This window comes from Streptomyces sp. NBC_01237 (genome assembly GCF_035917275.1).
Classification (GTDB): domain Bacteria; phylum Actinomycetota; class Actinomycetes; order Streptomycetales; family Streptomycetaceae; genus Streptomyces.
The window spans coordinates 1,840,162-1,897,832 of sequence record NZ_CP108508.1 but is presented as its reverse complement, the minus strand read 5'-3'; the positions used below and the strand labels follow the sequence as shown (position 1 = coordinate 1,897,832).

Annotated in this window: 46 protein-coding genes, 3 rRNA genes and 1 pseudogene (2 of these 50 only partly in view); 38 read left to right on the top strand and 12 right to left on the bottom strand. The window is 70.6% G+C overall.

Going from position 1 to position 57,671, the window contains the following annotated elements; translation table 11 throughout:
• Positions 1-373, top strand: the 3' portion of a protein-coding gene (locus OG251_RS08395) for a DNA-3-methyladenine glycosylase (RefSeq protein ID WP_326676565.1). Its footprint begins 239 nt before the window's first position; the window shows 373 of its 612 coding nt (coding positions 240-612); the start codon falls outside the window, past its left edge; its stop codon occupies positions 371-373.
• 97 nt (positions 374-470) lie between these two features.
• Here OG251_RS08395 and OG251_RS08390 read toward each other — a convergent pair whose 3' ends face one another.
• Complete coding sequence (locus OG251_RS08390; protein WP_326676564.1) at positions 471-854, bottom strand: hypothetical protein; 384 nt, start codon at positions 852-854, stop codon at positions 471-473.
• Between OG251_RS08390 and OG251_RS08385 the strand changes: the two genes are divergently transcribed.
• The 6 genes and pseudogenes from OG251_RS08385 (at position 853) to OG251_RS08360 (ending at position 9,420) form a co-directional block, all read left to right on the top strand.
• Positions 853-1,179, top strand: a complete 327-nt coding sequence (locus tag OG251_RS08385; RefSeq protein ID WP_442818315.1) for a hypothetical protein — start codon at positions 853-855, stop codon at positions 1,177-1,179. The two genes, OG251_RS08390 and OG251_RS08385, sit on opposite strands and share 2 nt — an antisense overlap.
• Before the next feature lie 707 nt (positions 1,180-1,886).
• A 16S ribosomal RNA gene (locus tag OG251_RS08380) occupies positions 1,887-3,412 on the top strand.
• 307 nt (positions 3,413-3,719) lie between these two features.
• Positions 3,720-6,845, top strand: a 23S ribosomal RNA gene (locus OG251_RS08375).
• A 108-nt stretch (positions 6,846-6,953) separates the two neighbouring features.
• Positions 6,954-7,070: ribosomal RNA gene (rrf, locus tag OG251_RS08370) — 5S ribosomal RNA — on the top strand.
• Together the 16S, 23S and 5S rRNA genes form the textbook arrangement of a ribosomal RNA operon.
• Positions 7,071-7,200: 130 nt before the next feature.
• Positions 7,201-8,157 (top strand): annotated as a pseudogene (locus OG251_RS44965) (hypothetical protein); the annotation flags it as partial.
• Positions 8,158-8,670: 513 nt separating this feature from the next.
• Positions 8,671-9,420 carry a hypothetical protein gene (locus OG251_RS08360; protein WP_326676562.1) on the top strand — a complete coding sequence of 250 codons (750 nt, stop codon included), beginning with the start codon at positions 8,671-8,673 and terminating at the stop codon, positions 9,418-9,420.
• 70 nt (positions 9,421-9,490) lie between these two features.
• Here the strand turns inward: OG251_RS08360 and OG251_RS08355 are convergent, their stop codons facing one another.
• Positions 9,491-10,768 carry a DUF1015 domain-containing protein gene (locus OG251_RS08355; RefSeq protein ID WP_326676561.1) on the bottom strand — a complete coding sequence of 426 codons (1,278 nt, stop codon included), beginning with the start codon at positions 10,766-10,768 and terminating at the stop codon, positions 9,491-9,493.
• 72 nt (positions 10,769-10,840) lie between these two features.
• On the opposite strand from OG251_RS08355, the gene OG251_RS08350 reads away from it, so the two are divergent.
• Both OG251_RS08350 and OG251_RS08345 read left to right on the top strand, forming a co-directional pair.
• Positions 10,841-11,872: an HAD hydrolase-like protein gene (locus tag OG251_RS08350; protein WP_326676560.1), complete on the top strand. Its 1,032-nt coding sequence runs from the start codon at positions 10,841-10,843 to the stop codon at positions 11,870-11,872.
• 331 nt (positions 11,873-12,203) lie between these two features.
• The gene (locus OG251_RS08345; RefSeq protein ID WP_326676559.1) at positions 12,204-13,082 is read left to right on the top strand and encodes an ABC transporter ATP-binding protein; all 879 of its coding nucleotides are present in this window, start codon (positions 12,204-12,206) and stop codon (positions 13,080-13,082) included.
• A gap of 148 nt (positions 13,083-13,230) precedes the next feature.
• On the opposite strand, the gene OG251_RS08340 is transcribed toward OG251_RS08345, so the two are convergent.
• Complete coding sequence (locus OG251_RS08340) at positions 13,231-13,578, bottom strand: SCP2 sterol-binding domain-containing protein (RefSeq protein WP_326676558.1); 348 nt, start codon at positions 13,576-13,578, stop codon at positions 13,231-13,233.
• Positions 13,579-13,620: 42 nt separating this feature from the next.
• Between OG251_RS08340 and OG251_RS08335 the strand changes: the two genes are divergently transcribed.
• From OG251_RS08335 to OG251_RS08315, 5 genes are all read left to right on the top strand, one after another.
• Positions 13,621-13,944: a hypothetical protein gene (locus OG251_RS08335; RefSeq protein ID WP_326676557.1), complete on the top strand. Its 324-nt coding sequence runs from the start codon at positions 13,621-13,623 to the stop codon at positions 13,942-13,944.
• 7 nt (positions 13,945-13,951) lie between these two features.
• Positions 13,952-14,767, top strand: a complete 816-nt coding sequence (locus OG251_RS08330; RefSeq protein WP_326676556.1) for a TlyA family RNA methyltransferase — start codon at positions 13,952-13,954, stop codon at positions 14,765-14,767.
• Positions 14,764-15,669, top strand: coding sequence for an NAD kinase (locus tag OG251_RS08325; protein ID WP_326676555.1), 906 nt, complete (start codon positions 14,764-14,766; stop codon positions 15,667-15,669). Before OG251_RS08330 ends, OG251_RS08325 begins: the two co-directional genes overlap by 4 nt.
• A gap of 97 nt (positions 15,670-15,766) precedes the next feature.
• Positions 15,767-17,512, top strand: a complete 1,746-nt coding sequence (gene recN, locus OG251_RS08320; RefSeq protein WP_326676554.1) for a DNA repair protein RecN — start codon at positions 15,767-15,769, stop codon at positions 17,510-17,512.
• Positions 17,513-17,909: 397 nt separating this feature from the next.
• The gene (locus OG251_RS08315; RefSeq protein ID WP_326676553.1) at positions 17,910-19,007 is read left to right on the top strand and encodes a glycosyltransferase family 4 protein; all 1,098 of its coding nucleotides are present in this window, start codon (positions 17,910-17,912) and stop codon (positions 19,005-19,007) included.
• A gap of 69 nt (positions 19,008-19,076) precedes the next feature.
• On the opposite strand, the gene OG251_RS08310 is transcribed toward OG251_RS08315, so the two are convergent.
• From OG251_RS08310 to OG251_RS08295, 4 genes are all read right to left on the bottom strand, one after another.
• The gene (locus tag OG251_RS08310; RefSeq protein ID WP_326676552.1) at positions 19,077-20,702 is read right to left on the bottom strand and encodes a PucR family transcriptional regulator; all 1,626 of its coding nucleotides are present in this window, start codon (positions 20,700-20,702) and stop codon (positions 19,077-19,079) included.
• A gap of 164 nt (positions 20,703-20,866) precedes the next feature.
• On the bottom strand, positions 20,867-21,409 hold the full coding sequence (locus OG251_RS08305; RefSeq protein WP_326676551.1) for a DapH/DapD/GlmU-related protein: 543 nt from the start codon (positions 21,407-21,409) through the stop codon (positions 20,867-20,869).
• 104 nt (positions 21,410-21,513) lie between these two features.
• Positions 21,514-22,500: a LysR family transcriptional regulator gene (locus OG251_RS08300; RefSeq protein WP_326676550.1), complete on the bottom strand. Its 987-nt coding sequence runs from the start codon at positions 22,498-22,500 to the stop codon at positions 21,514-21,516.
• Between the two features lie 178 nt (positions 22,501-22,678).
• Complete coding sequence (locus tag OG251_RS08295) at positions 22,679-24,481, bottom strand: glycoside hydrolase family 15 protein (RefSeq protein WP_326676549.1); 1,803 nt, start codon at positions 24,479-24,481, stop codon at positions 22,679-22,681.
• A gap of 424 nt (positions 24,482-24,905) precedes the next feature.
• Here OG251_RS08295 and OG251_RS08290 point away from each other — a divergent pair, with 424 nt between their 5' ends.
• From OG251_RS08290 to OG251_RS08225, 14 genes are all read left to right on the top strand, one after another.
• Positions 24,906-26,570, top strand: coding sequence for a CTP synthase (locus OG251_RS08290; protein WP_326676548.1), 1,665 nt, complete (start codon positions 24,906-24,908; stop codon positions 26,568-26,570).
• A gap of 82 nt (positions 26,571-26,652) precedes the next feature.
• Positions 26,653-27,279, top strand: coding sequence for an NUDIX hydrolase (locus tag OG251_RS08285; RefSeq protein WP_326676547.1), 627 nt, complete (start codon positions 26,653-26,655; stop codon positions 27,277-27,279).
• Between the two features lie 179 nt (positions 27,280-27,458).
• Positions 27,459-29,525: a tetratricopeptide repeat protein gene (locus OG251_RS08280; RefSeq protein WP_326676546.1), complete on the top strand. Its 2,067-nt coding sequence runs from the start codon at positions 27,459-27,461 to the stop codon at positions 29,523-29,525.
• A gap of 143 nt (positions 29,526-29,668) precedes the next feature.
• Complete coding sequence (ald, locus tag OG251_RS08275) at positions 29,669-30,784, top strand: alanine dehydrogenase (protein WP_326681189.1); 1,116 nt, start codon at positions 29,669-29,671, stop codon at positions 30,782-30,784.
• Between the two features lie 368 nt (positions 30,785-31,152).
• Positions 31,153-32,271, top strand: coding sequence for a ParA family protein (locus OG251_RS08270; RefSeq protein ID WP_326676545.1), 1,119 nt, complete (start codon positions 31,153-31,155; stop codon positions 32,269-32,271).
• Entirely contained in the window at positions 32,268-32,864 is a 597-nt protein-coding gene (locus OG251_RS08265) for a hypothetical protein (RefSeq protein WP_326681188.1), read from the top strand. The genes OG251_RS08270 and OG251_RS08265 overlap by 4 nt, the downstream gene beginning before the upstream one ends.
• Before the next feature lie 156 nt (positions 32,865-33,020).
• Positions 33,021-34,097 (top strand): segregation and condensation protein A, encoded by a 1,077-nt coding sequence (locus OG251_RS08260; protein ID WP_326676544.1) that lies wholly within the window; start codon positions 33,021-33,023, stop codon positions 34,095-34,097.
• Positions 34,094-34,759: an SMC-Scp complex subunit ScpB gene (gene scpB, locus OG251_RS08255; RefSeq protein WP_326676543.1), complete on the top strand. Its 666-nt coding sequence runs from the start codon at positions 34,094-34,096 to the stop codon at positions 34,757-34,759. Before OG251_RS08260 ends, scpB begins: the two co-directional genes overlap by 4 nt.
• Positions 34,759-36,015 (top strand): pseudouridine synthase, encoded by a 1,257-nt coding sequence (locus OG251_RS08250; RefSeq protein ID WP_326676542.1) that lies wholly within the window; start codon positions 34,759-34,761, stop codon positions 36,013-36,015. The genes scpB and OG251_RS08250 overlap by 1 nt, the downstream gene beginning before the upstream one ends.
• A gap of 135 nt (positions 36,016-36,150) precedes the next feature.
• The gene (pnuC, locus tag OG251_RS08245; RefSeq protein WP_326676541.1) at positions 36,151-36,807 is read left to right on the top strand and encodes a nicotinamide riboside transporter PnuC; all 657 of its coding nucleotides are present in this window, start codon (positions 36,151-36,153) and stop codon (positions 36,805-36,807) included.
• A complete protein-coding gene (locus tag OG251_RS08240) occupies positions 36,804-37,883 on the top strand; it encodes an AAA family ATPase (RefSeq protein WP_326676540.1) in 1,080 nt (359 codons plus the stop codon). Before pnuC ends, OG251_RS08240 begins: the two co-directional genes overlap by 4 nt.
• Positions 37,884-37,935: 52 nt before the next feature.
• The gene (locus tag OG251_RS08235; protein WP_326676539.1) at positions 37,936-38,670 is read left to right on the top strand and encodes an NUDIX hydrolase; all 735 of its coding nucleotides are present in this window, start codon (positions 37,936-37,938) and stop codon (positions 38,668-38,670) included.
• Positions 38,667-39,689: an ADP-ribosylglycohydrolase family protein gene (locus tag OG251_RS08230; protein ID WP_326676538.1), complete on the top strand. Its 1,023-nt coding sequence runs from the start codon at positions 38,667-38,669 to the stop codon at positions 39,687-39,689. Before OG251_RS08235 ends, OG251_RS08230 begins: the two co-directional genes overlap by 4 nt.
• Positions 39,690-39,692: 3 nt before the next feature.
• Entirely contained in the window at positions 39,693-40,472 is a 780-nt protein-coding gene (locus OG251_RS08225; RefSeq protein ID WP_326676537.1) for a nucleotidyltransferase domain-containing protein, read from the top strand.
• Between the two features lie 63 nt (positions 40,473-40,535).
• Here OG251_RS08225 and OG251_RS08220 read toward each other — a convergent pair whose 3' ends face one another.
• Complete coding sequence (locus OG251_RS08220; RefSeq protein ID WP_326676536.1) at positions 40,536-41,234, bottom strand: nucleotidyltransferase domain-containing protein; 699 nt, start codon at positions 41,232-41,234, stop codon at positions 40,536-40,538.
• 130 nt (positions 41,235-41,364) lie between these two features.
• On the opposite strand from OG251_RS08220, the gene OG251_RS08215 reads away from it, so the two are divergent.
• Positions 41,365-44,667, top strand: coding sequence for a hypothetical protein (locus OG251_RS08215; protein WP_326676535.1), 3,303 nt, complete (start codon positions 41,365-41,367; stop codon positions 44,665-44,667).
• A 133-nt stretch (positions 44,668-44,800) separates the two neighbouring features.
• Here OG251_RS08215 and OG251_RS08210 read toward each other — a convergent pair whose 3' ends face one another.
• A complete protein-coding gene (locus OG251_RS08210; protein ID WP_326676534.1) occupies positions 44,801-45,250 on the bottom strand; it encodes a Rieske (2Fe-2S) protein in 450 nt (149 codons plus the stop codon).
• 491 nt (positions 45,251-45,741) lie between these two features.
• Here OG251_RS08210 and aroH point away from each other — a divergent pair, with 491 nt between their 5' ends.
• The 5 genes from aroH (at position 45,742) to der (ending at position 50,177) form a co-directional block, all read left to right on the top strand.
• Positions 45,742-46,104, top strand: a complete 363-nt coding sequence (aroH, locus tag OG251_RS08205) for a chorismate mutase (RefSeq protein ID WP_326681186.1) — start codon at positions 45,742-45,744, stop codon at positions 46,102-46,104.
• Entirely contained in the window at positions 46,101-47,186 is a 1,086-nt protein-coding gene (locus OG251_RS08200; protein WP_326676533.1) for a prephenate dehydrogenase, read from the top strand. The genes aroH and OG251_RS08200 overlap by 4 nt, the downstream gene beginning before the upstream one ends.
• Positions 47,187-47,287: 101 nt before the next feature.
• Positions 47,288-47,983 carry a (d)CMP kinase gene (cmk, locus tag OG251_RS08195; RefSeq protein ID WP_326676532.1) on the top strand — a complete coding sequence of 232 codons (696 nt, stop codon included), beginning with the start codon at positions 47,288-47,290 and terminating at the stop codon, positions 47,981-47,983.
• A complete protein-coding gene (locus OG251_RS08190; RefSeq protein ID WP_326676531.1) occupies positions 47,980-48,636 on the top strand; it encodes a lysophospholipid acyltransferase family protein in 657 nt (218 codons plus the stop codon). Before cmk ends, OG251_RS08190 begins: the two co-directional genes overlap by 4 nt.
• Before the next feature lie 68 nt (positions 48,637-48,704).
• Positions 48,705-50,177 carry a ribosome biogenesis GTPase Der gene (gene der / locus OG251_RS08185; RefSeq protein ID WP_073728985.1) on the top strand — a complete coding sequence of 491 codons (1,473 nt, stop codon included), beginning with the start codon at positions 48,705-48,707 and terminating at the stop codon, positions 50,175-50,177.
• 198 nt (positions 50,178-50,375) lie between these two features.
• On the opposite strand, the gene OG251_RS08180 is transcribed toward der, so the two are convergent.
• Entirely contained in the window at positions 50,376-50,705 is a 330-nt protein-coding gene (locus OG251_RS08180; RefSeq protein ID WP_326676530.1) for a hypothetical protein, read from the bottom strand.
• Between the two features lie 137 nt (positions 50,706-50,842).
• Complete coding sequence (locus OG251_RS08175) at positions 50,843-51,625, bottom strand: hypothetical protein (protein ID WP_326676529.1); 783 nt, start codon at positions 51,623-51,625, stop codon at positions 50,843-50,845.
• A 448-nt stretch (positions 51,626-52,073) separates the two neighbouring features.
• On the opposite strand from OG251_RS08175, the gene OG251_RS08170 reads away from it, so the two are divergent.
• Together OG251_RS08170 and OG251_RS08165 are read left to right on the top strand one after the other, a co-directional pair.
• Entirely contained in the window at positions 52,074-53,357 is a 1,284-nt protein-coding gene (locus OG251_RS08170) for a glycosyltransferase (RefSeq protein WP_326676528.1), read from the top strand.
• A gap of 422 nt (positions 53,358-53,779) precedes the next feature.
• Positions 53,780-53,995, top strand: coding sequence for an I78 family peptidase inhibitor (locus OG251_RS08165; protein WP_326676527.1), 216 nt, complete (start codon positions 53,780-53,782; stop codon positions 53,993-53,995).
• Positions 53,996-54,102: 107 nt separating this feature from the next.
• On the opposite strand, the gene OG251_RS08160 is transcribed toward OG251_RS08165, so the two are convergent.
• Complete coding sequence (locus tag OG251_RS08160; RefSeq protein ID WP_326676526.1) at positions 54,103-55,131, bottom strand: phosphatase PAP2 family protein; 1,029 nt, start codon at positions 55,129-55,131, stop codon at positions 54,103-54,105.
• A gap of 509 nt (positions 55,132-55,640) precedes the next feature.
• Between OG251_RS08160 and OG251_RS08155 the strand changes: the two genes are divergently transcribed.
• The gene (locus OG251_RS08155; RefSeq protein ID WP_326676525.1) at positions 55,641-57,326 is read left to right on the top strand and encodes an MFS transporter; all 1,686 of its coding nucleotides are present in this window, start codon (positions 55,641-55,643) and stop codon (positions 57,324-57,326) included.
• A gap of 105 nt (positions 57,327-57,431) precedes the next feature.
• A protein-coding gene (locus tag OG251_RS08150; protein ID WP_326676524.1) for an acyl-CoA dehydrogenase family protein crosses the window boundary here: on the top strand, positions 57,432-57,671 show its beginning. The gene runs 999 nt beyond the window's last position; the window shows 240 of its 1,239 coding nt (coding positions 1-240); it begins with the start codon at positions 57,432-57,434; its stop codon lies off the right edge, out of view.

The window sequence follows — 57,671 nt, the reverse complement described above, 5'->3', positions numbered from 1 at the left end:
CGCCAACATCGTCACCGGCACAGAGGGCATCGCCACGGCTGTCCTCATCCGGGCAGGCAGGGTCGTGGAAGGGGAAGACCTGGCCCGCGAGCGGCGAGGGGCGAACGTCGAGAGCCCACGTCTCGCGCGGGGCCCGGGGAACTTCTGCCGGGCGCTCGGCATCACGGCGGAGCACAACGGGGCAGACCTGCTGACAGGCGCCTCGGTCGTGCTCTCCGACGGCGAGCCGGTACCCGCCGCACTCGTCCGGGCCGGTCCTCGGGTGGGCGTGAGCAAAGCCCACGACTGGCAGCACCGCTTCTACCTCGCCGGTGATCCGACGGTCTCGGCGTACCGGCTGAGCCCGAGAGCCAAGCCGTCCGCCGGAGCCTGAGCCCAACCGTCGTCGCGTCGGGGTGGCGATGACCCACTTCCAGAAGGGCATCGGGGACCCGGCCTGTGACGCGCACGGCATTCGCCAGGCCGAGTACTCACGGCCGTGGCCGGACCCATCCCTCGTCGAGATGGATCGTCCAGGTGTCTCCCACCGCCTTGTCCAGTTCGACCAGGGCCGCAACCTCCGCGATGTCCGCGGGCGCCTCGGACAGCCGCAACGGGGAATCCGGGACATCGTGCCGGGTGTAGGTGGGCAACTCGCCATTACAGGCGAAGACGTGGAGCGGCAGGGGCCCACGGCTGAACCATGCGGGGCGGTGCTCCTCCGCCCATGCGGCCGCGGCATCGACCCGGCCCACGTGCGCCAGCGGGTGCTCGGGGGCGGGCCCGTCGCAGAACTGCACGAGGAAACCCTCGGCGTCAACGGCCCACCAGTCCCATGTGAATCCGGGTCGAGGGTGCCGCAGGATCGTCGCCATGCCGCCACCGTATCCAGGCCGGCACCGGGCTGGTGACGCCGATCCGCCGGAGGCGGCCTGGCTCACCAATGCCCGCGTACGTCGCATCTCGGCCCGTAAGGACAGCGAACCGGCCAAAGGCCCGGTCCGTCCGGCCACCGCCCTCGATGCCGACCGTGAGCCGCACGGCAGTGACGTCGTCACGGGTCACACCGTTGCACTGTCCGTAGTGCAGGGCGCCCCGCCCCCTCTCGACCAGGTACGCGGCGGTCCCCACACCGGTGTGAGCGGCGACGAGGCCCACCGGCTCCGGCGCGCTCATGGATCGACGGCGACCCCGCGGTGAGCCCCTGCCGGGCCCCATCACCCCACCACCACGCAACTTGACGGCCCCCTGGCGGACGCCTAATGTAGTCCGAGCCGCTTGACACGGGCATCGCTGTCGGCACGGTCCATCGGATCGGGTCGAGCATCCCGAAGCGGCCAAACCACTACCTACGACTCACCCCTGGCGGGTGCGAATTCGGCATGTCCGTAATTCGTCCGGGCGGCTCGATTATGAGCCGCCCAGGGATTCGGCTAAAGTAGTGAACACGCCGAAAGGCAAAGGCCACTCCGCAGGCCATCGGAATCGAATTCGGACCGGAAACGGAACGAAAAAGAGTCTGGTAAAGTCGGACTCGCCGGAAAGGGAAACGCGAAAGCGAAGAACTGGAAAGCGAAAACTGCTCGACCCGCTTCGACCGGGAATCGGACACGAAAGAGTCTGATAGAGTCGGAAACGCAAGAACGCGAAGGGAAGCGCCCGGAGGGCCCCGGTGAAACGGGACCAAAGGAAGCGTCCGTTCCTTGAGAACTCAACAGCGTGCCAAAAGTCAACGCCAGATATGTTGATACCCCGGCCTGCTTCGGCAGGTTGGTGGTTCCTTTGAAAGTCCTGCCGGGCCCTAGGGTTCCGGTGGGCAATTACACAGCGAGGACGCTGTGAACGACTGGTCTTATTCCGACCGGTCGTTCCGCTCTCGTGATGTGTGTCCCGATTACGGGAAAACATTCACGGAGAGTTTGATCCTGGCTCAGGACGAACGCTGGCGGCGTGCTTAACACATGCAAGTCGAACGATGAAGCCTTTCGGGGTGGATTAGTGGCGAACGGGTGAGTAACACGTGGGCAATCTGCCCTTCACTCTGGGACAAGCCCTGGAAACGGGGTCTAATACCGGATAACACTCCTGCCTGCATGGGCGGGGGTTAAAAGCTCCGGCGGTGAAGGATGAGCCCGCGGCCTATCAGCTTGTTGGTGGGGTAATGGCCTACCAAGGCGACGACGGGTAGCCGGCCTGAGAGGGCGACCGGCCACACTGGGACTGAGACACGGCCCAGACTCCTACGGGAGGCAGCAGTGGGGAATATTGCACAATGGGCGAAAGCCTGATGCAGCGACGCCGCGTGAGGGATGACGGCCTTCGGGTTGTAAACCTCTTTCAGCAGGGAAGAAGCGAGAGTGACGGTACCTGCAGAAGAAGCGCCGGCTAACTACGTGCCAGCAGCCGCGGTAATACGTAGGGCGCAAGCGTTGTCCGGAATTATTGGGCGTAAAGAGCTCGTAGGCGGCTTGTCACGTCGGATGTGAAAGCCCGGGGCTTAACCCCGGGTCTGCATTCGATACGGGCTAGCTAGAGTGTGGTAGGGGAGATCGGAATTCCTGGTGTAGCGGTGAAATGCGCAGATATCAGGAGGAACACCGGTGGCGAAGGCGGATCTCTGGGCCATTACTGACGCTGAGGAGCGAAAGCGTGGGGAGCGAACAGGATTAGATACCCTGGTAGTCCACGCCGTAAACGTTGGGAACTAGGTGTTGGCGACATTCCACGTCGTCGGTGCCGCAGCTAACGCATTAAGTTCCCCGCCTGGGGAGTACGGCCGCAAGGCTAAAACTCAAAGGAATTGACGGGGGCCCGCACAAGCAGCGGAGCATGTGGCTTAATTCGACGCAACGCGAAGAACCTTACCAAGGCTTGACATATACCGGAAAGCATCAGAGATGGTGCCCCCCTTGTGGTCGGTATACAGGTGGTGCATGGCTGTCGTCAGCTCGTGTCGTGAGATGTTGGGTTAAGTCCCGCAACGAGCGCAACCCTTGTTCTGTGTTGCCAGCATGCCCTTCGGGGTGATGGGGACTCACAGGAGACTGCCGGGGTCAACTCGGAGGAAGGTGGGGACGACGTCAAGTCATCATGCCCCTTATGTCTTGGGCTGCACACGTGCTACAATGGCCGGTACAATGAGCTGCGATGCCGCGAGGCGGAGCGAATCTCAAAAAGCCGGTCTCAGTTCGGATTGGGGTCTGCAACTCGACCCCATGAAGTCGGAGTTGCTAGTAATCGCAGATCAGCATTGCTGCGGTGAATACGTTCCCGGGCCTTGTACACACCGCCCGTCACGTCACGAAAGTCGGTAACACCCGAAGCCGGTGGCCCAACCCCTTGTGGGAGGGAGCTGTCGAAGGTGGGACTGGCGATTGGGACGAAGTCGTAACAAGGTAGCCGTACCGGAAGGTGCGGCTGGATCACCTCCTTTCTAAGGAGCATCTAGATTCCGCAAGGAATCCAGAGCCACTACGTCGACAAATGTTCGACGGTGGTCAGCTCATGGGTGGAACGTTGACTATTCAGTACCTGGTGGTTCACGCCGGGTCGTAAGTACTGCTCCTCGGAGCGTGGAAAACGAACCGGATGAATTCTGGGTACTGGGCACGCTGTTGGGTGTCTGAAGGTATGGCCGTAAGGCTGCCTTCAACACCGGCCCCAGTGAACTCGTCGCATACGACGGGGTGATGGGTGGCTGGTCGTTGCTTGAGAACTGCACAGTGGACGCGAGCATCTGTGGCCAAGTTTTTAAGGGCGCACGGTGGATGCCTTGGCACCAGGAACCGATGAAGGACGTGGGAGGCCACGATAGTCCCCGGGGAGCTGTCAACCAAGCTTTGATCCGGGGGTTTCCGAATGGGGAAACCCGGCAGCCGTCATGGGCTGTCACCCGCTGCTGAACACATAGGCAGTGTGGAGGGAACGAGGGGAAGTGAAACATCTCAGTACCCTCAGGAAGAGAAAACAACCGTGATTCCGGGAGTAGTGGCGAGCGAAACTGGATGAGGCCAAACCGTATGCGTGTGATACCCGGCAGGGGTTGCGCATGCGGGGTTGTGGGATCTCTCTTTCATAGTCTGCCGGCTGTGAGACGAGTCAGAAACCGTTGATGTAGGCGAAGGACATGCGAAAGGTCCGGCGTAGAGGGTAAGACCCCCGTAGCTGAAACATTAACGGCTCGTTTGAGAGACACCCAAGTAGCACGGGGCCCGAGAAATCCCGTGTGAATCTGGCGGGACCACCCGCTAAGCCTAAATATTCCCTGGTGACCGATAGCGGATAGTACCGTGAGGGAATGGTGAAAAGTACCGCGGGAGCGGAGTGAAATAGTACCTGAAACCGTGTGCCTACAAGCCGTGGGAGCGTCGCTGGCAGCACTTGTGCTGTCAGTCGTGACTGCGTGCCTTTTGAAGAATGAGCCTGCGAGTTTGCGGTGTGTTGCGAGGTTAACCCGTGTGGGGAAGCCGTAGCGAAAGCGAGTCCGAACAGGGCGATTTAGTAGCGCGCTCAAGACCCGAAGCGGAGTGATCTAGCCATGGGCAGGTTGAAGCGGAGGTAAGACTTCGTGGAGGACCGAACCCACCAGGGTTGAAAACCTGGGGGATGACCTGTGGTTAGGGGTGAAAGGCCAATCAAACTCCGTGATAGCTGGTTCTCCCCGAAATGCATTTAGGTGCAGCGTCGTGTGTTTCTTGCCGGAGGTAGAGCACTGGATAGGCGATGGGCCCTACCGGGTTACTGACCTTAGCCAAACTCCGAATGCCGGTAAGTGAGAGCGCGGCAGTGAGACTGTGGGGGATAAGCTCCATGGTCGAGAGGGAAACAGCCCAGAGCATCGACTAAGGCCCCTAAGCGTACGCTAAGTGGGAAAGGATGTGGAGTCGCAGAGACAACCAGGAGGTTGGCTTAGAAGCAGCCACCCTTGAAAGAGTGCGTAATAGCTCACTGGTCAAGTGATTCCGCGCCGACAATGTAGCGGGGCTCAAGCGTACCGCCGAAGTCGTGTCATTCCAGCACATACCCCCAACGGGGGCTGGGATGGGTAGGGGAGCGTCGTGTGCCGGGTGAAGCAGCCGCGGAAGCGAGTTGTGGACGGTTCACGAGTGAGAATGCAGGCATGAGTAGCGATACACACGTGAGAAACGTGTGCGCCGATTGACTAAGGGTTCCTGGGTCAAGCTGATCTGCCCAGGGTAAGTCGGGACCTAAGGCGAGGCCGACAGGCGTAGTCGATGGACAACCGGTTGATATTCCGGTACCCGCTTTGAAACGCCCAGTACTGAATCAGGCGATGCTAAGTCCGTGAAGCCGGCCCGATCTCTTCGGAGTTGAGGGTAGTGGTGGAGCCGATGAACCAGACTTGTAGTAGGTAAGCGATGGGGTGACGCAGGAAGGTAGTCCAGCCCGGGCGGTGGTAGTCCCGGGGTAAGGGTGTAGCCCGTGTGGTAGGTAAATCCGTCACACATATAAGGGTGAGACCTGATGCCGAGCCGATTGTGGTGAAGTGGATGATCCTATGCTGTCGAGAAAAGCCTCTAGCGAGTTTCATGGCGGCCCGTACCCTAAACCGACTCAGGTGGTCAGGTAGAGAATACCGAGGCGTTCGGGTGAACTATGGTTAAGGAACTCGGCAAAATGCCCCCGTAACTTCGGGAGAAGGGGGGCCATCACTGGTGATCCGATTTACTCGGTGAGCTGGGGGTGGCCGCAGAGACCAGCGAGAAGCGACTGTTTACTAAAAACACAGGTCCGTGCGAAGCCGTAAGGCGATGTATACGGACTGACGCCTGCCCGGTGCTGGAACGTTAAGGGGACCGGTTAGTGCACTTTCGGGTGTGCGAAGCTGAGAACTTAAGCGCCAGTAAACGGCGGTGGTAACTATAACCATCCTAAGGTAGCGAAATTCCTTGTCGGGTAAGTTCCGACCTGCACGAATGGCGTAACGACTTCTCGACTGTCTCAACCATAGGCCCGGTGAAATTGCACTACGAGTAAAGATGCTCGTTTCGCGCAGCAGGACGGAAAGACCCCGGGACCTTTACTATAGTTTGATATTGGTGTTCGGTTCGGCTTGTGTAGGATAGGTGGGAGACTTTGAAGCGGCCACGCCAGTGGTTGTGGAGTCGTCGTTGAAATACCACTCTGGTCGTGCTGGATGTCTAACCTGGGTCCGTGATCCGGATCAGGGACAGTGTCTGATGGGTAGTTTAACTGGGGCGGTTGCCTCCTAAAGAGTAACGGAGGCGCCCAAAGGTTCCCTCAGCCTGGTTGGCAATCAGGTGTTGAGTGTAAGTGCACAAGGGAGCTTGACTGTGAGACCGACGGGTCGAGCAGGGACGAAAGTCGGGACTAGTGATCCGGCAGTGGCTTGTGGAAGCGCTGTCGCTCAACGGATAAAAGGTACCCCGGGGATAACAGGCTGATCTTCCCCAAGAGTCCATATCGACGGGATGGTTTGGCACCTCGATGTCGGCTCGTCGCATCCTGGGGCTGGAGTCGGTCCCAAGGGTTGGGCTGTTCGCCCATTAAAGCGGTACGCGAGCTGGGTTTAGAACGTCGTGAGACAGTTCGGTCCCTATCCGCTGTGCGCGTAGGAATATTGAGAAGGGCTGTCCCTAGTACGAGAGGACCGGGACGGACGAACCTCTGGTGTGCCAGTTGTCCTGCCAAGGGCATGGCTGGTTGGCTACGTTCGGAAAGGATAACCGCTGAAAGCATCTAAGCGGGAAGCCTGCTTCGAGATGAGTATTCCCACCCTCTTGAAGGGTTAAGGCTCCCAGTAGACGACTGGGTTGATAGGCCAGATGTGGAAGCCCGGTAACGGGTGGAGCTGACTGGTACTAATAGGCCGAGGGCTTGTCCTCAGTTGCTCGCGTCCACTGTGTTGTTCCCGGGTTGCGAACAGTCGCACCGGTTGAACAGCTTCACTACTTAATTGAAAAGTGTGCTTGTTCGCTAGAACCCGATAGGGTTTCGGTGGTCATTGCGTTAGGGAAACGCCCGGTTACATTCCGAACCCGGAAGCTAAGCCTTTCAGCGCCGATGGTACTGCAGGGGGGACCCTGTGGGAGAGTAGGACGCCGCCGAACAATCTTTCAAGGACCCTTGGTCCCAGCGTTCACGCTGGGACCAAGGGTCCTTTTTTGCTTTTCTTCGAAGCGCGTCGGATCGTCGGCTGCGCGAGAATGTCTGTGGTACCCGATGACAGGAGTCACACCCATGTCCACCAACTCTCCCGACGATCGTCCGGAGCGCGAGCCGCGTCGCCGGGACGGCGGTGACAGGGGCGGCTTCCGCGGTGGTCGTGACGACCGGTCCGGTTCCGGTGCGCCTCGACGTGACAACGACCGCGGCGGTTTCCGCCGTGACGACAGCCGGCCTTCCGGCGGCGGCAGCTCCGGTGGTGGTTTCCGTCGTGACGACAACCGTGGCGGTGCCTCGGGCGGTGGTTTCCGTCGCGATGACAACCGTGGCGGTGGCTCCGGTGGAGGTTTCCGTCGCGATGACAACCGTGGCGGTGCCTCGGGCGGTGGTTTCCGTCGTGACGACAGCCGTGGGCCGCGTCGTGATGATGACCGTGGTGGGCGTCCTAGTGGTGGTTTTGAGCGTCGTGATGACCGGCCGCGTGGGCCGCGTCGCGATGACGACCGCCCCTCCGGCGGCGGCTTCCGCCGCGACGACAACCGCGGCGGCGCCTCGGGCGGTGGCTTCCGTCGCGATGACAGCCGTGGGCCGCGTCGCGATGACGACCGTGGTGGGTACCGCGGTGGGCAGCAGCGCGACGACCGCGGTGGGCGTCCGAGCGGTGGTTTTGAGCGTCGTGATGACCGGCCGCGTGGGCCGCGTCGCGATGACGACCGCCCCTCCGGCGGCGGCTTCCGCCGTGACGACAACCGTGGCGGTGGCTCCGGCGGTGGTTTCCGTCGCGATGACAACCGCGGTGGTGCCTCCGGTGGTGGTTTCCGTCGTGACGACAGCCGTGGGCCGCGTCGTGATGATGACCGTGGTGGGCGTCCCAGTGGTGGTTTTGAGCGTCGTGATGACCGGCCGCGTGGGCCGCGTCGCGATGACGACCGCCCCTCCGGCGGCGGCTTCCGTCGCGATGACAACCGTGGCGGTGCCTCCGGCGGCGGCTTCCGCCGTGACGACAACCGTGGCGGTGCCTCCGGCGGTGGCTTCCGCCGCGATGACAACCGTGGCGGTGGCTCGGGCGGTGGTTTCCGTCGCGATGACAACCGTGGCGGTGCCTCGGGCGGTGGTTTCCGTCGTGACGACAACCGTGGGCCGCGTCGTGATGATGACCGTGGTGGGCGTCCCAGTGGTGGTTTTGAGCGTCGTGATGACCGGCCGCGTGGGCCGCGTCGCGACGACGACCGCCCCTCCGGCGGCGGCTTCCGCCGTGACGACAACCGCGGCGGTGCCTCCGGCGGTGGCTTCCGCCGTGACGACAACCGCGGCGGCGGTTCCAGTGGCGGCGGTTTCCGTCGTGACGACCGGGACCGTGATCGTGGGCCGCGCCGTGATGACGACCGTGGTGGGTACCGCGGTGGGCAGCAGCGCGACGACCGCGGTGGCTTCGGGCGTCGTGACGACCGGGATCGTGACCGGGACCGCGAGCCGATCAAGCGGCTCCCGATTCCCGATGACGTCACCGGCGACGAGATCGACAAGGATGTGCGGCAGGAGCTGATGAGCCTGCCGAAGACCCTGGCCGAGGATGTCGCGCGCAACCTCGTCATGGTGGCCCGGCTGATCGATGAGGACCCCGAGCAGGCGTATGCGTACGCGCGTATCGCGCTGCGGCTGGCCTCGCGCGTCGCGGCTGTGCGTGAGGCGGCCGGCTTCGCGGCCTACGCGACGCAGAAGTACGCCGAGGCGCTGGCGGAGTTCCGGGCGGCGCGGCGGATGACCGGGTCCGTGGACCTGTGGCCCGTCATGGCCGACTGCGAGCGTGGACTGGGGCGGCCGGAGCGGGCCATGGCCATGGCCGGTGAGCCCGAGGTGCAGAAGCTGGACAAGGCCGGGCAGGTCGAGATGCGTCTGGTCGCGGCCGGTGCGCGCCGGGACATGGGGCAGATCGACGCCGCCATCGTCACGCTGCAGAGCCCCGAACTCGCCTCCAGCTCCGTTCAGTCCTGGACGCCGCGTCTGCGCTACGCGTACGCGGACGCCCTGCTGGAAGCGGGTCGCGAGGACGAGGCGCGTGAGTGGTTCGCGAAGGCGCTGGAGGCCGACAAGGACGGGTCGACCGACGCGTCGGACCGGCTCGCCGAGCTCGACGGCGTGGAGTTCGTGGACGCCCTCGGAGAGGACGACGCCCCCACGGACGCGGACCGGGTCGCGGACGTCGAGGACGACGTCGAGGTTGTCGAGACCTCGGACGATGACGACGACGACGAGGACGATGACGACGAGGCGGACGGTCCCGCCAAGGCGTAAGCAGTGAGGAAAAGGGCGGTACTCCTTCCGGAGTGCCGCCCTTTTCCGTTTCCGGTGCTTCCGGTGTTCCTCAGTTCACGCCGAGGCTGCGCAGGACCAGGCCCGAGGCCGGCTTGGGGCCGAAGGACGTCGATTTGCGGGGCATGGTGACGCCCTGCCTGGCCAGATCCCGGACGACCTCCTCGCGTACCGGATACATCAGTACCGCCGTGGCACCGAGCCGTTCGGCCTGTTCGACGGCTGCCGCGGTGTCGTGGATGTACGAGATGTGCTCGGGGGCGTCGGGGATTCGCCAGACGTGGTCCAGCAGTGTGGAGTGCAGGACCGTCGCGTCCAGGGTGCGCCAGGCCGCTGGGCGGTCCGTCGGCACCGTACGGGTGAGGAGGGCCCGGTCCGGGCGGTCCACCAGGTGGAAGCCGCCGTCGCCCGCGAGGAGGAACGCGTTGCCTTCGGCCGCCGCCCCGGCCAGGGCGTCGAGGGCATGAGGGAGCGGCCCGTCGACCTCGCTGACGCGGAAGAGGCCGGTGAGGGAGGCGATCGCTTCGGAGACCGGGAGGCCGCGCAGCAGCCGGTGGATGGCGCGGACCTGGAGCGGGTAGCGGGCCGTGTCGACGAGGAGGACCAGGCCGAAGTCCCACGGGCCGGGCGCGGCCTGTTCCCGCTGGAGCCGGAGGTAGGTGGCCCAGCGGTGGTGGCCGTCGGCGATCAGGGCCTGCTGCCGGGAGAGGTCCACCTCGATCTCGGCCCGCTCGGCGGGGTCGGTGACGGCCCAGAGGCGATGGCTGAAGCCGTCCTCCGTCGTGGTGGCCAGCAGGGGCGGACGGTCCGTCATGCGTTCGATGACAGCGGTCGTGCCGGTCCGGGTGCCGTCGCCGCGGTAGGTGAGCAGCAGCGGTTCCAGATGGGCCTGCATCGTCCGCATCAGGTCGGCGCGGTCCTCGACGACGTGGTCCATGACGTCTTCGTGCGGGAGAACGATGCCGTCGGCAGCGGGGGAGAGCGCCAGGGCGCCTATCACTCCGCGTTGCAGGATCTCGCTGTTGCGCTGCTCGTAGACGTAGAGCGCCGGTGCGGGGTCCGGGGCGAGCACGCCTTCGGTCAGCCAGCGGCCGAGGGTCTCGGCCGCCTGCCGGTGGCGGGCCTCGGCGGTGTCCGCCTGCGGCAGGATCAGCCGGACGATGTTGTGCGGGTCCGCGGATTCCAGGTGGTGGAGTCCGTCCGGCCTGACGACGACGTCGTACGGGGGCGAGGTCACCGCGGCGAGGCTGCCGACCCGCTCGGGGACGTAACGCAGTCCGCGGAACGGGATCAACCGCAGCCCCTGCTCGACGGGACCTGATGTGTTCATTTCTGCATCGTATGTGTGCTCCGGGGATGCGCGATGATCGGGGGAGAGGCATGTAACGAGGAGCGAAGACATATGAGTGATCAGCAGTACGCGTCCCGGCCGCGCGGGAGCAGCACGGCGCTGAGCGAGGCGTACGACACGGCCCTGCTCGACCTGGACGGGGTGGTGTACGCGGGCGGGGTGGCGATCGATCACGCCGTCGGGTCACTGGGCACCGCGCGGGACGGCGGCATGCGTCTGGCGTATGTGACCAACAACGCGCTGCGGACACCGGACGCCGTGGCGGAGCACCTGACCGAGCTGGGGGTTCCTGCCGAGCCCGCCGATGTGATCACCTCGGCGCAGGCGGTGGCCCGGCTGATGTCCGATCAGTTGCCCTCCGGGGCACGGGTGTTGGTGATCGGCGGCGAAGGGCTGCGGGTCGCGTTGCGGGAACGCGGCCTGGTGCCGGTGGAGTCGGCGGACGACGGGCCGGCGGCGGTGGCCCAGGGGTACGGCGGGCCGGACATGGCCTGGGGGCGTTTCGCCGAGGCGAGCTATGCGATCGCTCGGGGGGTGCCGTGGTTCGCGTCCAACACCGATCTGACGATTCCGAGTGCCCGCGGTATCGCGCCGGGCAACGGTGCGGCGGTGGAGGTGGTTCGGATCGCCACCGGTGCCGAGCCCCAGGTCGCCGGCAAACCGTTGCCGCCGATGCACCGGGAGACGGTGCTGCGGACCGGGGCCGAGCGGCCGCTGGTGGTCGGCGACCGTTTGGACACGGACATCGAGGGGGCGTTCAACGGGGGCGTGGACTCGCTGCTGGTCCTGACCGGGGTGACCGACGCGGCGCAGCTGCTGGCCGCCGAGCCCCGGCACCGGCCGACCTATGTGGACCGGGATCTGCGGGGGCTGCTGACCGGGCAGCCCGAGGTGACCGCGGCCGGTGACGCGTTCCGGTGCGGTGACTGGACGGCCCTGGTGCGCGGGGAGGCCCTGGTGCTGGAGGGCGACGGGGACGCGCTCGACGGGCTGCGGGCTCTGTGCGGGGCCGCGTGGACACAGGCCGGCGAGGGTTCGTGCGGGCTGGACGCGGCGAAGGCGATCGCCAGGCTCGGGCTGTAGGCGACAGGGACGCTGACGTGGCCCCGTGGCGGCGGTGGGCGATGGGAGCCGAGGCAGCGGCCGACCTCGTGAGGAGAGTCGGGCCTCGTGCGGGGATGGACGGGCTTCGTACGGAAGCGGCCTCGAACGGAGGCGGGCCTCGAACGGGTCTGAGCGGCTCGGAGGGCCTCCGCCACCGGACCGGCGGCTTCAGGTGGAGGGTAGGCTAACCTAACTTTGCGGTGGTCGTGGTCGGTGGGCCGGGCTCTCCCGGGTTCCTGTCCGCCCCTCTGCGCGGCTCGCGCTCGCCACGTACCGCGCAGACCCACCCATCAACTCGGGGAGCAGGACCATGCAGCGCCTCACCGCGGACTCGGTGACCCTTGGTTACGACCAGCGGATCATCACCGAGAACCTCTCGGTAGCGATTCCCGACAACTCCTTCACGGTGATCGTCGGGCCCAACGCCTGTGGCAAGTCGACCCTGCTGCGCGCGCTCGCCCGGATGCTGAAGCCGAGACTGGGGCAGGTGCTCCTGGACGGGCAGGCCATCCACCGGATGCCCGCGAAGAAGGTCGCCAGGACGCTGGGGCTGCTTCCGCAGACGTCCATAGCCCCCGACGGCATCACCGTCGCGGACCTCGTCGCCCGTGGCCGCTACCCGTATCAGGGGCTGCTGCGGCAGTGGACGCCGGAGGACGAACGCGTCGTCGTCGAGTCGATGGCGTCGACCGGTGTGGGCGAGCTCTCCGATCGCTATGTCGATGAATTGTCCGGCGGTCAGCGTCAGCGCGTCTGGATCGCCATGGCGCTCGCGCAGCAGACCCCGCTGCTGCTGCTCGACGAGCCGACGACGTACCTCGACATCCAGCACCAGATCGATGTGCTCGACCTCTGCGCGGAGCTGCACGAGGACCGGGGGCGCACGCTGGTGGCCGTGCTGCACGATCTGAACCACGCCGCGCGGTACGCCACGCATCTCATCGCGATGCGGGACGGCGAGATCATCGCCGAGGGGGCGCCGTCGGACGTCGTCACGGCCGAACTGGTGGAGCGGGTGTTCGGGATGCGGTGCCAGGTGATCGACGATCCGGAGACGGGCACGCCGTTGGTGGTGCCGGCCTCGCGCAGGGCACGGCGCGAGGCAGCCGGAGCCGGTGCGGCAGCCGGTGCGGCCGGGCAGGGTGCCACGGCCGGTACCGGTGCGAAGGCTGCGGCGGGGGCGGTCTGAGGGGCTGGGCGCAGCCGTTGCTCATGACCCTGTGCCCTGTGCCCTGTGCCCTGTGCCCTGTGCCCGGTGTCAGGGGCCGTACGGGTGTGATTCCGCGGCCCCGTGCCCGTGCCCGTGCGCCCAGGCCCGTACGCCCAGGCCCGTTTCGTCACAGCAGTGATCTGAGCTTCAGCAGATCCCGGAAGCCCGCTTCCAGGCGGACGCGGCCCGAGCCCCATGCCTTGGCGAAGTTCAGCTGTCCGTCCACCATCGCCACCAGGTCGTCGCCGGTCATCGCGAGCCTGATCTCGGCCTTCTCCCCGGGCGGGCCCTCGACCGTGTCGAGCACCCGGATCCGGCCATCGGCCAGCCGGCCGGTGAACGTCACGTCGAGGTCCTTGATGTGGCAGCTCAGCGAGCGGTCCAGGGCAGCAGCGCTGCGCACGTCGCCGTCGGCTCCTGCGATGTTCTCGGAAAGTCTGTCGAGTGCGCTGCGGCACTCCGCCATGGTCGCCATCGCGATCGACGGTACACCGGCCCGTCGCGGTAGCGTTTCGGCATGAGCGACTGGATGCCGGGGCCGGAGACGGCGCCCGCGAGTACGCCCGGGGAAACGGCCCAGGCCGACGCGGCCGCCGCCGCTCCCTCCTTCGAGCCCGCGGACCCCGCGCCCCTCGGCGTCGGACGCACCCCCACCGGGAGCGCCGATATCGATGCCCAGCTGGAGCGTCTGGCCGACGCCGACCACCTCCCGGCGGACGGACACACCGACGTGTACGAGGATGTACACCGTGGGCTGCGTGATGCGCTGACCTCGCTGGACACCCGTCCGGCACCCGCACCCGGGCCCGCGCCCATGCCCTCGTACAACAACAGGAGCTGAACCGAACGTGGCAGGAGTGGCACGTCGCCGCCTCGACGCCGAGCTGGTACGCCGCAAGCTCGCCCGCTCTCGTGAGCACGCGAGCCAGCTGATCGCCGCGGGGCGGGTGACCGTCGGCGGGAACACCGCGACCAAACCCGCCACCCAGGTCGAGACCAGTGCCGCGGTCGTCGTCACCAAGGACGACAGCGACCCCGACTACGTCTCGCGCGGCGGGCACAAGCTCGCGGGCGCCCTCGCCGCCTTCGTCCCCCTCGGGCTGGGCGTCGAGGGACGGCGGGCGCTGGACGCCGGGGCGTCGACCGGCGGCTTCACCGACGTACTGCTGCGGGCCGGTGCCGACCGTGTCGTCGCCGTCGACGTCGGCTACGGACAGTTGGCCTGGTCGCTCCAGTCCGACGAACGCGTCATCGTCAAGGACCGCACCAATGTGCGGGAGCTGACGCTGGAGGCGATCGACGGACAGGCGGTGGACCTGGTGGTCGGCGACCTGTCGTTCATCCCGCTGGGGCTCGTGCTGCCCGCCCTCGCGCGCTGCGCGGCGCCCGACGCCGACCTGGTCCTCATGGTCAAGCCGCAGTTCGAGGTGGGCAAGGAGCGGCTCGGCAGCGGCGGGGTGGTGCGCAGCCCGGAGCTGAGGGCCGAAGCGGTACGGGAGGTGGCGCGCCGGGCCTGGGGGCTGGGCCTGGGCGTCCGGGGCGTGACGGCCAGCCCGTTGCCCGGACCGTCGGGGAATGTCGAGTACTTTCTGTGGCTGCGGGCCGGTGCACCTGAGCTGGATCCCGCGGATGTCGACCGTGCAGTGGCGGAGGGGCCTCGTTGACGACGAATGCGGCACGAACAGTCTTTCTTTTGGCGCACACCGGCCGGCCGGCCGCGATCCGGAGCGCGGAACTCGTCGTGCAGGGGCTGCTGCGCAGCGGCCTCGGTGTGCGGGTCCTGGCGACCGAGGCGGCCGATCTGCCGCTGCCGCCGTCCGTGGAGACGGTCACGGACACCACACCGGCGGCCGTGGACGGCTGCGAGCTGCTGATCGTCCTCGGCGGGGACGGCACGCTGCTGCGCGGCGCGGAGTTCTCCCGGGCCTCCGGCGTCCCGATGCTGGGGGTCAACCTCGGCCGGGTCGGCTTCCTCGCCGAGGCCGAGCGGGACGACCTGGACAAGGTGGTCGACCGGGTCGTCACCCGCGCGTACCAGGTCGAGGAACGGATGACGCTCGATGTGATCGTGCACAGCAACGGTGACATCGTGCACACCGACTGGGCGCTCAACGAGGCGGCCGTGCAGAAGGTGTCGCCCGAACGGATGCTGGAGGTCGTGCTGGAGATCGACGGCCGGCCGGTGACCGGGTTCGGCTGCGACGGGATCGTCTGTGCGACCCCGACCGGTTCGACGGCGTACGCCTTCTCGGCGGGCGGGCCCGTCGTCTGGCCCGAGGTCGAGGCGCTCCTGATGGTGCCGATCAGCGCCCACGCGCTGTTCGCCAAGCCGCTGGTGACCTCGCCGGACTCGGTCCTCGCCGTCGAGGTCCAGCCGCACACCCCGCACGGGGTGCTCTGGTGCGACGGCCGCAGGACCGTCGAGCTCCCGGCGGGCGCACGGGTCGAGGTACGGCGTGGCGCGGTGCCCGTACGGCTGGCCAGGCTGCACCAGGCCTCGTTCACGGACCGGCTGGTGGCGAAGTTCGCGCTGCCGGTCTCGGGCTGGCGGGGCGCGCCCAACTGATGCTCCGGCGGTCCCTCGCCAAGGGTCCTCCGGTGCCCGGGAGAGTGAATTGACGACCGGGGGCCGTCACACACCGGCTCCCGGACCTCGTAAGGTCATGTCCGTGTTGGAGGAGATGCGGATACGGTCGCTCGGAGTCATCGACGACGCGGTGGTGGAGCTGTCACCCGGCTTCACCGCGGTGACGGGCGAGACCGGAGCGGGCAAGACCATGGTCGTCACCAGTCTCGGGCTGCTGCTCGGCGGGCGCGCCGACCCTGCCCTGGTGCGGATCGGTGCCAAGGCGGCGGTCGTCGAGGGGCGGATCACCGTCTCCGAGGGCGACGCGGCAGCGCTGCGCGCCGAGGAGGCCGGTGCGGAACTCGACGACGGCGCGTTGCTGATCAGCCGTACCGTTTCGGCGGAGGGGCGCTCCCGGGCGCACCTCGGAGGCAGATCCGTGCCCGTGGGGGTGCTGGCCGAGCTGGCCGACGAACTTGTCGCCGTGCACGGTCAGACCGACCAGCAGGGACTGCTCAAGCCCGCGCGGCAGCGGCAGGCCCTGGACCGGTACGCGGGCGGCGGCGTCGATGTCCCGCACGCCAAGTACGCGGCGGCCTACCGGCGGCTGCGGGCCGTCGTCACGGAGCTCGACGAGCTGACCACCCGGGCCCGGGAACGGGCCCAGGAGGCGGATCTGCTGCGTTTCGGCCTCGACGAGGTCGCCGGGGTCGAGCCGCTGGCCGGGGAGGACACCGAACTGGCGGCCGAGGCCGAACGGCTCGGCCACGCGGAGGCCCTCGCCTCCGCCGCGGCGCTCGCGCACACCGCGCTCGTGGGCGATCCCGAGGACCCGGAGGGCATCGACGCCACGACCGTGGTCGCGGCCGCCGGCCGGTCCCTGGACGCGGTGCGGGCCCACGACCCGGTCCTGGCCGCGCTGGCGGACCGGATCGGCGAGATCTCCATCCTGCTCGCCGACGTGGGCGGGGAACTGTCCGGGTACGCGGATCAGCTGGACGCCGATCCGCTGCGGCTCGCCGCGGTCGAGGAGCGGCGGGCCGCCCTCACGGCGCTGACCCGTAAGTACGGCGCGGACATCGGTGCCGTGCTGGCCTGGGCCGAGGAGGGCGCGGGCCGGCTCACCGAGCTGGAGGGCGACGACGACCGGATCGGCGAGCTGACGGCGGAGCGGGACGCGTTGCGCTCCGAACTGTCCGGACTCGGGCAGGCGTTGACCGACGCCCGTACGGAGGCGGCGGCACGCTTCGCCGAGGCGGTGACCGCGGAGCTGGCCTCCCTCGCGATGCCGCACGCCCGGGTCTCGTTCGCCGTCCGGCAGACCGAGGCGCCGGACGAGGCGTCCGGCATCGACATCGGGGGGCGGAGCGTCCTCTACGGCCCGTCCGGTGCCGACGAGGTCGAGCTGCTGCTGGCCCCGCACCCCGGGGCCCCGCCCCGGCCGATCGCCAAGGGCGCCTCGGGCGGTGAGCTGTCCCGGGTGATGCTCGCCGTCGAGGTGGTCTTCGCGGGCTCCGCCCCCGTACCGACGTACCTCTTCGACGAGGTCGACGCGGGCGTCGGCGGCAAGGCGGCGGTCGAGGTCGGCCGCCGTCTGGCGAAGCTCGCCAGGTCGGCCCAGGTGGTGGTGGTGACGCACCTGCCGCAGGTGGCGGCCTTCGCGGACCGGCAGCTGCTGGTCGAGAAGACGGTGGACGGCTCGGTGACCAGGAGCGGTGTCACGGTCCTGGAGGGCGAGGACCGGGTGCGGGAGCTGTCCCGGATGCTGGCCGGCCAGGAGGACTCCGAGACGGCACGGGCGCACGCCGAGGAACTGCTGGCCACGGCACGGGCGGACGGCTGACGGACGGGGGCTGCGGTACGGGCGGCGCACCGGAGGCGGTTGTACGGGGCTGCGGTACGGGGCCGGCACCGGGTAGTCCCCGTGCCGGCCCCGTACCGGCTCCCTGACCGGCCCGGACCCGCCCCCCTGGGCGGTCCGGAGGCGCTTGTCGGCTCGTCCCCTCTACTCCGTGGGCGCCGGGCGCGCTCTCTTCGCGCTCCGGGCGTGCGCTCGGGGATGTGGTCCTACCAGGGGCGGCAACTTCGCGCCAGGTACTTCACTCGTACGAGTGGTGCGGTGCGTCCGGTTGTCGACGAGGGTGCCGCAGCAACGTTCCTGCGGTCCCGGAACGTGCGTACGGACTGGCATCCTTGGTGAGTACCCACCGCCGACTCGGGAGCCCCGGGAGCCATTCAACGTGTCACATCTGCGTACGGTCCAAGTCCTGGGCGGCGGCAGTGCGGGCAGTAGCGCGCACGTCGGTTCGCTGGCCGCGGGACTGATCGCCAGGGGAGTGCAGGTCACCGTCTGCGCCCCGGCCGCAGTGGACCGCGTCTACGACTTCCCGGCGACGGGGGCCCACTTCGCCCCCGTGCCCCGGCGCAGCGACCCGGCGGCCGTCGCCGCGCTGCGCGCCGCCTGCGCGGGCGCGGACGTCGTGCACGCCCATGGGCTGCACGCGGCCGTGCGTACCGCTCTCGCCCTCAGCGGCCGTACGGTTCCGCTGGTCATGACCTGGCACACCCGCGTCCATGCCGAAGGCGCCCGTCGGCGGGTGCTGCGGCTGCTGGAGCGAAGGGCCGTGCGGGCGGCGGACGTTGTGCTCGCCCCGTCGTCGGACCTGGTGGACCGGGCGCGCGGCCGAGGGGCGCGCGATGCCCGGCTCGCACCGGTCGCCGTGCCGGTCGCCCGGTTCCCCGACACCGTCCACGGCGCCAAGGTGCGGGCCGAACTGGGAGCGGTGGGGCGCCCGTTGCTGATGGCCGCTGGCAGTCTCGTACCGCATCACGGATTCGACACCCTGCTGGACGCCGCCCGGGTATGGCGTGAACTCGATCCCGCGCCCCTGCTGATCATCGCGGGCGAGGGGCGGGACCGGGCGGCGCTGCAACGGCGCGTCAGGGAAGAGGAGTTGCCGGTCTCTCTCCTCGGGGGCCGGAACGATATCGGTGAACTGCTGGCCACCGCCGACGTGGCCGTCGTGCCCAGCCGCTGGGAGGCCCGGTCGCTGCTGGCGCAGGAGTCACTGCGGCTCGGCGTGCCGCTGGTCGCCACCGCGGTCGGCGGGGTGCCCGAACTCGTGGGTGACGCCGCGGAACTGGTCCCGTACGGGAACGCCGAGGCGCTGGCCCGTACCGTCGTGCGGTTGCTCGGCGATCCGCGGCGACGCGAGCGGCTCGCCGATGCGGGGCGGATCCGGGCGGCCGGATGGCCCACCGAGGACGACACGATCGCCCAAGTGCTCAGCGTGTACGACGAGTTGGCGCAGCCCCTGGCGGTGCCCCGAGTGCGCTGAGCGGACGGGGCGCCGAAGCACCGGCCCTGTGCGGCGGCGATGTCATCCGGCGTGGCCGCGGCCGCCACGTCATCCGGCGTGGCGGCGGGCCCGCAGCGCCAGGCTGAGGGCCAGTACCGTCTGCGGGTCGTCCAGGTCGGTGCCGAGCAGTTCACCGATGCGGGCCAGCCGGTTGTAGAGCGTCTGCCGGTTCAGATGCAGCTCGCGCGCCGTCTCCGCCTTGCGGCCCGCATGGGCGAGGTACATCTCCAGGGTGGGCAGCAGCGCGGGGCGCGAGGTGCGGTCGTGATCGCGCAGCGGGCCGATCGCCCGGTCCACGAAGGCCGCCAGGTCCGGATGGTCCCGCAGCCGCCACAGCAGCAGGTCGATGTCCAGCCGCCGGGCGTCGTACCACGGCCGGTCGCTCAGCCCCTGCGCCGCCGCGGCCGTCTCCGCCGCGTGCCGCAGCCCCGCCCCGGCCGCCGCCCAGCCGCCCGCGACGCCGACCACCACGACCGGCGGATGGGCCCCCGCCCGCTCCAGCCCGGCCCGCTCCACACCCGCCCGCAGCGCCGCGGCCACCCGGTCCGCGACGGCGGTGCGTTCGCTCTCCGAGCGCAGGCCCAGGAGCAGTGGCACCCGGCCCTCCACGGGCCGCACCCCCAGCAGGACCGGTACGCCGACGGAGGACAGCTCCTCCAGCACGGCGCGGGCCAGCAGCGCCCAGTTGCCCGAGAGGGACAGCTCGGGGGCCAGCCGCATCACGACCGGGAGCAGCGGGGTGTCGCCGGGCTTGAAACCGAGCACCCGGGCCTGCGCGGGCGCGTCCTCCGGGGTGATCCGGCCCTCCGCGAGGTCGGTGAGGAAGTCGCCCCGGCCGCGGGCCGCCAGCTCCTCCTCCTGCCGTGCCTGCATCAGGACGACCGCGAGGATGCCCGCCGCCCGCTCCGCCGCCATCCGGTGCACGGTCACCAGCGGACCGGACACGGCGAGCAGCACCAGCCTGGCCCGTACCGAACCGGTACCCGGGCCACCGCCCGGAACATCCACCAGCACCGCGCCGGTCGGCGGTGTCTCGCGGGCCGCCCGGCCGCCGCGCATGCCGTCCCAGACCTGGAGCGGGTCGGCGCCCACCGGGCCGGTGCCGGTGCCGGCCGCGTACAGGAGCTGGCCGTCGGGTGTTTCGAGGAAGACCGGGTTGGCGGTGAAGTCCGCCAGGATGCCGAGGACCTGCGGTACGCCACCCCCGCCGAGCAGGGCGTGTGTGCAGCGCCGGTGCACCTCCTCGGCCTGCTGGAGCAGCGCGTAGTGCCCGTTGACGATCTCCGTGTGGACCTCTTCGGTGACCGCGACGAACGGCACCTCGCGGTGCAGCTGGACCAGGGGCAGCCCGGCCGCCCGCGCGGCGTCCACGATGGACGCGGGCAGCCTGCTGAAGCGCGGACCCAGCTCGACCACGAGGGCGGCGATGCCGCGGTCGGCGAGTCTGCGGACGAACGCGCGCTGCTCGGCGGGGCGGGTGCCGAGGCCCAGACCGGTGGTGAGGAGCAGCTCGCCGCCCTTGAGCAGGGAGGCGATGTTCGGCACCTCGCCCGCGTGCACCCAGCGCACCGTTCGGTTCAGCCGCTCGGCACCGGCCACCACCTCCGGGAGACCGCCGCGCAGGCCGGGCAGTTCCAGCGCGCGTCGGACGGTGATTCCGCCTTGGCTCTCCACAGACTTCGGCCTCGTGCTTCCACTCACCTACGAAACGGGCAGCAGCCCTGGTCAGGAAGCTACCCGGCGGTCGGCCCCCGCGTCACGCGCGGACGGTGGCGGGCTCGATGTCGTGATGGAGACGGAACCCGTCGCGCGGTGCACGGCGTGGCCCGCGGGGGCCGTCACCACTGTCGGTGCACGGTCGCCTTCCCTCCGGTCACCAGGCTTGCCGGCGGAACGTCATCGGCCACGACCGCGCCGGCGGCGACCACGGCATCGCGGCCGATGCTGACGCCGGGCAGGATCGTGGCACCGGCGCCGATCCACACGTTCTCCGCCACGTCGATGGGTCCGCCGCTCAGCCAGCCCCGTCGCTCCTCCGGGTCGACCGGGTGGCCGACGGTGATGAACGTGACCTTCGGCCCGACCATCACACGCTCGCCGAGCCGGATGCCGGCGTAGTCCAGGAACGTGCAGTTCTGGTTGATGAACACCCGCTCCGCGAGGTCCAGACGCAGGCCGTGGTCCGTGTAGAAGGGCGGATGGACCGTGACCTTCCTCGGCAGCGGCCTGCCGAGGATCAGTTCGAACAGTTCCGCTTTGCCCGCTTCGTCCTCGAAGGGCAGGACGTTCAGACGGGAGGTGAGTTCGGTGGCCCGCAGGACCCTCTCGGCCATGGCCTGGAACTCGGCGCTGTGGATGCGCAGGAGACGGTCGCTGGACATGCCACGAACCTTTCTGGTGTGTACCGGTGGTCGGACTCCCGTGTACCGGTGGTGGGACGGGACAACCGGGAGCCGGTGGAGGCTGCCGTCGCCGGCCGGTCGCGTCACCCCTGCCGGGGTGGGGAGCCGCGGGCGTCCGCGCTGTCGTCGGCGCCGCGCCGTGGTGTCGTGGCCCAGGGTGGGAGCCAGACCGGCCCGGGGAGGACCGGCAGGCTTTCGAGGTGGGTGATGATCCCGCGGAGTCCCGGGTGTGGATTCGTCCTGGGGAGGAGGAGGGAGAGCGGGTAGGCGAGCGTCGGATTCACGACGGGGATACGGCGCAGGTCGTGGCCCGCCGGCCAGATGTACCGGTCGCGCGCCCCGACGAGGGTGGCCACGTCCGCGGAGTCCGCGAGGGTGTCCAGGAGCACTTCGTCCCCGAAGTGCGGGCCTGCCGCGTCGATGCGCAGGTCGAAGTCGGTGGCGAGCTGATCGTAGAAATCCGACCATTCGCTCCGGGGGGCGATGCCCGGCACCCAGATCCGGTGTCTGCGCAGCTGCGGTGGTGTGAGGCTCCGCGCGGCGGCGAGCGGATGTCCCGGGCCGACGAGGAGTTCCAGCGGAGAGGCGAACGCGTGGATCATCCGCACGTCGGGCGGCAGTGCGTCCGGGGCGGTGACGGTACGGAACGAGGCGTCGATATCGCCCGCTTCGACGGCGGCGACCACCACGCGTGGGTCGTCGACCCGGAGGGTCACCACGTCGAGGTCGGTCTCGGGATGCGACCGCCAGTAGTCGTGGAGCACCACGGCCTGCGCGCTTCGCAGGCCGAGAACGTCGATCCGAAGGGCTCGGGAGCCCGGCCTGACCGCGCCGATGGCGCGCTCCATACCCGCGACGATGCTCCGCGCGTGGGGGAGGAACGCCTGACCGTCGAGCGTCAGCTCGACCCCTCGGGCGGTACGGGTGAACAGCCGGACACCCAGCTCGCGCTCCAGGGCGGCGATCCGCTTGGAGACCGCCTGCTGCGTCACGCCCAGCTCATCGGCCGCCTGCTGCAACTGCCCGATCTCGGCCGCCCGGACGAACGATCGCAATGCCTCGGTGTTCACCGGTTCACCTTAGGCGCGCACAACCGATCGTTGTGGCTCGCCGAGGGCCGGTTGTCCGGTCGCGCTGCCGCGCGGTTGATGTGCGGGAACGCCGGATCCCCTGTCCTCCCGGCCGCGCGGTGGGCAGCACCGGTGGGAAGGGCAGGGGATCGGGGATCCTGCGGCGTTCCGCGTCGCGTCAGCCCACGTACGCTCCGCTGGCCGTCAGCCGCAGTGCCGTGTCGATGAGCGGCACATGGCTGAACGCCTGCGGGAAGTTCCCCACCTGGCGCTGGAGCCTGGAGTCCCATTCCTCGGCCAGCAGGCCCAGGTCGTTGCGCAGGGACAGCAGCTTCTCGAAGAGCTGGCGGGCCTCGTCGACCCGGCCGATCATCGCGAGGTCGTCGGCGAGCCAGAACGAGCAGGCCAGGAACGCGCCCTCGTCGCCCTCCAGGCCGTCCACGCCCGCGGCGTCCCCCGCCGTGGGGTAGCGCAGGACGAAGCCGTCCTCCGTGGACAGCTCACGCTGGATCGCCTCGATCGTGCCGATGACCCGCTTGTCGTCCGGCGGCAGGAAGCCCATCTGCGGAATCAGCAGCAAGGACGCGTCGAGCTCCTTCGACCCGTACGACTGGGTGAAGGTGTTGCGTTCCCTGTCGTAGCCCTGTTCGCAGACGTCGCGGTGGATGTCGTCGCGCAGCTCGCGCCACCGCTCCAGCGGTCCCTCCGCGTCCCCGGACTCGATCAGCTTGATCGTGCGGTCGACCGCGACCCAGGCCATCACCTTGGAGTGCACGAAGTGCCGGCGCGGCCCGCGTACCTCCCAGATGCCCTCGTCGGGCTCGAACCAGTGCTTCTCCAGGTACTCGATCAGCTTGAGCTGGAGGCCCATCGCGTAGTCGTTGCGGGTCAGCCCCGTCATGTGCGCCAGGTGCAGCGCCTCGGTGACCTCGCCGTACACATCGAGCTGGAGCTGGTTCGCCGCGCCGTTGCCGACCCGGACGGGCCCGGAGTTCTCGTAGCCGGGCAGCCAGTCCAGCTCCGCCTCGCCCAGTTCCCGCTCGCCCGCGATGCCGTACATGATCTGCAGGTTCTCCGGGTCACCCGCCACCGCCCGCAGCAGCCACTCGCGCCAGGCGCGTGCCTCCTCGCGGTAGCCGGTGCGCAGCAGCGAGGAGAGAGTGATCGCGGCGTCGCGCAGCCAGGTGTAGCGGTAGTCCCAGTTCCGGACGCCGCCGATCTCCTCCGGGAGCGAGGTGGTCGGCGCCGCCACGATGCCGCCGGTCGGGGCGTAGGTGAGGGCCTTGAGGGTGATCAGTGAGCGGACCACGGCCTCCCGATAGGGCCCGTGGTACGTACACTGATCGACCCACTCGCGCCAGAACAGCTCGGTCGCCTCCAGGGAACCCTCCGGGTCCGGGAGCGCGGGCGGCTGATGGTGCGAGGGCTGCCAGCTGATCGTGAACGCGATCCGGTCCCCGGGTGCCACGGTGAAGTCGGAGTACGTGGTCAGGTTCTTGCCGTACGTCTCCGCCTCGGTGTCCAGCCAGACGGAATCCGGTCCCGCCACGGCGACGGTGCGGGAGTCGACCTTGTGCACCCAGGGTGTCACCCGGCCATAACTGAACCGCATGCGCAGTTCCGAGCGCATCGGCACCCGGCCGCTGACGCCCTCCACGATCCTGATGAGCTGCGGTGCGCCGTCACGCGGCGGCATGAAATCGGTCACGCGGACCGTGCCGCGCGGCGTGTCCCACTCCGATTCCAGGATGAGGGAGTCCCCGCGATAGCGGCGCCGGTCCGCCGTCGGCGGCTCGGCTCCTTCCGCCCGCGCAGGACCCAGACGCCAGAAGCCGTGCTCCTCGGTGCCCAGCAGTCCTGCGAAGACGGCGTGCGAATCGAAGCGTGGCAGGCACAGCCAGTCGGCTGTGCCGTCCCGGCAGACCAGGGCGGCGGTCTGCATGTCTCCGATGAGTGCGTAATCCTCGATGCGCCCGGCCACGTGCGTCTCCAGTCGAACGGCCTTGTCGCCCCTCAGGGCTCTTACTGCGGGTTCAAGGGGGTCGTAGAACCGACAAGCTCCTGCACCGGTGAGCGGGCTGGGGTGGTGCCGCTTACAGGCCGGCTCGGCAGCGAATGTTTGAGCAGGATACGACGCACCAGCAAGATCCGCGCGACGGTCTTCGCAATACGTCTGAGCCGAACGGGTGGGACGTGAAACCAGTGCGGTGAACTTGTGATGCCAGTGTGAGGGGTGTGGCCGGAAGCAGCCTCCCGCCGTCGCTGTTACCCTGGTAGCCCGTGGACCGGTGGTCGTTCGCGACAGCGGACGAGGCCCCCGAACCGCAGCGACGGCACCTCCGGATTCTCCGGTTCGGCAGCCGGTACGCACCTCATCATCGCGACCACGGGAGCCCCCTTTGGCTATGCAGCCCACATCCACGACGACCAAGCACATCTTCGTCACCGGGGGTGTCGCCTCCTCCCTCGGCAAGGGTCTGACTGCCTCCAGCCTGGGTGCCCTGCTCAAGGCGCGGGGCCTGCGGGTCACCATGCAGAAGCTCGACCCCTACCTCAACGTCGACCCCGGCACGATGAACCCCTTCCAGCACGGTGAGGTGTTCGTCACCAACGACGGCGCCGAGACCGACCTGGACATCGGCCACTACGAGCGCTTCCTCGACGTCGACCTCGACGGCTCGGCCAACGTCACCACCGGCCAGGTCTACTCCCAGGTCATCGCCAAGGAGCGGCGCGGCGAGTACCTCGGCGACACCGTCCAGGTCATCCCGCACATCACCAACGAGATCAAGCACCGCATCCGCCGCATGGCGACCGACGACGTCGATGTCGTCATCACCGAGGTCGGCGGCACGGTCGGTGACATCGAGTCGCTGCCGTTCCTGGAGACCGTCCGCCAGGTCCGCCACGAGGTCGGCCGCGACAACGTCTTCGTCGTGCACATCTCGCTGCTGCCCTACATCGGCCCGTCCGGCGAGCTGAAGACCAAGCCCACCCAGCACTCCGTGGCCGCCCTGCGCAACATCGGTATCCAGCCGGATGCCATCGTGCTGCGCGCCGACCGTGACGTGCCCACCGCCATCAAGCGCAAGATCTCGCTGATGTGCGACGTGGACGAGGCCGCCGTGGTGGCCTGTGTGGACGCCAAGTCGATCTACGACATCCCGAAGGTGCTGCACACCGAGGGCCTGGACGCCTACGTCGTGCGCAAGCTCGACCTGCCGTTCCGGGACGTCGAGTGGACCACCTGGGACGACCTGCTGGACCGGGTGCACAACCCCGACCACGAGGTCACCGTCGCGCTCGTCGGGAAGTACATCGACCTGCCGGACGCCTACCTCTCGGTCACCGAGGCCATCCGGGCCGGCGGCTTCGCCAACAAGGCCCGTGTCAAGGTCAAGTGGGTCGCCTCCGACGACTGCAAGACGGCGGCGGGTGCCGCGAAGCAGCTCGGTGACGTCGACGCGATCTGCGTCCCCGGCGGCTTCGGCGACCGCGGTGTCAACGGCAAGATCGGCGCCATCCAGTACGCCCGTGAGAACAAGGTGCCGCTGCTCGGCCTCTGCCTGGGCCTGCAGTGCATCGTGATCGAGGCGGCGCGCAACCTCGCCGAGATCCCCGACGCCAACTCCACCGAGTTCGACGCCGCCACCGCGCACCCCGTCATCTCCACGATGGAGGAGCAGCTCGCGTACGTCGAGGGCGCGGGCGACCTGGGCGGCACCATGCGGCTCGGCCTCTACCCGGCCAAGCTCGCCGAGGGCTCGCTCGTGCGCGAGGCGTACGACGGCCAGCCCTACGTGGAGGAGCGTCACCGCCACCGCTACGAGGTCAACAACGCCTACCGTGCCGAGCTGGAGAAGAAGGCCGGACTGGTCTTCTCCGGCACCTCCCCGGACAACAAGCTCGTCGAGTACGTCGAGTACCCGCGCGAGGTCCACCCCTACCTGGTCGCCACGCAGGCGCACCCGGAGCTGCGGTCCCGCCCGACCCGCCCGCACCCGCTCTTCGCGGGTCTGGTGAAGGCGGCCGTGGAGCGTCAGCTCGCCGCTCGCACGACGGGCGAGTAACACCGAGGCACTACGGTTGGCCGGGGTACGGATCCTTCAGGGATGCGTACCCCGGTTTCTGTTTGTTCGTGGGAGGACGTACATGGGTTTCCAGGACACGCCCGAGGAGTGGCAGGTCACCGCGACGGTGACCCCCTTCACCGGTAAGAAGACCAGCGTCCGCACCGACGACGTGGTGATGCCCGACGGCACGGTCGCGCGCCGCGATTACCAGGTCCACCCCGGTTCCGTCGCCGTTCTCGCCATCGACGAGGAGGACCGCGTCCTCGTCCTGCGGCAGTACCGGCACCCGGTGCGCCACAAGCTCTGGGAGATCCCCGCCGGGCTGCTCGACATCCCCGGCGAGAACCCGCTGCACGCGGCCCAGCGCGAGCTGTACGAGGAGGCGCACGTCAAGGCCGAGGAGTGGCGGGTGCTGACGGACATCTTCACCACGCCCGGCGGCAGCGACGAGGCCGTACGCGTCTTCCTCGCCCGGAACCTCTCCGAGGCCGAGGGCGAGCGGTACGCGGTCTCCGAGGAGGAGGCCGACATGGAACAGGCCCGGGTGCCGCTGACGGAGCTGGTACGCGGTGTGCTCGCCGGGGATCTGCACAACTCCTGCCTGGTGGTGGGCGTGCTCGCGCTCACCGCGGCGCTCGCGGGCGGGGGAGTGGACTCGCTGCGCCCGGCCGAGGCGCCCTGGCCCGCCCGGCCGTTCGAGGCCTGACGGCCGTCGGGTCCACCGCTTTCCGGGGTCCCCGGTCGGACGATCATAAAAAACGCTGATCCGATCGGGGGACCTTCCCGCCCTGCTCCGCCATGATCGTCCGCACCCCTGAACTACGCTCGGAAGGTCCCGACCGGAGTTCCGGCGGGCACCGCGTGCAGCGAAGTGGAGCGTGGCTCGTGACGGATCAGGCGGTGGACACCAGCGGCCCGGCCCGGACTGCGGGGACCGAGGAGCCGTCCGGCGCCGCCCCACCCCAATTCTTCGGCCGGGAACGTGAGTTGAAGGCCCTGCGGGCCGACATCGAGCGGGCCGGGCTGGACACGCTGGCCGGCCGCAAGACCCCACGCGCCCGGGTCCTGCTGATCGCCGGACGCCCCGGCTCCGGCCGCAGCGCACTCGCCGCGGAACTCGCACGACGGCTCGTGGGGACCGGCGACTACCCCGACGGTGTGCTCCGTGCCGGGCTCACCGACCCCGGCGGCGAACGCGTGCCCACCGAGCGCACCGCCCGCGACATCCTCGACCTGCTCGATGTGCCCGCCCCGCCCGGCGCCGATCAGGACGAACTCTCCGAGATGGTGCGTGAGGCCCTCGCCGTACGCCGGGTCCTGCTGCTGCTCGACGACGCGGTGGACGCCGAACAGGTGGACCCGCTGCTCCCCGACAGCCCGCACTGCCTGGTCGTCGCCACCGCGACGGGCCCGCTGACCGGCATCCCTGACGTGCGCCCCTGCACCATCGGCGGGCTCGACGTGGGCTCCGCCGTGCGGCTGCTCGGCAGCCTGATCGGCCAGGTCCGCATCACCGTCGACCCATTGACCGCGGAGACCCTCTCCGAGGAGTGCGGGGGGCAGCCCGCGGCCCTCGTCCTGATCGGCGGCTGGCTGGCCGCCCGCCCGGGGGCCTCGGTCGCCGATGTCGCCAAGCGGCTGCACACCCTGCCGGAGACCGGTGACCAACAGCCCGCGGGCGCCCGCCCGTTGTCCCGGGCCTTCCGGCTGATCCATGACTCCCTCCCGCAGGCCGCCGCCCGGATACTGCGCCTTCTCGCACTCGCGCCCGCCGGACTCGCCGACGCCCACACCGCCTCCGCGCTGGCCGGCTGCTCGGTGCCCGCCGCCCAGTCGACCCTGGACGACTTCGTGAAACTGGGACTGCTGCGGACGAACGGTGCGGCGCAGCCCCAGTACGAGGTTCCCGGCTGCCTCGCGCCCTTGCTGCGGGCCCTGTTGGAGGACCGCGACCGACCGGCCGAGATCCAGCTGGCCAGGGCCCGGATGCTGGAGCGGACCGTGCGCAGGCTCCAGTCCTGCCGGGCGATCACCGAGCCGGAGGGCTCCGCCGCCCGCCGCAAGCTCGCCGGACTGCCCCGCTCGCTGCGCTTCCCCAGCGCGGAGGAGGCCGCCGCATGGCTGCGGGTCCGCCAGCCCGCCCTGCTCGCCTCGGCCCGGATCGCCGTCGAGGACGGTGAACTGGACACCCTGGCGCGGAGGTTGGTGGCCGCGCTGGTGCGGGCGCTGGCGGCGCACCGGGGCACCGAGGCCGCCGCGCCCGAGCTGTACGGGCTGCACGGCCTGGTCCTGGATGTGGCCGAGCGCCGCGAGCTGCCCCGGGAGCGGGCCGCCGCGTTGCTCAACCTCGCCGACCTGGACGCCAGGACCGGCCGCACCGAGGAGGCGCTGGCCCGCTACCGGGCCGCGCTGGACGCGGGCCGCGAGGCGAAGGACCTGTACGCGACCGGCCGCGCGATGGAATCCGTAGGCGGCGCCTACGCCGAGCTCGGGGACTTCCACCGGGCCTCCGACTGGTACGGCCGAGCGCTCGCCCAGCGCCTGACCCAGGGCGAGCGGGCGGACGAGGCGCGGCTGTACGGGCGGCTCGGCGCCGTCCACACGTACGCCGGGCGCTACGGGGAGGCCCTGCGGAACTGGCGGGCGGCGGCGTCCGGCTACCGCAGGCTCGGTGACCTGCCCGCCCAGGCGCGGGCGCTCAGCGAGGCGGCGCGGGTGCAGGAGTACGCGGGGCGCCCGCAGGACTCGCTGCACACCTGCCGGGAGGCCGTCGAGCTGGCCCGGCGGGCCGAGGACGTGCGGCTTCAGGCGGCGCTCCAGCTCAGGCTGGCCGACACGCTGGACCGGCTCGGAGACCCGGCGGCGGCCGGGTTGCACCGGGGTGCGGCCGACAGATTGCTGGGCGAGGAGGGTTCTGCCTACGAAATCCGTAGTGCCGCGACTGAAAATTAATGCTTTGTAAGGCTAGACAGCGCGAAGTCCTTCATTAGACTGGCTCTGCCGCGTTCCTTCGTGGCGTCTCCATTTATGCTGTGTATATCCGGGTATGTCCACTTCTGCCCTGGTAACCCTCCGAGCCAAGGACCGTGATCGACGTGAAGGTCGGCATCCCCCGCGAAGTCAAGAACAACGAGTTCCGGGTGGCGATCACCCCTGCCGGAGTGCATGAGCTCGTCCGTCACGGCCACCAGGTCCTCGTCGAGCGGAACGCCGGTGCGGGTTCCTCCATCACGGACGAGGAGTACGTCGCCGCGGGGGCGCGGATCCTGCCCACCGCCGACGAGGTGTGGGCCGCCGCCGATCTGCTGCTGAAGGTCAAGGAGCCGGTCGCCGAGGAGTACCACCGCCTGCGCAAGGGGCAGACGCTCTTCACGTACCTCCACCTCGCCGCGTCCCGCGAGTGCACGGACGCGCTGCTGGAGTCCGGCACCACCGCCATCGCGTACGAGACGGTCGAGACCGCGAACCGCGCGCTCCCGCTGCTCGCCCCGATGTCCGAGGTCGCGGGCCGGCTGGCCCCGCAGGTCGGCGCGTACCACCTGATGCGCTCGGTCGGCGGCCGTGGCGTGCTGCCGGGCGGCGTCCCCGGCACGGCGGCAGGCAAGGCCGTGGTCATCGGTGGTGGCGTCTCCGGCTGGAACGCCACGCAGATCGCCGTCGGTCTCGGCTTCCACGTGACCCTGCTCGACAAGGACATCAACAAGCTGCGCGAGGCCGACAAGATCTTCGGCACCAAGGTGCAGACGGTCGTCTCCAACGCCTTCGAGCTGGAGAAGGCGGTCGTCGAGGCGGACCTCGTCGTCGGTGCCGTGCTGATCCCCGGCGCGAAGGCCCCGAAGCTGGTCACCAACGAGCTCGTCGCCAAGATGAAGCCCGGAAGTGTACTTGTCGACATTGCAATTGATCAGGGCGGTTGCTTCGAGGACTCGCATCCGACGACGCACGCCGAGCCGATCTTCATGGTTCACGACTCGGTCTTCTACTGCGTCGCGAACATGCCGGGCGCGGTGCCGAACACCTCGACGTACGCCCTCACCAACGCCACGCTGCCGTACATCGTGGAGCTCGCGAACCGCGGCTGGGCCGACGCGCTGCGCCGTGACGCCGCACTCGCCAAGGGGCTCAACACCCATGACGGGCAGGTCGTTTACCGTGAGGTGGCCGAGGCGCACGGGCTCGCGCACGTCGAGCTGAGCGCCCTTCTCGGCTGACGGGTCAACGCCTTCCGTCAACCTCGTACGTCCGGCCGGACCTTGCCGAGCAAGGTCCGGCCGGACGTGTATCGGGTCCGGTGGGGGCCTTGTGCAACTCGTCTCGAACGTAACTCTTTACCCGTTTCGTGCAGCGGCGAAATGCGCGCCTTGCTCGCTGTGCACCCTTGACAGGGCGGTGTTCGATTGCCGACACATCGGGCCGGGTCCGGCGGATTGTGTTGCTGCGGACCGGTGACACGCCATAGAGTCGCCAATCGTCGGCATGGTGCCACGCTGACCTATCGATAAGTTTCCTGGTCACGTCCAAGGAGGTAAGACGACTTGTGAATGAGTCGACATTTACTCCCGGGGGTGGTCAACCAGGGATGCCTGCACGGGGTCAGGGCCCGATCGGGCTCCAAGCTGTCGGCTCCGTAGCTGTCCGCACCTTCACCACCCAACAGCACATGACGACAGCCCCCCAGATGATGGACGGCCTACACGTGAACGCCATGGCCGGCAACGAGAGTGGCCGGGACACCGCCCACTTCGCCGACTTCGCCGAGGTGCCCGAGGGGCACTTCTACGACCCCGACGCCGAGTACGAGCCCGACCCGGAGTACGCGGCCACCCTCGCGCCCGACGCCGCGCGCCAGCGCCGCGAGCGGATCGGCCCGACCGGGCGGCCCCTGCCGTACTTCCCGATTCCGGGCCCGCTGACCGATCACGGCCCCGCGAAGATCATCGCGATGTGCAACCAGAAGGGCGGCGTCGGCAAGACCACGTCGACCATCAACCTGGGTGCGGCACTCGCGGAGTACGGACGGCGCGTCCTGCTCGTCGACTTCGACCCGCAGGGTGCCCTGTCGGTCGGTCTCGGGGTCAACCCGATGGAGCTCGACCTCACGGTCTACAACCTGCTCATGGAGCGGGGCATGTCGGCCGACGAGGTCCTGCTGAAGACCGCCGTCCCCAACATGGACCTGCTGCCGAGCAATATCGACCTCTCGGCCGCCGAGGTGCAGCTGGTCAGCGAGGTGGCCCGGGAGTCGACGCTCCAGCGCGCCCTGAAGCCGCTGATGGCCGACTACGACTACATCGTGATCGACTGTCAGCCCTCGCTCGGCCTGCTGACCGTGAACGCCCTGACGGCGGCCCACAAGGTCATAGTCCCGCTCGAATGCGAGTTCTTCGCGCTGCGCGGAGTGGCGCTGCTCACCGAGACCATCGAGAAGGTCCAGGAGCGGCTCAACCCGGAACTGCAGCTCGACGGCATCCTCGCCACCATGTACGACTCCCGTACGGTGCACAGCCGCGAGGTCCTCGCGCGGGTCGTCGAGGCGTTCGACGACCACGTCTACCACACGGTCATCGGGCGCACCGTGCGCTTCCCGGAGACCACGGTCGCCGGTGAACCCATCACCACGTACGCCTCCAACTCGGTCGGTGCCGCCGCCTATCGACAGCTCGCCAGGGAGGTGCTCGCCCGGTGTCACGCCGAGTGAGTCTGCCGGGGGCCGACGAACTGTTCCGCACCACCGGTGGGATGGGGCTCCAGGCGTCGTCCCCCGCGGAGCGGCGACGCAAGGCGAACGCCGAGGGGCGGGTTCCCGCACCGGCGGGGGAGGGCGATACCGCGACGGACGCGTCCGCTCCGGACGGTTCCGGCGGCGGTTCGGCCGACCGGTCCGCGGCCCGTGCCCGGGAGGAACACTCGGCGGCCGGTACCGACGGAGGCGAATCGCGCAGCCGCGACGCCGAGGGCGACCGGTCCGCGGCGGGCGGCAGGGCCGTCCCCGGGTCCCGTTCCGCCTCGCAGGAGCAGGGCCCCGCGGTCCAGCAGCAGCGCAGGCGCGGCGGTGGGCGTGGTGCCAACCGACGGCCCAGCGGCCGGGAGCGCCACGACGAGAAGATCACCGTCTATGTGTCGGCCGAGGAACTGATGGACCTCGAACACGCCCGTCTCGTCCTGCGCGGCGAGCACGGGCTCGCGGTCGACCGCGGGCGGATAGTGCGTGAGGCGGTCGCGGTGGTGCTGGCCGATCTGGAGTCCCGCGGCGACGCGAGCATCCTCGTACGGCGGCTGCGCGGCCGCTGAGCGGTGCGGCGCCGGTAGCCTGCCCGTCAGGGCCCGCGCCGACCGCCGGGCCCGGTCACCGCGCCGTGCGGGGCCGGGGCCCCTCCGTGCGTCCCGTCCTCGGCCCGTGCCGGGGCCGTCACCGCCCGCCCGTTCTTCCCGCACTTTTGGACCACGATGCCCGTGACCGACGACTCCGCCGGCCCGCGCCGCCGCGCTCTCGGCCGCGGGCCCGGTGTCGCCGCGTCCTGGGGCCCGGCGCCCGAAGCCGAAGCCGAAGCTGTTCCCGCTCCTGAGGCCGCTCCCGTACCGGGGCCCGTGTCCGAGGCGGCTCCCGCTCCTGAGGCCCCTCCCGAGGCCGCTCCTCCCGTAGCGGAGCCGGAGCCCGCGGCGGTCCCCGGGCCCGTGGTCGAGCCGGTGCCGGGGGACGGGCCGGCCGCCGACGACAAACGCTTCACCGTGCGGCTCGTGAACTTCGAAGGTCCCTTCGACCTTCTCCTCCAGCTGATCTCGAAGCACAAGCTCGATGTGACCGAGGTCGCCCTGTCCAAGGTCACCGACGAGTTCATGGCGTACATCCGGGCCATGGGAGCCGACTGGGATCTCGACCAGACCACCGAGTTCCTCGTGGTCGCCGCCACCCTGCTGGACCTGAAGGCCGCCCGGCTGCTGCCCACCGCCGAGGTGGAGGACGAGGCGGACCTGGCGCTCCTGGAGGCCCGGGACCTGCTCTTCGCGCGGCTGCTCCAGTACCGCGCGTACAAGAGGATCGCCGAGATCTTCAACGGCCGGCTGGAGTCCGAGGCCCGCCGCTACCCCCGTACCGTCGGTCTCGAACCGCACCACGCCGCGCTGCTGCCCGAGGTCGTCATCAGCATCGGCGCCGAGGGATTCGCGCGGCTCGCGGTGAAGGCCATGCTGCCGAAGCCCAAGCCCCAGGTGTACGTCGACCACATCCACGCGCCGCTGGTCAGTGTGCGCGAGCAGGCGGAGATCGTGGTGGCGCGGCTGCGGGGGGCGGGCGAGGTCAGTTTCCGGGTGCTCACCGAGGACGCCCCGGACACCCTCACGGTCGTCGCCCGGTTCCTCGCCCTTCTGGAGCTGTACCGGGAGAAGGCCGTCACGCTCGACCAGGAGGAGGCGCTCGGCGACCTCCTCGTGCGCTGGTGCGGCGGGGAGGGCGCGGAGCCCGCGGTGACGGACGAGTTCGACCAGGAGATCCACGCGGCGGCCGAGGAGGACACGGAGACATGAGCGCGCACCGCAGGGACGGCGACGAGGACCGGGACACGGGCGCGGTCGCCGCCCTCGATCTCAAGCCCGCCCTGGAGGCGGTCCTGATGGTCGTCGACGAGCCGGCCACCGAGGAACACCTCGCCAAGGTCCTCCAGCGGCCGCGCAGGGCCGTGGCGGACGCGCTGCGGGAACTGGCCGACGAGTACACCGTGCAGCGGCGAGGCTTCGATCTGCGGCTCGTCGCGGGCGGCTGGCGTTTCTACACCCGGCCCGAGTACGCGGAGGCGGTCGAGGGCTTCGTCCTGGACGGCCAGCACGCCCGTCTCACCCAGGCGGCTCTGGAGACGCTCGCGGTGGTCGCGTACCGCGCGCCGGTGAGCCGTTCACGCGTCTCGGCCGTGCGCGGAGTGAACTGCGACGGCGTGATGCGGACCCTCCTGCAGAGGGGTCTGGTCGAGGAGGCGGGCGCGGAACCCGAAACAGGTGCGATCCTGTACAGGACGACGAACTACTTTCTGGAGCGTATGGGCCTGCGAGGCCTGGACGAGCTCCCGGAGCTCGCGCCCTTCCTCCCGGAGGCGGACGCGATCGAGGCTGAGACGCTAGAGGGTGTGCCGTCGTTCGATCCGGACGCACCGGACACCCCGGATACTCACGCACACGACAAGACGGATTTTTGATGCGAAGCAGTGGCAGGAACAGCGGAAGCGGCGGCGGCAGCGGCAGCGGCGGCAGCAGGAGCGGCGGAAGCGGCGGCGGCAGGAGCAGTAGCGGCGGCGGCAGGAGCGGCGGCAGCGGCGGCGCCAACCGGAACCCCCGGAGCGGCAGCGGCGGATCCGGCGGGGGCTTCCGGCCGAAGGGCCAGGGCAGCGGCCAGGGCGGTCAGAGCGGGCAGGGCGGCGGCCAGGGCGGGCGCGACGACAAGCAGGAGCAGCGTCCCCGCCGTCCCCGTCCCGAGGAGCGCCGCTACGACGTGGGCGCCGACAAGCCGGGCGGCGACGGCGGCCTCCGCAAGGGCCGCGGCGCCGCGGCCCGCGGTGGGGCCAAGGGCGGCCCGAAGGCATCGCAGGGCGGCGGCAGGATCACCCGGCGCGCCCCGTACGGCGCTCCGGCCCGTCCGCGCGAGCTCGACGCCAAGATCGAGCAGCGCAACCGGGACAGGTACGCGAACAAGCCCGACCTCAAGCTGCCCAAGACCCACCCGGGCGCCGAGGAGGAGGGTGAGCGCCTGCAGAAGGTGCTCGCCAGGGCCGGTATGGGCTCGCGGCGCGCCTGCGAGGAGCTGATCGACCAGTCCCGCGTCGAGGTCAACGGCGAGATCGTCGTCGAGCAGGGCATGCGCGTCGACGTGCACAAGGACGAGATCAAGGTCGACGGTCTGACCGTCGCCACCCAGTCGTACCTCTTCTTCGCGCTGAACAAGCCCGCCGGTGTCGTCTCCTCCATGGAGGACCCGGACGGCCGCCAGTGCCTCGGCGACTACGTCACCAACCGGGAGACGCGGCTCTTCCACGTCGGCCGGCTGGACACCGAGACCGAGGGCATCATCATGCTCACCAACCACGGTGAGCTGGCCCACCGCCTCACCCACCCCAAGTACGGCGTGAAGAAGACCTACCTGGCCGCCATCCAGGGCCCGCTCCCGCGCGACCTGGGCAAGCGGCTCAAGGACGGCATCCAGCTGGAGGACGGGTACGCCCGCGCCGACCACTTCCGCGTCGTGGAGAACACCGGCAAGAACTACCTCGTCGAGGTGACCCTCCACGAGGGCCGCAAGCACATCGTCCGGCGGATGCTGGCCGAGGCCGGCTTCCCGGTCGAGCGGCTGGTGCGCACGTCCTTCGGGCCGATCCCGCTGGGCGACCAGAAGTCCGGCTGGCTGCGCCGCCTCACCAACACCGAGGTCGGCATGCTGATGCGCGAGGTCGGTCTGTAGCCGACCCGTACACCCCGTACGGCTCCGAGGCCCGCGGCCGGTTCCTGTTCCCGATGGGTGAACAGAAACCGGCCGCGGGCCTTTCGCCGTCGCCGTTCCTTCTTTATAGTCAGAGTGACTATTAAGGAGGCGGGCGTGAGTCTCGCGGATTTCCTCGATCCCCTGCAGCAACCCCTGGTGACGGTCCTGGACACCCCGGTCAGCTGGACCGAGGTGCTCGGCTTCGGCAGCGGAGCGCTGTGCGTCTGGCTCGTGGCCCGCCAGCACCTCGCCAACTGGCCCATCGGCATCGCGAACAACCTCTTCTTCATCCTGCTGTTCGCCCAGTCAGGCCTGTACGCCGACGCCGGCCTCCAGATCGTCTTCATCACCCTCGCCGTGTACGGCTGGTGGACCTGGACCCACGGGGGTGGACCAGGGACATCAGTCCTGCCGGTGCGCGGCACCTCGCGCACCGAATGGACCTGGCTGCTCACGGCGGGGGCGGTGGGGACCCTCGCGCTCACGGTCCTGCTGTCGCGGGCCACCGACTCGACCGTGCCGTTCTGGGACGCGCTGACGACCTCGCTGTCGCTGACGGCGACGTACGGGCAGTGCCGCAAGCGGGTCGAGTCCTGGTGGCTGTGGATCGCCGCCGACGTGGTCTACATCCCGCTGTACGCGTACAAGGAGCTCTATCTGACCTCCCTGCTCTACATCGGCTTCCTGGCGCTCTGCCTCATGGGGCTGCGCAGCTGGAACCGCGATCTCGCCACCGGCCGGAACCGTACGGCGGAGGTGGCCGCGGTATGAAGCGCTTCGGCCACGGCCTCGTTCTCGGCAAGTTCTATCCGCCGCACGCGGGACACCACCACCTGGTCCGCACCGCCCGGGACCGCTGCGAACGGCTGACCGTCCTGGTCTGTGCCGCCTCCGTGGAGTCCGTCCCGCTCGCCGACCGGGTCGCCTGGATGCGCGAGGTGCACCCCGACGTGCGCGTGGTGGGCGCCGTCGACGACACCCGCATGGATCTCACGGACCCGGCGATCTGGGACGCGCACATGGCGGTGTTCACCGCGGCGGTACCGGAGCCGGTGGACGCCGTCTTCACCTCCGAGTCCTACGGGGCCGAGCTGGCCCGCCGCTTCGGCGCCGCGTCCGTCCTCGTCGACCCCGACCGCACCCTCTTCCCGGTGTCCGGCACCGCGGTGCGCAAGGACCCGGTCGGCTGCTGGGACTTCCTCGAACCGCCCGTCCGGGCCGCGCTCACCCGCCGGATCGTCGTCCTCGGCGCCGAGTCGACCGGCACCACCACCCTGGCGCGGGCCCTCACGGAGCACTACCGGGCGCGCGGCGGCGGCTGGGCGCAGACCCGGTACGTCGCCGAGTACGGGCGCGAGTTCAGCGAACAGAAGCTGGCCGCACTGCGCGGCCGGTGGCCGGACGCCCAGTGGGAGGATGTCGTCTTCACCACGGACGACTTCCCCGTCATCGCCGAGGCGCAGAACGCCAGGGAGGAGGAGGCCGCGCGCGCCGGCTCCCCGGTGCTGTTCTGCGACACCGACTCCTTCGCCACCACCGTCTGGCACGAGCGGTACGTCGGTGGCCGCAACCCCCTCGTCGAGGACATCGCCGACCGGGCCCGGCACCACCTGTGGCTGCTCACCGACCACGAGGGTGTCGCCTTCGAGGACGACGGACTCCGCGACGGCGAGGAGCTGCGGCCCTGGATGACGGACCGATTCCGCGCCGAACTCACCCGTACGGGAAGAGAGTTCATCGAGGTCACGGGAGGGCACCAGGAACGGCTGGAAGCCGCCGTCGCCGCCGTGGACGCGGTGCTCGACACCGGCTGGAACTTCGCCGCACCCCTTCCGGAGCGCCGATGACCACCACCGGCACGACGAGGACCGGCGTCGCCGCACCCCTCCCGGAGCGCCGATGACCGCCGGCGCCCCCGAGGGGTACGACCCCCACGCCTTCGCCCCCTTCGCGGTCACCGTGGATCTCGCGGTCTTCACGGTCCGCGCCGGCCGGCTGCACGTCCTGCTCGTCGAGCGGGGCGAGGAGCCGTACAAGGGCCACTGGGCCCTGCCCGGTGGCTTCCTCCTGCCCCGCGAGTCGGCCGACCTGGCCGCGCGCCGCGAGCTGGCCGAGGAGACGGGCCTCGGCCAGGACACCGTCCGCGGCCTCCACCTCGAACAGCTGCGCACCTACTCCGAACCGGACCGGGATCCCAGGATGCGGGTCGTCTCCGTCGCGTACGCGGCCCTCCTGCCCGATCTGCCCGAGCCGCGCGGGGGCGGGGACGCGGTCCGCGCGAAGTGGTGGGACGCGGGCACCGTGGGCGTCCTCGCCTTCGACCACGAGCGGATTCTCGCCGACGCCTACGACCGGATCGGCGCCAAGCTGGAGTACACCTGTCTGGCCACGGCCTTCTGCCCCGCCGAGTTCACCCTCGGCGAGCTCCAGCAGGTGTACGAAACCGTGTGGGGCGTCGAGCTGGACCGCCCCAACTTCCGGCGCAAGGTCCTCAATGTGCCCGGCTTCGTCCAGGCCGTCGAGGGACCGCCGCGCCGCACCGGCGGACGGGGGAAACCCGCCGCCCTGTACCGGGCGGGTGCCGCCACCGCCCTGCACCCTCCACTCCTGCGCCCGGAAGGACGAACGGAATGAACACGACCAGGACCCTCACCAAACAGGCGGCCACGGGTGCGCTGACCGGGCTCGCGCTCGGCGACGCACTGGGCTTCCCCACCGAGTTCAACGATGTGCCCGCCATCCTCGCCAAGTGCGGGCCGTGGCGGCAGATGGCGCTGCCCAGACCCGCGATCGTCACCGACGACACCCAGATGACGCTCGCGCTGGGGCGTGGCATACGCACCGCCATGGACCGCGGACCGCTCACCCCGCTGCGGCTGGTCCGCCCGGTCCGCGCGGAGTTCGTGGACTGGTTCCACTCGCCGGACAACAACCGGGCCCCCGGACACACCTGCATGAAGGCGTGCCGGCTGCTCGACGGCGACCGGATCTGGCAGGAGGCCAGCCAGACCGGCTCCAAGGGCTGCGGCGCCAACATGCGGGTCGCGCCCGTCGGACTCGTACCCGGCCTCAGCGAGGAACAGCGCGCCGGAGCGGCCCAGCTCCAGGCGGCCCTCACCCACGGCCACCCGACGGCACTGGCCGCCTCCGACCTGCTGGCCCGCGCGGTGTTCCTGCTGGCCCAGGGGGCGGAGCCGATGGGACTCGTGGGGCAGCTGCGTTCCTACGCGTACGAGAACAGCGGCCGCTACCTGGAACGGTGGCTCGGAGACCTCTGGCGGTACGCGGGCGACTCCTCGCCCGAGGCGTACATCAAGCGCGGCTGGGACGAGTGCCAGACCGCGCTGGGCACGGTCCAGGACGCCCTGCGTGCCCCGTCGCCCGAGACCGACCCCTGCCGGACCACCGGCGACGGCTGGGTCGCGGAAGAAGCACTCGCCACGGCCCTGCACTGCTTCCTCCTCTTCCCCGAGGAGCCCGTCACCGCCCTTCGCCGGGCCGCCTGCACCCGTGGCGACTCCGACTCGCTGGCCTGTCTGACGGGTGCGCTGGCCGGGGCCCATCTGGGCGCGGGTGCCTGGCCCAAGGAGTGGGCGGAACGCATCGAGTACCGCAGCGATCTGCTGTCGCTGGCCGCGCTCTGGGATGCTTGATCCATGAGCACCGCGACCTCCTCCCTCATGCGCGCCGGACTGCCGGTCACCGACCTCGGTCCGGTCCTCGCCGGGGAGCCGGCACCGCTGCTCTTCGCCACGGTCTCCGGGGCCCATCTGTACGGCTTCCCGTCCCGGGACTCGGATGTGGACCTTCGGGGGGTCCATATCCTGCCCCCGCACGACCTGTTGGGGCTGCGCGAACCGGCCGAGACCCGCTCACGGATGTGGGACCGCGACGGGGTCGAGATGGACCTCGTCACGCACGACCTGCGCAAGTTCGTCCGTCTCATGCTGCGGCCCAACGGCTACGTACTGGAACAGCTGCTGTCCCCGCTGGTCGTGCACACGACCGCACTCCACGCGGAACTGTGCGCCCTGGCCCCGGGCGTGCTGACCCGCAACCACGCACACCACTACCGGGGTTTCGCCGGAACCCAGTGGCGGCTCTTCGAGAAGACCGGTGAACTGAAGCCGCTGCTCTACACCTTCCGGGCGCTGCTCACCGGCATCCATCTGATGCGCAGCGGTCGGATACTGGCCCATCTGCCGACACTGCTCGGCGCGGTGGCCGCCCCGGCGTATCTGCCCGATCTGATCGCGGCGAAGGCGGAGGCCGAGCACGGCATGGCGCGGGAGCTGGACGGGGCGGCGGTGGCGCGGGACATCGAAGGGCTGCACCGGGTCCTGGACGAGGCGCAGACCCGGTCGCTGCTGGCGGACGCGGTGACGGAGTTCGACGCGCTGAACGAACTCGTCGTGCGCGCCCGGCTGGGGGAGTAGCGGGCCGGGAGTACGTTCCGGCCGTTCGTACGGACGTTGCGGCCGGTCGTGCGGGCAGGGCCGTCACACGGTCGCGTGCGCCGACGCCCGCCGGGTCCGGACGAGGAAGTCCTCCACCCGGGCCCGGTCCGGTCCGGCCGGCAGCGGGGAGCGGACGGCCGCCTCGTCGTTCTCCTCGGCCAGCCGGTTCATCCGGCGCTCCACCTCGGCCCACGGGACCTCACCGCGCTTCACGGCCAGCAACTCCTCGCGCGCGTCACCGACCTCGATCGTCAGTTCGCCCGTACGCAGCAGATCCCGGCCGCTCGCCAGCAGCCGCAGCAGATGCATCGCGTGCTTCCAGCGCGGTGCGCCGTGCTGCCTGACGTCCGCGTCCAGCTTCCCGCGCTGGCCCCGCGCGTACCGCACGAACGTCCCGTGGGCGAGCCGGGACAGGAACGCCCCGCGCAGCGCGAGGAGTTCACGGCCCGTGTCGTCGATCCGCTCCACCAGCGGGGAGTGCAGACACTCCAGCACATTCGGGTTGGCCCGCAGCGCCAGCTCGCAGAGCCGTTCCAGTTCCCAGGAGAACTGCTCGTCGGCCGGACCCTCGATGTGCGTCGGCGGCTTCTCGAAGCGCCAGAACAACGGGGTGGGGGCGACGAAGACCCCACGCCGGTCCGTGTCGCTGCCCTCCGTGGCGAGCCCGAACGCCCGCGAACCCATCACGCACGAGTAGATCGTGTGGTCGCGTACGAGGGCCTCGGCTTCGGCGGTGATCATCTGCGCGAGGGTACGCCAGGGGCAGCCGTCCCGCGCGCGAAAATCGTTGCGCGACGGCGGCCTCCGGTGCCACCATCGCCGTCATGACGATGATCCGAAAGGTCCGGCTCACCCCCTCCCGGTGAGCGCGATGAACGCACCCACGCCCCACAGAGAAGAAGTCACCGTTCTGTACGCCCGGTTCGACCACCTTCCGTACCCGGCCCGTATGCGGGCCATCGCCGAACACACCCGCTCGCTGGACGACGAGGACTACCGCGCCGCCCGCGCCGCCCTGGACACCGCGGACCCCGACGACCGCCGGCTGGCACTGTTCCTGGCCGTCGTCCGCCGCGATCTCGAAACCGTCGCCCTCGCCCTCGCCGACCCGGTGCTGCGCCCGCGCGCCCTGTCCGCGGCGATCCGGCTGCCGGTTCCCGAACAGGCCCTGGAATCCCTGGCCCTCGGCCCCTTGCGGGCCGTGCGCCACGACACGTACCGCGTTCTGCGGCTGTCCCGGCGCCGGGCCCTCGCCGACCGGATCCTTCCCCGCGTCCAAGAACTCCACGGCGACGAGGACGCCGCCCGGCTGCTGCCCGCCTGTACCCCCGACGCGGTCGGGCAGTGGCTGCCCCGGCTGTCCGGGGTGCCGCAGGGCATCCTGTTCACCCTCACCCGTACCGCGCCCCGCGCCCTCGCCGCCCACCTCGCCGACCGGGCCCCGTCCGACGGCCGGGACCAGTGGGAGGCGGCCCGGCCGCGCGACGGCAGCCGGCAGCTGGTCAGCCGCCTCACCGCGTACGACCCGGCCGCCGGAGCGCTGCTCCTGGAGCGCGCCCCGCACCTGGTCACCGGGCCTGCCGCGCTGGTGCTGCTCAGGGAACCGGCCGCCGTCGCGGCCTCCCTGCGGCGTACCGGAACCGAACGGGTCCCGCTCGCCCCGGGGCCGCTGTCCCGGCGGGTGCGCCGCGCGTTGGACGCCTGCGGCCCGCAGGACGCCGCCCTGCTCGCGGACGTCCTGCGGGTGGAGCACGACATCGGCGGCCCGACCGACTGCTGGACCACCGCGGAGCCGCTGCTCGCCCTGCTGCCACCGGCCGCGCGCCGCCGGGCGGTCGAGGCGCGGCTGGAGGGGAGCCGGGGGCGCTGGACCGGTCTCATCGGCCCCGTGGCCTCGCTCGATCCCGCCGACCGGACCGAGATCGCCGGACGCCTGCTGAACGGGCGGGCCGGGCGCAGGGCGTACCCGCGCACCCGGATCGCCTCCCTGCTGCCGCCGGCCGAGGCGGAACCGCTGCTGCGGGAGCTGAGCGCGGCCCACCGCCCGTGGGAACGGGCCCTGGCCTGGGCGGCCCTGCTGCGCTGCGTGAACGAGCACCGCGATCCGCAGGCGTACGCACGCGTCCTCCTGTCCTGCGAGCGGGCCTGGCACGACCAGGAGGAGGTGCGCCGCACCGCTCTTCTCGCCGCGGGCGCCGCCCACGGCCCGCTGCTGGACGCGGCACCCTTCGCCGCGCTGCGGGACGCCGCGACGACCACCGTGCAGTCCCGCGACTCGACGGCGCAGACGCTCCGGGCCGCCGAGAAGTGGCTGCGGCGCACCGCTCTTCGCGCGGTACGCGCCGGTGACGCCGAACGGGCGGCGGCCGTCGTCGGGCTGCTCGTCCAGGTCCTGGACGATCCGCGCGGAAGCGGGGACGTGCGCCCGCTGGACATGACGGGCGCCGGGGCCCGCGCGGTCTGGGAGCGCTGCGGAACGCCGAGACCGGCCCATGTCCTTCCGTTCGCGGGCCTGTTCGCGCGGCACCTCGCACAACTCCCCGCACTGGACGGGGCCGTGGGCCGCGCGGCACTCGACGATCCGCACGGCGAACGGGGCCGGCGGGCCGCCGCGCTCCTGCTCGCCGATCCCGTCACCCGGGAGCGCCGGTGCGCCGAACTCCTCGCCGCCGACGTGTCCTTCGTGGCCGTGCCCGAAGTGTGGCGGACCCTGTCCCGGCGCCGCACCGACCTCCTCGACACCGTCATGGGGGCGGACCTGCCGTCGCGCTGGGCACCCCGCCAGGCGCGCGCCGGACTCGGGCGGTGGCTGCCGCGCCAGCGGGCCCTGCTCGACGCGCAACTGGCCCGGGTGGCGGCGGACGAGGACGTACCGCTGCGGGAACGCGCCGACGCGGCGGCCCTGCTGGGCGACACCGAGGCCCTGTACGCGCTCGTCGCCGGGGCACCGCAGCCCGTGGCGGCCGCCGCCTGCGGGGCGCTGGGGGAGCGGGCGGCCGAGCGCGGAGGGGCCGCAGCGCACCCCCGGACGCTGGACTTCCTGCTCGACCGCGCCGGGACCGGCGGGGTGCGGGGCCGGGCGGCGATGGCCGGGGCCAGGACCCTGCTCGCCACGGTGCCCGACGAGGAGGCCGTGGCCCGGTTCGCCCGGATGGTCCGGGACACCGACGGGTCCGTCGGCGGCCGGAAGGCGGCCGTCCGGGGGCTGTCCGCGCTGTCCTCCCCGAACGCGACCGCCGCCCTGCTCGCGGGCTGGGACGCACCGGGCCAGCACCGTGACGTCCACGCCGCGATGGCCGGCCCCCTGGCGGCGCGGATGGACGCACCGGGCATCGGGGAGCGGCTCGCCGCACAACTGCATCACCCGGCGGTACGCGAGCGGGTTCTCGCCGCACGTCCCGACCGGGCCGCGGCCGCCGGGGCCCGGTACCGGTTCCTCGCCCGGACGGTGGCCACCGCGGAGCGGAGCACGGCGGTGCAGGCCGCCCACGCGCTCAGGGGCCCCGGCTCGGCCGACGGGCCGGTACGCGGAACGATGGCGGCCGTGGCGGGCGACCCGGAGCGTCCGCGTGAGGTCCGGGGCGACGCGCTGGACCTGCTGTGCGAGTGGGCCGTCCCCGGCCCGCGCCACGGGGAACTGGTCACCGTGCTCGGCGTACTGGTGGCACAGGCCCGGAGCGGCGCCCCCGAGGAGCGGCGCGCCGCTCTGTGGGTCCTGGGCGAACAGAACGACGCGTACCGCGAGCGCCCGGCGGGAGCGCTCGACGCGGTGGCCGACGCGCTGGAGCGGGCCGGGCTGGCACACTCCGCGTCCCGCGTGGCGCTGACGGCGGCCCTGACGGCGCTGGCGGTCGCGGACGCCTCGCCGGAGCGCTGGGAACGCTGGCTCGGCCTGGCGGGGGAGCGGCCGGGCCACCTCGACCAGGTGCGCGACCACCGGCGGACACCGACGAACGTCCAGCCCGTCGGGGCCATCGCGGCAGTGGCCGGGATGCTGCGCGCACACGGCTCGGTCACGGCCGGGCTCGCCGCCGTGCACCTGGTCGTCAGGGGCGGCGAGTCCACCTCCTGGGCCCAGCCGTGGGTGGACGGGCTGGACGCCCTGCGCGCGAGCGGGCACCCGGAGGTCGCGGAGGCCGCGCTGCTGGCGGACCTCCGACGCCCGGTCTCCTGAACCGCGCCCCTGACCGGCCTCTCCCGTCCCGTACGGCCGGGAATCCGTCCTGTACGGCCAGGATCCTGTCCCGTACGGCCAGGATCCGGTCCCGTACGGCAGGGATCCGTCCCGTACGGCGGGGAGAGGCCGGTCAGGCCGACCGGATGATCCCGTCGGAGACGGTGATCTTCTGCGCGGGCAGCGGACGCGGCGCGGGACCGGCTTCCACCGCGGCGTCCGTGATGCTGAATCTGCTCCCGTGGCAGGCGCAGTCGATGGTGCCGTCGGCGACCGACGAGACGATGCAGCCCGCATGGGTGCAGACGGCCGAGAACGCCTTGAACTCGCCCGCCGCGGGCTGGGTCACCACGATTTTCCGGTCCTGGAGGACGGTGCCGCCGCCGACCGGGATGTCGTCGGTCCTGGCCAGCTCCTTCCCGCCGTCGGGCGAGACACCGGAACCGGCACTCGTCGCGCCGTCCGAGGCGGCCGGCGTACGGCTGTCGCCGCTGCCCCCACCGCCGGAGGACCCGCAGCCGGTCACCAGGGCCGCGGCGCTCGCCGCGCCCGTGGCCAGGACCGTCCTTCGCCGTGTGTTCATGGCTCTCCGTACGTTGTCGGGCGGCAGGGGAGAGCCATCGTGGCCCGCGGGACCGTGAACGCGAAGCAACCCGGCGGTGGGTGCCCCCGAGTGGCGCAAGGGCTGATCCGGGCGGCGTCGGCAACGCCGCCCGACGGACTGGCCGGGATGCTCGCCACCCCGGTCTCACCGGCCAGGCGTGGTCCGGCCTTCCGCACGGCACAGATCTTCCGGCCGACCGGGTGCGCGGGCGGACCACCGCGACGCCCGAGCGGCTCGTGGCACGGATCCGGCAACCGCTCCTCGCCGTCCACACCACCGCCGTGTCTCACGGACAGAGCACCGTGGCCGAGGGCGGCCGGACCCCTCTAGGCTGCAGGACACAGGAGGCAACGGCGCGACGCGAAGAGCGCGGGCGCCGGGCCCCCAAGGCACTGAGGCACTTGTGACACCGAGGTGCCGAGGTGCCGAGGTGCCCGGAAACGATGAATCGAAGAGGCGAGGAGTACGACGTGGCGGTACGAGCGGTCCGTGGAGCCGTCCAGCTGGAACAGGACGAGGCCGGACACATGGACGAGCAGGTCGGTGCCCTGCTCACCGCCGTCCTGGAGCGCAACAACCTGGTCTCCGACGACCTGATCAGCATCTGGTTCACCGCCACCCCTGATCTGCACAGCGACTTCCCGGCCGCCGCGGCCCGCGGCCTCGGCATCGTCGACGTCCCGCTGATCTGCGCCCAGGAGCTGGACATCCAGGGGGCCATGCCCCGTGTCGTGCGGATACTCGCCCATGTCGAGACCTCGCTCCCCCGGGCCGGGATCCAGCACGTCTACCTCGGCGCCACCGCCACCCTGCGCAAGGACATCGCCCAGTGAGAACCGCCCTCGTCATCGGAACGGGACTGGTCGGCACCTCCGCGGCCCTCGCCCTCGCCGGGCGCGGCATCCATGTCCACCTCGTCGACCACGACCCCTCGTCGGCCCGTACCGCGGCGGCACTCGGCGCCGGTACGGAGGAGGCGCCCGAGGGCCGCGTCGACCTGGCGATCGTCGCCGTACCGCCCGCCCACACCGCATCCGTGCTGGCCACCGCCATGCGCGAGGGGGTGGCCCGGGGCTACCTGGACGTCGCGAGCGTCAAGGGCGGCCCGCGCCGCGAGCTGGAGGCCCTCGGCATCGACCTCACCCCCTACATCGGTACGCACCCGATGTCGGGCAAGGAACGCTCGGGCCCCCTCGCCGGCACCGCCGACCTCTTCGAGGGCCGCCCCTGGGTCCTCACCCCGACCCGGGACACCGACACCGAGGTCCTCAACCTCGCCCTGGAACTGGTCGCGCTGTGCCGCGCCGTCCCGGTCGTCATGGACGCCGACGCCCACGACCGCGCCGTCGCCCTCGTCTCCCACACCCCGCAGCTGATCTCCTCGATGGTCGCCGCCCGCCTGGAGGAGGCCGACGAGACGGCCGTACGCCTCTGTGGGCAGGGCATCAGGGACGTCACCCGCATCGCCGCCTCCGACCCCCGGATGTGGGTGGAGATCCTCTCCGCCAACCCCGGCCCGGTCGCCGACGTACTGACCGGAGTCGCCGCCGACCTGGAGGAGACCGTACGGGCACTGCGCGGCCTCCAGTCCGCCGACGAGGACGAGCGCCGCGCGGGAACCGACGGCATCGAGGACGTCCTGCGCCGCGGCAACGCGGGCCGGGTCCGGGTGCCCGGCAAGCACGGCGCGGCCCCCGCGTCGTACGAGACCGTGGTCGTGCTGATCGGCGACCGGCCGGGCGAGCTGGCCCGGATCTTCGCTGACGCGGGACGTGCCGGGGTCAACATCGAGGACGTCCGCATCGAGCACGCCACCGGCCAGCAGGCGGGCCTGGTCCAGCTGATGGTCGAGCCGAGCGCGGCGGCCCCGCTCGCCGTGGCGCTCCAGGAGCGGGGCTGGTCCCTGCGCCCGTGAGCGGGCCCGCCACCACGGGGTACAAGGCTCCGCCCGGCACTCGGTAACCTGGTGCGTGGCCGTCTTGTGGCCCGTTCGCCCTCACCCCGTGTACCAGGAAGGTGTCCACCACCGTGGAAACCGTAAGCGCCTCAGTGATCGTCGCTATTGACGGGCCCTCCGGCACCGGCAAGTCGAGCACGTCCAAGGCCGTCGCCGCCCAGCTCGGCCTGAGCTACCTGGACACCGGCGCCCAGTACCGGGCGATCACCTGGTGGATGCTGAACAACGGCATCGACGTACAGAACGCGGCGGAGGTGGCGACCGCCGCCGCCAAGCCGGTCATCGTCTCCGGAACGGACCCGGCCGCCCCGACGATCACCGTCGACGGCGAGGACGCCGCGGGCCCGATCCGCACCCAGGAGGTCACCTCCAAGGTCAGCGCCGTCAGCGCCGTCCCCGAGGTGCGCAGCCGGATCACCGAGCTCCAGCGCGCCATCGCGGCGGGCGCCGAGAACGGCATCGTGGTCGAGGGCCGCGACATCGGCACCACCGTGCTCCCCGACGCCGACCTCAAGATCTTCCTCACCGCGTCCCCGGAGGCACGGGCCGCCCGCCGCAGCGGCGAGGTCAAGGGCTCCGACCTCGCCGCCACGAAGGAGGCGCTGATCCAGCGGGACGCCGCCGACTCCGGCCGCAAGACCTCCCCGCTGGCCAAGGCGGACGACGCCGTCGAGGTGGACACCACCGAGCTGACCCTTCAGCAGGTCATCGAGTGTGTCGTCACCCTCGTCGGGGAGAAGCGGGCCGAGAGGTGACCGAGGCCACGGGGGCGCCCACGCTGCGCGGAGCGGCCGTCGGGCGGGGCATCGGGATCGGGCTGATGTACGGGCTCTTCAGGCCCCGGGTGCTGGGAGCGTGGCGGGTGCCCGCCTCCGGACCCGTCATACTCGCGGTGAACCACTCCCACAACATCGACGGACCGATGCTGATGGGCACCGCGCCCCGGCCGGTGCACTTCCTGATCAAGAAGGAGGCGTTCGTCGGCCCCCTCGACCCGTTCCTGCGCGGAATCGGTCAGCTGAAGGTGGACCGCACGACCGTCGACCGCACGGCCATCACCCACGCCCTCGGCGTGCTGGAGAACGGCGGAGCCCTGGGGATCTTCCCGGAGGGCACCCGGGGCGAAGGAGACTTCGCCTCGCTGCGCGCCGGACTGGCGTACTTCGCGGTACGCGGCGGTGCGCCGATCGTCCCGGTGGCCGTCCTGGGAAGCACGGAGCGCCGCGGACGGTTGATACGGGGGCTGCCTCCGCTGCGCAGCCGGGTCGATGTCGTCTTCGGCGATGCCTTCGACGCGAGTGACGGGAGCGGGCGGCGGACGCGCAAGGCGCTGGACGAGGCGACCCTGCGGATCCAGGGGAAGCTGACCGCCCACCTGGAAAGTGCCAGGCGCCTCACCGGGCGTTAGGCGAGACTTGAGTAGTGGACCGCGCCGACCGCGGTCCATCGATGATGATGCAAAGAGGAACGGACTTCATGAACGACCAGATTCACTCCGACGGCTCGGACCACGAGCACGGAGCACTTGGCGATGCCGAGTTCGCGGAGTTCATGGAGCTCGCCGCGCAGGAAGGCTTCGACCTCGAAGAGGTCGAGGGTGCCCTCGACGAGGCCGGTCACGGCCCGCTTCCCGTGCTCGCCGTCGTCGGCCGCCCCAATGTCGGCAAGTCGACCCTGGTGAACCGGATCATCGGCCGCCGTGAGGCCGTCGTCCAGGACAAGCCCGGGGTGACCCGCGACCGCGTCAGCTACGAGGCCGAATGGGCCGGACGCCGCTTCAAGGTCGTCGACACCGGCGGCTGGGAGCAGGACGTGCTGGGCCTCGACGCCTCCGTCGCCGCCCAGGCCGAGTACGCCATCGAGACGGCCGACGCGGTCGTCTTCGTCGTCGACTCGACCGTCGGCGCGACCGACACCGACGAGGCCGTGGTCAAGCTGCTGCGCCGGGCCGGCAAGCCCGTCGTGCTGTGTGCCAACAAGGTCGACGGCCAGAGCGGCGAGGCGGACGCCACCGCCCTGTGGTCGCTGGGCCTCGGTGAGCCGTACCCGGTCTCCTCCCTGCACGGCCGCGGCACCGGCGACATGCTGGACGCCGTCCTCGAAGCCCTGCCCGAGGCCCCGGCCCAGCGCTTCGGCGACGGGACCCTCGGCGGCCCGCGCCGGATCGCCCTGATCGGCCGTCCGAACGTCGGCAAGTCCTCCCTCCTGAACAAGGTCGCGGGCGAGGACCGGGTCGTCGTCAACGAGCAGGCGGGCACCACGCGGGACCCGGTCGACGAGCTGATCAAGCTCGGCGGCATCACCTGGAAGTTCATCGACACCGCCGGTATCCGGCGCCGTGTCCACCTCCAGGAAGGCGCGGACTACTACGCCTCGCTGCGCACCGCGGCCGCCGTGGAGAAGGCCGAGGTCGCCGTCGTCCTGATCGACTCCAGCGAGTCCATCAGCGTCCAGGACCAGCGCATCATCACCATGGCGGTGGAGGCCGGGCGAGCCCTGGTCGTCGCGTTCAACAAGTGGGACACCCTCGACGAGGAGCGCCGCTACTACCTGGAGCGCGAGATCGAGACGGAGCTCGCGCAGGTCGCCTGGGCCCCGCGGGTCAATGTCTCGGCCGTCACCGGCCGTCACATGGAGAAGCTCGTCCCGGCGATCGAGACGGCGATCAAGGGCTGGGAGACCCGTATCCCCACCGGCCGGCTGAACGCCTTCCTCGGCGAGATCGTCGCCTCCCACCCGCACCCGGTGCGCGGCGGCAAGCAGCCCCGCATCCTCTTCGGCACGCAGGCGGGCACCAAGCCGCCGCGCTTCGTCCTCTTCGCCTCGGGCTTCCTGGAGCACGGCTACCGCCGCTTCGTCGAACGTCGGCTGCGTGAGGAGTTCGGCTTCGAGGGGACCCCGATCCACATCTCGGTCCGGGTCCGCGAGAAGCGCGGCCGCAACAAGTAGCACGGGCCAGGGCACGAAGAAGCCCCGGACCGCTCGCTTCGGCGAACGGTCCGGGGCTTCTTCCGTACCTACGCTGCGGGGCTTGTTCCGTACGTCACGAGCGGTACATCACGAGCGGTACGTCAGGTGCCGTCGGTCACGCGCCCGTATGCGCACGCGCCCGTACGTCAGCATGCCCCGGCGCACCCCGCCCGGGCGTCAGTACTCCCGGGACGCCGGCCCCGGGGGCAGCGCCGGCTGCGCCCGTCCGGCGTGCCGGCCGACGCGCTGCCAGGAACCGAGGCTCCCGGCGCGCGGTGTGCCGCCCTGCCCGCCCTGGCTGCCGTAGCCGCCGTGGTGTCCGCCGGTGGCCGAGTGGCCCAGTGGGGGGCGAACGCCGAAGAGCCCGGTGCCGAAGGACGAGAAGCCGAGATTCTCCTCACCGCTCCGATCACCCGGCAACGCCCGGAACGACCGCCGGTACTCGGAGTACAGCGCGTCGTAGATCGGGGTGGGGGACTTGCCCTCCGAATCCTGCGAGGGGCGCATGGCAGGGATCTGACTCTGGTGCTGGCGGGAGGAGTCGTATGAGTGCACATAGGTGCCAACGACCTCACCGCCCGTCGGATGCGGTCCCGGCGGAGAAATCGCTGTTCGGCGTGGGTGTCCGGGGCGTACGGACACGATCAGGTTCCGGCGAGCGGCATCGCGGCGGCCACCAGGAGGCCATTGACCGCGGCCTTCTCCAGGGCGTCGCGCAGCAGGTCCTCGCGCGGCTGCTGGCCGATCGAGCCGGCCGGGGCGGCGAAGACGAGGACCGTCTTCGACTTGTTGACCGCGGTCCGCCAGCCCTCGGTGACCTGGAGCGGCTGATGGGCCTGCCACCAGGCGACCGGGGTGCCGCCGCCGGAGCCCGGCTGCAGCACGGCGTGCAGCTGGCCCATGGCGAGCAGCACGGACCAGCCGGGCAGTACCTCCGGCAGCCGGTCCATGTCCGGGGCGGGGCGGAAGCCCTGCTCCAGCAGCAGCTGGAGGAACGCGTCGCCCCCGCTGCCGTCGGTTCCGGGCCGGGCGACCGGGCCGGTCGGTTCGACGACCAGGGCGGGGCGGAGATCGTCCTCGATCAGGACGAGACCGCTGGTGATGCCGAGGACGGCCTGTTCGGGCATGAGACCCTCCGGGTTCTGTGGCTCGCTGCCGGTGATGCTTCGCACTGCGCCCTGGAGCTGGTCCTCCGCGACCTGGACGACCTGCGAAGGGATGCACGTCGCGTGGGCGAACGCGAGCACGGCGGTCTCGTCACCGATGAACAGCACCGTGCTGGTGCGTTCCTGCTCGGAGTCGCCGGGGGTGCGGCAGGAGGTGCAGTCGTAACTGCCTGGGGCGTTGTCGCCGACGAGCAGCCGGTCGGCTTCGGCATCGCCGATCTCGGCGCGTACGTCCTCGCTGACGTCGAGCATGCGCGGCACGGGTGGCTCCTCGAACTCGGTGCGTGAGCCGGGCGGTTCCCGGCTCATGAAGAGACAACGCGGGATCCGAGGCCGGAGTCACGCACCTGGGGTCTTGGGTTTGAGTCGGGCCGGATCGTGCCGGAGCAGGCCGGATTCCGCCGGACGGGGGCCCGCGAGCCCGGTGCGGTCCGCACGGGAAGCGCTCCGGGAGAGCCGGGTGAGCTCGCGGGCGGGCGGCGCCGAGGAGACAGGTCGACACATCGGCACGTCGATGACCGGACCGGTCCGCCGGGGATGGTCCCGTCATCGAACCGGACCTCCTGATTCCGGAAACATGCAGGTCACGTACGGGTTCCGGTCGGCCGGGCGCCCGCGACACGGGACACCTGTACGGATTCCGTATGTGTGACCTATGGCCAGTACAGTCCCCAACAGACCAGGCCGACCAGGGGGTTACGGCGACGCCATGCACATTTCTTTCCTGCTCCACAACGCGTACGGCATCGGGGGAACGATCCGTACGACGTTCAATCTCGCTCAGGCACTCGCCGAGCAGCACGACATCGAGATCGTCTCGGTCTTCCGGCACCGCGACGCACCCGCACTGGGCGCACCGCCGGGCGTGACGATGCGCCATCTCGTCGATCTGCGCGCGAAGAGCGCGACCTACGACGGCGATGCGGCCGATCACGCCAGGCCCGCCGCGGTGTTCCCGCGCGGCGACAGCAGACACCAGCAGTACAGCCGGCTCACCGACGCCAGGATCGCGGCCCATCTGCGCTCCCTGGAGGCGGACGTCGTCGTCGGGACCCGGCCCGGCCTCAACGTGCACATCAGCAGACAGGCCCGCCGGGGCCCGGTGCGCATCGGTCAGGAACACCTCACGCTGGACAGCCACAGCTACCGGCTGCGCCGCGAGATAAGCCACCGCTACGAGTTACTCGACGCGATCACGACCGTCACACGGGCCGACGCCGAGGACTACCGGAGGCGGCTGCGGCTGCCCGGCGTACGGATCGAGGCGATCCCGAACAGCGTGCCCGCCCCGGTGGGCCCGCCCGCGCAGGGCGATCTGAAGTGGGTGGTCGCGGCGGGCCGGCTGCACAGGGTCAAGCGCTACGACCTGCTCGTACGGGCCTTCGCCGAGGTGAGCGCGGCACGCCCCGACTGGCGGCTGCGGATCTACGGCGGCGGCGACGCCACCGGCAACGAGCAGCGGACGCTGCGCACCCTCATCAAGGAACTCGGACTGCGTGACCAGGTGCTCCTGATGGGATCGGTCCACCCGATGGAGGCCGAGTGGCCCAAGGGCTCCATCGCCGCCGTCACGTCGGACCGGGAGTCGTTCGGCATGACGATCGTCGAGGCGATGCGCTGCGGGCTGCCGGTCGTGGCCACCGACTGCCCGCACGGACCGGCCGAGATCATCGACGACGGCACCGACGGGCGGCTGGTGCCGGTCGGTGACGGAGCGGCGGTCGCCGCCGCGCTCCTCGCACTGATCGAGGACGACGGGCTGCGCCACCGGATGGGGCGCGAGGCGCTGGCCGCATCGCGGAGATTCGACCCGGCACGGATCGCGGAACGGCACGAGAACCTGTTCACCGAGCTGGCGGCACAGGCCGCCCGGGGCCGCGGTCAGGGCGCTCTGCGCACCGCGTTGCACCGGTCCCGGGGCACGGCGCTGGACGGGGCGTACGCCCTGCGTTACAAGGCCGCCGACCTGATCCGCAGGGGCAGGGCCGGCTGAGCCGGGGGGCGGTCGCGGACCTGCCGTCCGCTACCGCCGCTTCTCGGACCGCGAGATTCCGATAGTGCGAGTGGGCGGCGGAGGGAGTGCGGGAATCGTGCGCATATATAAGACCTGCATAAAGGAGCATGAATTCCTGGTGTTACAGGCATCCAGGTGAACCCGGCCGTGTACCGAGGGAAAAGGCAGATCACCGCATGATCCCGTCGCGCATTCCGCGTTTGCCGTTCCGGGATCATTTACCCGTCGGCCGAAAAGTCCCGAGCGTCCGTCCCGAAGGGTCTGTTCGAGTGAATTGTTCGAAGTAAACGAGTGTGGGGATCCTGTGACACAAGCGTGACCGGTACGGCATGCGGGGATGCGGCACGTGCCTCCGGGGCCCCGCCTTCCGTCACGGTCCGAGGCCGCCTACGGTGAGAGGTATGGCATCCATACCGACCCCTCCCGTACAGCCGGACGACGTCCCCGAGTCGTACGTCGGCCTCGGTGCCGAGGCCGCCGAGCGGCAGGCCAGGTCCCGTGGCTGGACCACTGTCAGAGCTGTACCACCGGGCACGTTCCTCACCATGGAGTTCCGCGGCGGCCGCCTCAACTTCCAGGTCGAGGACGCCACCGTGACGCGATGCTGGGTGGGCTGAGAGGCCGTGCGATCCCCTGGAGCGAGCGAAGGCCCCGACCGGCGCGGTCGGGGCCTTCGCCGTTGCGGATGGGGCTGTGCGTAGCGTCCCCGCGGTCCGGGGGCGGCTCAGCCGCCCGTCATCGGCCGGGCCGGGCTCGTGTTGCCGCGCGGTGTGCGCTCGGCGTGCGGGGGGCGGCGGGAGCCGGCCGGGGTGACCGGGGTGCGTTCCGAACGCACCGGGTGGGACGCGTGCGCCCGTGACCGGGTCCCCTGGCCGGGGTGACCGGACGGCTGGCCCGTCCCGGTGGCCGCTCCGTGGCCGGGGCCCCCGTCCTCGGCCACGACGCTCTCGGAGGCGATCGACTGCGGGAGCAGCACCGCGGGCGGTCCGTCGGCCGCGGCCGGGGCCGGGGTGCCGGCCCGGCGACGCTGCCGCCACTGCTCGCGCACCGAGAAGACCCGGGCCTCGGCACGGGTGATCAGGGGCTCGAACCAGGGCAGGGCCAGCAGGATCAGCAGCCCCGCCGCCCAGCCCAGCAGCACATCGCTGAGCCAGTGCGTACCGATGTAGACGGTGGTGAGCCCGACGCCCAGCGAGACCGTCGCGGACAGGGCGGACAGATAGCGCCTGGCCCGTGGCGTGGTGGCCAGATAGGCAAGGATTCCCCAGGTCACGACGGCGTTGGCGGTGTGTCCCGAAGGAAATATATCGCCGCCCGCGAACATCTCGGCGGAGCCGATCCGGGTGGCATAGTGCGGACCGAGCCGCCCGAGGCCCAGCTTGACCGCGCCGACCGTCACATTGAGCAGCAGCAGCGAGCAGCCGAGGGTGAGCAGCGGCCGCAGCGTGTGCTGCCGCCAGGAGCGCCAGCCCAGCCAGCTGGCGATCATCACGGCCGTGGGGCCGCGCTGGCCGAGCACGACGTAGTAGTCGAGGAAGGCGTGGAGCTCGGGCCACTGCTGGTAGGGCCGGAAGAGCATGACCTTCCAGTCCAGGGCCACCAGCCAGGACGAGACCAGCACCGCGACGACGATGGCGAGATAGAACGCCAACGTCCCGCCGAAGAGAGCGATGCGGTGACGACTCATCCGCGGTGCCTCTATCTTCGGCGGTTCCGGCTCCCGGTCCAGCCGGGCAAAGATGTCGGTACGCACCCAATCGACGTTACAGCGAGTGAGTGTGCGACCAGGCCGATCCGGCCGCTTTGTGATGACGATGTGATGTGGACTATGTCTCAGATCGGCGTCTATTCGGGGGGCGGCGAAGAATCTTCGTGATCTTGTGGCCAATTCTCGACGGGCCCGCTTCGTAAGGATGTTTGAGGGGTCGGAAAATTCCGCGTGAGCGTTTCCGTACTCATTCTTCCGGCCATTCGGGGGAGGCGCGCATCGGCGACGTGTCACCCGTGGGGGGTACCCCGGTGCCGTCCCCCGTGGCCCTCGGGTGTTCCGGGGGAGCGGGTGGCGAGGAGGCCGGGAAGGGGGCCGAAGTGGCGTACGCCACACTCCGCGGCACACAGGCGTATGAGCTGGACCACGTGTGACCACGCCGAACTCGCGTACGCTGACGGCTCACTCGCCCGTCGATGCCGGGCCTGGGGGACACCGAGAGCCGGTTCCCCGTTGGCCTGCCGAGCGCGAGGGACTCTCTGGGAGGTACGTAGATGTCCGGGACGACCACGGCCGGAGCCCGGCTGCGTGCAGCTGCCGACGGCGCCAACCGCTGGCTCGTTCTCGTCGTTCTCTGTCTCAGCCTGCTGCTGGTCGCGCTGGACGCGACCGTGCTGCATGTCGCGGTGCCCTCGGTCACCGAGGACCTGCGGCCCAGCGCCGTCGGTCTGCTGTGGATCGTGGACGCCTATCCGCTGGTCTGCGCGTCGCTGCTGATTCTCTTCGGCACCCTCGGTGACCGGATCGGCAGACGGCGGGTGCTGCTGTTCGGCTACGCGCTCTTCGGTGTCGCCTCGGCGATGGCCGCGCTGGCCGACACCCCGGCCGTACTGATCGCGGCGCGCGCCCTGCTCGGCGTCGGCGGCGCGATGATCATGCCGGCGACGCTGTCGATCCTGCGCCAGGTCTTCCCCGACCGCCGGGAGCGTGCCCTGGCCATCGGCGTCTGGAGCGCGGTCGCCGCCGTCGGGGCCGCCACCGGACCGGTCATCGGCGGCTTTCTCGTCGAGCACTTCTGGTGGGGCTCGGTCTTCCTGATCAACATCCCGCTGATGGCACTGATCCTGCCCATCGGCCGCTGGCTGCTGCCCGAGTCCCGCGGCAGCAGCGACGGCCCGTGGGACGTGCTGGGCGCGCTGATGGCCGCGGCGGGTGTGCTCGGTGTCGTCCTCGGCGTGAAGCGTGTCGGCGGTGGCGAGGGGCTCCTCGGCCCCGCCACCCTCGTCCCGCTCGTGGCCGGCGCCGCGCTGCTGGCCGTCTTCGTGCGCCGCCAGAAACGGCGTACGCATCCGCTCATAGACATCGGGATGTTCTCCAGGCCTGCCTTCAGCACGGCCGTCGGCTGCATCGTGCTCGCCATGCTGGCCCTGGTCGGCCTGGAACTGATAGCGGTCCAGTACCTCCAGCTGGTGCTGGATCTCAGCCCCATGGAGACCGGGCTGCGGCTGCTGCCGCTGACCTTCGCGGCGATGGCCGCGGGTGTCACCGGCTCCTACACCCTGCGGCGCGTCGGCCCCCGCCGGATGGTGGGCTGGGGCTTCGTCCTGACCGCCGCCGCGGTGCTGCTGCTGACCCTGATGGGACAGCACGACCGGCCCGCCCTGCTGACCGTCGGGTTCGTGCTGCTCGGCTTCGGGCTCCAGTCCACGCTGTTCGGGGCGTACGAATCGATGCTGAGCGAGGTGCCCGCGGACCGGGCGGGCGGCGCGGCGGCGATCGGTGAGACCTCCTACCAGCTGGGTGCGGGCATGGGGATCGCCCTGCTCGGCAGCGTCATGAACGCCGCCTACGCGCCCGGTCTGGCCACGGTGCACGAGAAGGGCGTGCCCAAGGAGGCGGGCTCGGCCGCCGCGCACTCGCTGGGCGAGGCGTATCAGGTGGCGGCGCAGCTGGGCGGCCCGATGGGCGCTCTGCTGCGGTCCACCGCCCGGCACGCCTTCATCGACGGGCTGCACCTCACGCTGTTCGTCAGCGCGGGCCTGCTGCTGCTCGGGGCGCTGGCCGCACTGCGGCTGCCGAGGGCCATGGAGTGTCCGCCCAAGGAGACCTGTCCGCCGTACGAGGCACGGGCCGCCAGGACTCCCGCCCCGCGTGTCCCGGACCGTTCCGAACGGCAGGTCCCGCTGCCCGCGCGGCGCGAGCCGGCCGAGGCCACCGGCTCTGGACGAGCGGCACACTGAGCCGTAACGTCAGCACGACGCCCTGACTATCACTGCTAGTTTTAGAGGGTCCCGGGCGTCCCGAGGGCCCTCCGAAACACCGTGCGAGCCGCCGGAGGCACCCTCATGTCCACCACCGAGTCCGCGAAGCCCTCGACGACACCGAAGCCGCCGAAGCTTCCGCCCTTCGACGCCACCGACCCTCTGGGCATCGACGATCTGCTCGACCCCGAGGATCTCGCGATCCGCGGCACCGTCCGCACCTGGGCCGCCGACCGCGTCCTGCCGCACATCGCCGAGTGGTACGAGAACGGTGAACTGCCCGGCATCCGCGAGCTGGCCCGCGAACTCGGCTCGCTGGGCGCG

Excerpts from the sequence above, each read along its gene's own strand:
- OG251_RS08180 (WP_326676530.1), bottom strand. The coding sequence starts at position 50,705 with ATGCGCCCCTCGCAGGATTCGGAGGGCAAGTCCCCCACCCCGATCTAC.
- OG251_RS08165 (WP_326676527.1), top strand. The coding sequence starts at position 53,780 with ATGGCATCCATACCGACCCCTCCCGTACAGCCGGACGACGTCCCCGAG.
- OG251_RS08355 (WP_326676561.1), bottom strand. The coding sequence starts at position 10,768 with ATGAACACATCAGGTCCCGTCGAGCAGGGGCTGCGGTTGATCCCGTTC.
- OG251_RS08240 (WP_326676540.1), top strand. The coding sequence starts at position 36,804 with ATGAAGCGCTTCGGCCACGGCCTCGTTCTCGGCAAGTTCTATCCGCCG.
- OG251_RS08345 (WP_326676559.1), top strand. The coding sequence starts at position 12,204 with ATGCAGCGCCTCACCGCGGACTCGGTGACCCTTGGTTACGACCAGCGG.
- OG251_RS08360 (WP_326676562.1), top strand. The coding sequence starts at position 8,671 with ATGAGCCTGCCGAAGACCCTGGCCGAGGATGTCGCGCGCAACCTCGTC.
- der (WP_073728985.1), top strand. The coding sequence starts at position 48,705 with ATGAACGACCAGATTCACTCCGACGGCTCGGACCACGAGCACGGAGCA.
- OG251_RS08385 (WP_442818315.1), top strand. The coding sequence starts at position 853 with ATGCCGCCACCGTATCCAGGCCGGCACCGGGCTGGTGACGCCGATCCG.
- OG251_RS08335 (WP_326676557.1), top strand. The coding sequence starts at position 13,621 with ATGAGCGACTGGATGCCGGGGCCGGAGACGGCGCCCGCGAGTACGCCC.
- OG251_RS08170 (WP_326676528.1), top strand. The coding sequence starts at position 52,074 with ATGCACATTTCTTTCCTGCTCCACAACGCGTACGGCATCGGGGGAACG.
- OG251_RS08305 (WP_326676551.1), bottom strand. The coding sequence starts at position 21,409 with ATGTCCAGCGACCGTCTCCTGCGCATCCACAGCGCCGAGTTCCAGGCC.
- OG251_RS08220 (WP_326676536.1), bottom strand. The coding sequence starts at position 41,234 with ATGATCACCGCCGAAGCCGAGGCCCTCGTACGCGACCACACGATCTAC.
- OG251_RS08230 (WP_326676538.1), top strand. The coding sequence starts at position 38,667 with ATGAACACGACCAGGACCCTCACCAAACAGGCGGCCACGGGTGCGCTG.
- OG251_RS08350 (WP_326676560.1), top strand. The coding sequence starts at position 10,841 with ATGAGTGATCAGCAGTACGCGTCCCGGCCGCGCGGGAGCAGCACGGCG.
- scpB (WP_326676543.1), top strand. The coding sequence starts at position 34,094 with ATGAGCGCGCACCGCAGGGACGGCGACGAGGACCGGGACACGGGCGCG.
- OG251_RS08270 (WP_326676545.1), top strand. The coding sequence starts at position 31,153 with ATGCCTGCACGGGGTCAGGGCCCGATCGGGCTCCAAGCTGTCGGCTCC.
- OG251_RS08225 (WP_326676537.1), top strand. The coding sequence starts at position 39,693 with ATGAGCACCGCGACCTCCTCCCTCATGCGCGCCGGACTGCCGGTCACC.
- OG251_RS08210 (WP_326676534.1), bottom strand. The coding sequence starts at position 45,250 with ATGAACACACGGCGAAGGACGGTCCTGGCCACGGGCGCGGCGAGCGCC.
- OG251_RS08340 (WP_326676558.1), bottom strand. The coding sequence starts at position 13,578 with ATGGCGACCATGGCGGAGTGCCGCAGCGCACTCGACAGACTTTCCGAG.
- OG251_RS08260 (WP_326676544.1), top strand. The coding sequence starts at position 33,021 with ATGCCCGTGACCGACGACTCCGCCGGCCCGCGCCGCCGCGCTCTCGGC.
- OG251_RS08235 (WP_326676539.1), top strand. The coding sequence starts at position 37,936 with ATGACCGCCGGCGCCCCCGAGGGGTACGACCCCCACGCCTTCGCCCCC.
- OG251_RS08285 (WP_326676547.1), top strand. The coding sequence starts at position 26,653 with ATGGGTTTCCAGGACACGCCCGAGGAGTGGCAGGTCACCGCGACGGTG.
- OG251_RS08215 (WP_326676535.1), top strand. The coding sequence starts at position 41,365 with ATGAACGCACCCACGCCCCACAGAGAAGAAGTCACCGTTCTGTACGCC.
- recN (WP_326676554.1), top strand. The coding sequence starts at position 15,767 with ATGTCCGTGTTGGAGGAGATGCGGATACGGTCGCTCGGAGTCATCGAC.
- OG251_RS08290 (WP_326676548.1), top strand. The coding sequence starts at position 24,906 with ATGCAGCCCACATCCACGACGACCAAGCACATCTTCGTCACCGGGGGT.
- OG251_RS08390 (WP_326676564.1), bottom strand. The coding sequence starts at position 854 with ATGGCGACGATCCTGCGGCACCCTCGACCCGGATTCACATGGGACTGG.
- OG251_RS08155 (WP_326676525.1), top strand. The coding sequence starts at position 55,641 with ATGTCCGGGACGACCACGGCCGGAGCCCGGCTGCGTGCAGCTGCCGAC.
- OG251_RS08250 (WP_326676542.1), top strand. The coding sequence starts at position 34,759 with ATGCGAAGCAGTGGCAGGAACAGCGGAAGCGGCGGCGGCAGCGGCAGC.